The organism is Curtobacterium sp. 179-B 9B NHS (assembly GCF_045370965.1).
GTDB lineage: Bacteria > Actinomycetota > Actinomycetes > Actinomycetales > Microbacteriaceae > Curtobacterium.
In genome coordinates this window covers 1-48,744 of the sequence record NZ_JBIQDQ010000021.1, presented here as the reverse complement: position 1 = coordinate 48,744, position 48,744 = coordinate 1, and the positions used below count along the sequence as shown (strand labels likewise).

Genomic DNA, 48,744 nt, shown 5'->3' with positions numbered 1-48,744 from the left:
ACCCACCGCAGCAGGCGGCCGGTCAGGCCGCGGGGGTACGCGCCGGCCGTCTGCTCGGCCGCGGGGCGTCCGCCCACGGCGGGGCGGGCCTCCCGGCCGTCCGGCAGCAGCTCGCTGCCCACCGTCGGGTCCGCGACGAACCGACCCTCGGCGTCGTAGGCGTCCCGCGCCCGCCAGTAGCGCGCGATCACGGGCAGCTTCGACGCGATGTGCACGACGAGCGAACCGATGATCAGGTACGACATGGCGTAGTGGACCTGGCGGAACGGGAACGGCCACGGGTACCACTGGTACGTGTTCAGCAGGCCGGTGCCGACCTGCACGATCGACGCCGACACGAGCACCGCGATCGACAGCCGCTCGAGCAGGTGCAGGACCCCGCGCACCGGCGGGACCTGGGCCAGCGCGGGCATGACGACGTTCAGCTTGGCGAGCAGCAGCGGGATGATCGCGATGCCCGCGGTGATGTGCAGGCCCTGCGTGAACTGGTAGAGCTGCGTCGGCCGGGTCGGGAAGCGCATCCACGGCAGGGGGTCCTGCAGCAGGTGGCTGTAGACGCCGGTCCCGAAGCAGACGACGAACGCGATGCCGAGCAGGCGACCCCAGACGACGGCCGAGCGGGCGTTGCGGTTCGGGGACGCCATGGTCGCGCGTGCGTCCAGCAGGACCCGGCGCACGATCGGTAGCCTCGGGGAACCATGAGCAGACGACCGCGCGCCGCCTCCGTCCCGACGACCGCGGTCGTGTCGACCGTCCTGTCCGTCGTCGGCGTGCTGGCGCTGGCGGGTGTCATCGCCTTCGGCATCACGCATCTGGGGTTCCTCCGTGCCGGTCATCGTGCACCATTCGTTGCCTGGACGCTCATCGCTTGGGCGGTCTTCGCGGGAGCCGTGGTCGCCGTGCGGTTCGTGCCCCGCGAGTGGACGACCCGGATCGTCCTCGGTGGGGCGGTCGTGGTCGGCATCGCGGCGCTCGTCGGCCCGCCGAACACCAGTACCGACTCTGCCCGGTACGCCTGGGACGGCATCGTGCAACACGCCGGCATTTCACCGTACGCCCACACGCCGCAGTCGAACGCGCTGGCCGACCTGCGCCCGGACTGGCTGTTCCCGGACAAGATCGACGGCACCTGCAAGCCGCTCGAGCCGCGGATGCGCGGGCTCGGCGACGGAGCCGACGGGCACTGCGTCGCCATCAACCGGCCGGACGTGACCACGATCTACCCGCCGATGGCGCAGCTGTGGTTCGCCGGTGTGCGCGCCTTCGTGCCCGCGACCGCGCAGTACATGCCGTTCCAGGTCGCGGGACTCCTCGTCTCCCTCGGCGTCACGATCGGTCTGGTCGCGGTGCTCCGTCGCGTCGGCCGCCCGACCTGGTGGGCCGCGCTGTGGGCCTGGTCGCCGCTCGTCGCGTCCGAGGCGGTCACGAACTCGCACGTCGACGTCGTCGGTGCCGCCCTCGCCACGGCGGGCGTCGTGCTCGTCGCCTTCGGTCGGCCGATCTGGGGCGGGATCGCCCTCGGTGCGGCGACGGCCACCAAGCTCATCCCGGCGATCGTCTACCCGCCCCTGCTCGGCCGGTGGCGGTACTGGTGGGCGGTCCCCGTCGGCATCGCCACGTTCGCGCTGCTCTACGTGCCCTACGTGCTCACGACCGGCGTGAAGGTCCTCGGGTACCTGCCCGGCTACCTGTCCGAGGAGGGCTACGAGGACGGCTCCCGGTTCGCCCTGGTCTCGTCCGTGATCAAGGGCGATGCGGCGACGATCGTCGTCGGGCTCGTGGTGCTCCTGGCCGCCGTGGTGTCCTGGCGCCTCGCGGACCCCGCACGGCCGTGGTCCGCCGAGGTGTTCATGATCGGTGTGACCTTCCTCGCCGTGACCCCGCGGTACCCCTGGTACGCGCTGCTCCTCATCCCCTTCGTGGTCCTCTCGGGTCGGTGGGAGTGGATGGCCCTGAACCTCGCCATCGCCCTGCGCGGGGTCTGGCCCTCGGCGCCCGCGTTCCGGTGGTGGCTCCTCGCCGCGGTGCTCGTGATCGTGGTCGTCACGCTCGTCCGCACCCGGCGCGAGGACTGGGTGCGCTGGGGACGACGACTCGACCCCCGTGGGTGGCGGTCCGTGGACCCCCGCACCCGCGACCGCATCGACGCGGGGTAGCATCACGGGGATGACGGCGCGGATCCTGCCCTCGACCGGCCTGCTGCGCCGGGTGCGCAGCGAGTCGCCGGCCATCCCTCCTCGACCCGTCGACGACCCCGGGCTCGTCGACCGGTTCGCCCGGCGCGCCGTCGACCTGCGGGTCTCGCTCACCGAGCGCTGCAACCTCCGATGCACGTACTGCATGCCGGCGGAGGGGCTGCCCGTGATCCCGTCGGACGCACTCATGACGGCGGCGGAGATCGACCGTCTGGTCGGCCTCGCCGCCGGCACCCTCGGCGTGCGCAAGGTCCGCTTCACCGGTGGTGAGCCGCTCCTGCGCGCCGACCTCGTCGACATCGTCCGTCGGTGCTCGGTCCACGACGTCGAACTGTCGATCACCACGAACGCGATCGGCCTGGCGAACCGCGCGCAGGCCCTGGCGGACGCCGGACTGCGCCGCGTCAACGTCTCGCTCGACACCGTCGACCCGGACGTCTTCGCCGAGGTCACCCGGCGCCCGTTCCTCGACCGCGTGCTCGAGGGCATCGCCGCCGCGGCGGACGCAGGCCTCGGGGTCAAGGTCAACGCCGTGCTGCTCCGCGGGGTGAACGACCACCTCGCCGTCGACCTGCTCGCCTGGTGCCTCGAGCGCGGGCACGAGCTGCGCTTCATCGAGCAGATGCCGCTCGACCCCGGGCACGCCTGGGACGGCGCAACCATGGTCACGGCGGAGGAGACCCGCGCCCTGCTCGGCGAGCACTACCGCCTCGAGCCCGACGAGGCGCCGCGTGACGGCGCCCCCGCCGAGCGGTACCGCGTGTCGACGCTCGACGGCGAAGCGCTCGGCACCGTCGGTGTGATCGCGAGCATCACCGAGTCGTTCTGCGCCGACTGCACCCGCACGCGCCTGACCGCCGAGGGACACGTGCGCTCCTGCCTGTTCTCGGACGACGAGGTCGACTTGCTCGGCCCCCTGCGCGCCGGCGCCGACGACGACGTCCTGCTCGACACCTGGCGACGCGCGATGTGGGCGAAGCCGCGGGACCACGGCGACGACGCGGACGGGATCGTGCACCCGTCCCGCGGCATGAGTGCGATCGGAGGCTGACCGGTGACGACGATGCGGTTCTTCGCCGCGGCCCGCGCGGCCGTCGGCCAGGACGAGACCACGGTGGCCGCGACGACGCTCGATGCGGCACTGCGAGGTGTCACGGCGGCAGATCCGGACCGGTGGACGGCGTTGCAGGAGCGGTGCTCGTACCTCGTCGACGGGGTCACGACGCGCGACCGCTCGACGTCGCTCGACGGCGTCGCGAACGTCGACGTGATGCCCCCGTTCGCCGGCGGCTAGGCCACCGTCACGCGGGCGCGGCGACGCTGACCTCGTCCGGGTCGACGGCGACCCGCACGGCCACGCCCGGCTCCAGACCGAGGGCCGCTGCCGACGCGACGGTCACGTCGGCCACCAGGTCACCCGCGTGCACCCGCACCAGCCCGTCACGCGGTTCCACCGCGGTCACCGTCCGTGCCAGCCCCGGCCCGTCACGGCGCACGCGCGCCGCGGTCGGGTGCAGGGCCGCGACCGCGGGTCGGCCGGGAGGCACGGTGTGCGTCGCGGACGCCAGCTCACCGCCGCCGTCGAGCGCGATCCCGGTCGGTGTGGCCGTCCCGGGGACGAGCACCAGTCCGGAGAAGGACGCCGAGAACGGCGTGCGCGGTTGCCGGAGGACGGCCTCGGTGCGCCCCTCCTCGACGACGCGGCCGTCCTGCAGCACGACGACGCGGTCGGCGAGCGTGACGGCCTCGAGCGGGTCGTGCGTGACGAGGAGGGTCGGGCGGCCGCGCAGGGCGGCGCGCAGGGCCGCGCGGACCTCGGTGCGGGCGTCGACGTCGAGCGCCGTGGTCGGCTCGTCGAGCAGCAGCAGCGCGGGCTCCGTCGCGAGGGCACGGGCGACCGCGACACGCTGCGCCTGCCCGCCGGACAGCGTGGTCGGTGACCGGTCGGCGAGACCGGACGCACCGACGGCGGCGAGGGCCGTGGCGGCGCGGTGCTGTGCCTCCCGGCGGCCGGCCCCGGTGGCACGCGGACCGAAGGCGACGTTGCCGACGACCGTGCGGTGGGCGAAGAGGTCCGGGCGTTGTGCGACCAGGCCGACCCGGCGGCGGTGCGTCGGCACGGACGTCAGGTCGCGGCCCGCGAGCACGACACTGCCGTCGCGCGTGCGGAGGAGGCCGGCGAGGGCCTCGACGACGGTCGACTTGCCGGCGCCGTTCGGCCCGACCAGCGCGACGCACTCGTCGGGGCCGATCGTCAGGCGCACGTCGACGTCCCGCTCGGGCACGAGCACGTGCGCGACGAGCCCCGCTCCACCGCCCGTCACGTCGTCACCGGGCGGGTGCGCACCGTCGTCGTCCCGATCACGACGAGGGCGACCACGACGAGGACGAGCGCGAGCGCGACGGCGGTGTCCGGGTCGATCTCGCGCTGCAGGTAGACCTCGAGCGGGAGCGTCCGGGTGACCCCCTGCAGGCTGCCGGCGAAGGTGAGGGTGGCGCCGAACTCGCCGAGCGCCCGCGCCCCGCAGAGCACCAGGCCGGAGGTGATGCCCGGGAGCACGCGCGGCGTCGTGACGGTGAGGAACGTCCGGGTCGGTCCGGCGCCGAGCGTGGCGGCGACCCGTTCGGCGCGACCGCCGCCGGTGCGGAGCGAGCCCTCGATCGACGACACCAGGAACGGCATCGACACGAAGACCTGCGCCGTCACGACCGCCGTCGTGGTGAAGGCGATCCGGAGCCCGTGCTCGTCGAGGAACGCGCCGAGCACGCCGAGCCGCCCGAAGGCCGCGAGCAGGGCGAGACCGCCGACCACGGGCGGGAGCACGAGTGGCAGGAGGACGAGCGCACGGAGGACCCCGACCCAGCGGGAGGTCGAGCGGGCGAACAGCACCGCCAGCGGGTAGCCGAGGACGAACGCGACCCCGGTGGCGGCGGCCGCGGTGCCGAGGCTCAGCCCGAGCGCGGTGGTCGACGCGGGGGCGGTGACCAGGGCGACGAACGACGACCAGTCGACCCGACCGACCATCGCGGCCACGGGCACGACGACGAACAGGCCGCCGAGGACCGCGGGGACCGGGAGCCACCACGGCACGGGGGTCCGCTGGTGGCTCTGGGGCGTCCTGCTCGTCATCGTCCTGGTCGACCGGTGCATCGTGGTCGTCGTCAGGGTGCGCCGAAGCCGGCGTCCGTGAGCACCTTGCGGCCGGCGTCGGAGCGGACGAACGCGGCGAACGACGCGGCGGTCTCCGGGTTCGCGGACCCCTTGAGGACACCGATCGGGTACGTGTTCACGGCCTCCGACGACTCCGCGAACTTGACGCCCTCGACCTTCCCCCCGGAGCCCTCGACGTCGGTGACGTAGACGAGCCCGGCGTCGGCCTGCCCGGACTCGACCTTCCCGAGGACGTCGGTGACCGACTGCTCCTCGCTCACCGGTCGGAGCTCGATGCCCGCGGCCCGCTCGACCTCCGCCGTCGCCGCACCGCACGGCACGGGGGCGGCGCAGGTGACGACCTGCAGGTCGGACGCGGTGAGGTCGCGGAGGTCCGCGACGCGCTCGGGGTTGCCGGGTGCGACGGCGATCTCGAGGGTGTTCGTCGCGAAGTCGCGGGGCCACCCCGTCGCCAGGTCGGTCGTCGCGAGCTTCGCCATGGTCGCCTCGTCGGCGGAGGCGAACACGTCGGCGGGGGCGCCGTTGCGGATCTGCGAGACGAGGTCGCTCGAGCCGGCGAACGAGAACGTGACCGTGGTCCCCGGGTGCCGCTGCTCGTACTGCTCCCCGAGCTCCCTGAAGGTGCGCTGGAGCGAGGCGGCCGCGAAGACCGTGATCGACCCGGTCGGGCCCGTGCTGCCCGTGGCGGTGCCGCTCGCCGAGGTGCCCGTCGCGCTGCTCCCCGTCGCGCCGCCGGTGGCCGGCCGGGTCGTGCACGCGGCGAGGCTCGTCCCGACGACGACCACGAGCGCGATCGCGGCAGGGGTTCGCAGGAGCGTCTTCACGGGGCGATCCTAGCCGCACGTGCGGTCAGGAGGTGATCGGGTGGCCCTCCTGGCCCCACGCGGTGATCCCGCCGTCGAGGACCGTGACGGGCGACGCCCCCGCCGGACGGTCCGCGATGGCCTGCCGTGCCCAGGCGGTGGCGCGCTTCCCGGACGCGCACACGACGACCAGTTCGTCGACCGCCCCGGAGCCGCCGAGGTCGTCCGGGGTCCGCGAGCCCGGGATCACCCCGGTCGCGCGCTCCGCCTCGGTCCGGACGTCGACGAGGACGATCCGGTCGCCGGCGACGTCGGCCGCACCGTCGTCACCGAGTCGTCGTGCCAGCTCGGCGGGGGCGATCCGCGGCGGCTCCGCGACCGCCGACGCCGCGGGACGGACCGATCCCGGGCCGCGACGCAGGACGCTCTCGGTCCAGCGCCACCGACGGGCGTCCACCGTGAGCACCCGGCCGAGCAGCGGCTCGCCGAGCCCGGCGACCAGGGCGGTGACCTGCGCCGCCATCACCGCGCCTAACGCGCCGCACAGGGCGGGCAGCACGCCGTCCGCGGCGCAGGAGCCCTCGTCCGGCAGCGCCTCGGGGTGGAGGTCGTGGAAGTCGACCGGGTCGGCGGCGGCATCGTGGAAGACCGAGACCTGTCCGTCGTAGCCGAGCGCGGTGCCCCAGACGAAGGGCACGCCCGCCGCGGCGCACGCGTCGGAGACGGCACGGGTGACCTCGACGCTGTCCGCCGCGTCGACCACCACGTCGTGGTCGGCGACGTGCTCGGGGCGGAAGCGCTCGGTCAGGGCGACGACCTCGACGACGGCGTCGACGCCGCGCACCCGGTCGGCTGCGCACGCCGCCTTCGAGCGCCCCACGTCGGCGGCAGCGAACAGCGTCTGTCGCGCCAGGTTCGACGTGTCCACCGTGTCGTGGTCGACGATCGTGATCCGGCCGAGCCCGGAGCCAGCCAGGTACGTCAGGACGGGTGCGCCGAGCCCGCCCGCTCCGACGACGAGGACCCGGGCGCCGGCGAGCGCGTCGAGCGCCGCCTGCCCGGCACCGTCGAGCGCGGCCGTGCGCGAGGTGCTCCGCCGCCGGGCGGCGAGCGCTGCGGGGTCGGGCGTGGCTGGGTCGGACACGGCGGGGTCGGGCGTGGCGGGGTCGGGCGTGGTCACCGTGCGCGCTCCGGCTGCTCCGGCACCTCGACGGTGACCATCGTGGCCTTGACGGACGCGACCGCGACGGAACCGACCTCGAGCCCGAGGTCGCGGACGGCCTCGGCGGTCATCAGGGACACCACTCGGTTCGGGCCGGCCTGCAGCTCCACCTGGGCGACCACCCCCTCGACGACCAGGTCGGTGACGATGCCGACGAAGCGGTTCCGCGCCGAGCTGCGGACACCGGACGGGTCGTCGAGCCCGGCGTCACGACCGCGGACGTACGCGGCGAGGTCCCGCCCCTCGACCACCGTGCGGCCGGACGGGTCCTCGGAACGGGGCAGCGTGCCGGCGTCGACCAGGCGCCGGACGGTGTCGTCGCTGACGCCCAGGTACCGCGCGGCGTCTCGGATGCGGAGTGTCGTCATGGTGTCCGTGACCCTACGGCATGGCGAACTCTCACGGAGGGGACAGCGGTACGGGGCACGCGCCCAGCCGTGCGCGCTACCGTCGCGGGCGTGACTGCACCACAGACCGGCACCATCCACGTCCCCGCCTCCGCCGGGGTCGCGCCGGTCCGTACCCGCCTGCGGTCCGCGTCCACGGCCCTGCGTGTCGCAGCAGTCCGGACCCCCGAACTCACCGTGGGTGCGCTCGGCGTCGTCACGGGCGCGCTCTTCGCCTGGGTCCCCTCGCTCTGGTACGACGAGGCCGCGACGGTCACCAGCGCCACGCGCAGCTGGCCGCAGCTCTGGGCCGAACTCCACAACGTGGACGCCGTGCACGGCCTGTACTACGCACTCATCCACGCCTGGTTCTGGCTCGTGGGGTACACGCCGTTCACCCTCCGCTTCCCGAGCGCACTCGCCATCGGCGTCACCGCCGGGCTCGTCGTCGCACTCGGACGCCGCCTGGGTGGTCGTCGGCTCGGCATCGTCGCCGGTCTCGTGTTCCTCGCGATCCCCCGCGTGCAGTGGGCCGGGTCCGAGGGCCGCCCCTACGCGACCGTCACGACCCTGGCCGTCGCACTGACGCTCGTCGGCATCACGGCCGTCCGACGCACCCGGTCCGGGGCGACGCGGGCGTCGAGCATCCGCTGGTGGGTCGCCTACGGGCTGCTCGCGCTCCTGGCCGTCTGCTTCAACGTGTACCTCGCGCTCGCCGTGGTCGCACACGCGGCGGCCCTGGCCTGGACGTGGCTGGCCGAGCGCCGGTCGCGTACGTGGACCCGGCGGTCGGACGCCGGTGACCCGCTCGTGGGCCGTGTCGTCCTCGTCCGCTGGGTCGTCGCCGCCGCAGCTGCCGCGCTCCTCGCGTCGCCGCTCGTGCTCGAGGTCACGGAGCAGTCCAAGCAGGTCGCGTGGATCTCGGGCATCACGCAGCGCACCCCGCGCCAGGTGTTCGCCACCTCGTGGTTCGGCGGGATCGACTCGTACGCCGCGGTCGCGTGGACGCTCCTCGTCATCGGTGTCGTCGTGTCCCTGGTCGCCGCACACCGCCGCGTCCCCACCGTCCGCGCGCTCCTCCGGGCACAGGCGGTCCGGATCGCCCTGCCGCTGGCACTGCTGCCGACCGGGGCACTGCTCGCCGCGACGGCACTCGGCAAGCACCTCTACTCCCCCAAGTACGCATCGCTGAGCATGCCGTTCGTCGCGCTCCTCATCGCGCTCGCGATCACCGCCCTGCGGCGGAAGGCCCTGATCGCCGCGCTGCTCGCGGTCTTCCTCGTCATCAGCGTCCCGAGCGCGATCGACGTCAAGACGCCCCGGTCGAAGCAGGAGTCGACCTGGGCGAACGCCGCGTCGATCATCGCCGCCGAGCGTGGGGCGAACACCGGCGCCAACGAGGGCGTCGTCTTCGGCAGCGTCTACGGGCACCCGACGTCCACCGCGGAGATCATCCGCGTCTCCTACCCCTGGGCGTTCACCGGGATGACCGACCTGGGCATCCGGAAGAACGGCGCCGAGACGGGCGTGCTCTGGAACGAGAACGGCGACCTGGCGTCGACGATCCCGGCACGCCTCGGTGACATCGACACCGTGTGGTTCGTCGGCGGCACCCCGAAGGCCCGCAACATCCAGCCGGAGACGACCGAGGTGCTCGCCGAGCACGGCTTCCACGTCGAGCAGAAGTGGCGGACCGGTCGGGTCGTCATCACGGAGTTCGTCCGCGACTGAGCCCCGACGGCACCGTAGGTCCGGTGGTCAGTCGGCACCGCGGGTCCGGTGGTCAGTGCACGACGCGGGCACCGTGCACCGGGCCGGTCGCCCGGAGCGCGACGAGCCCGGAGGCGCTGAGCTCGACCTGCACCTCGAGCGCAGCATCGCGGTCGGCGACCAGGAACGCGACCGTCGGGCCGCTCCCCGAGACGATGCCCGCGAGCGCGCCGGCCTTCTCCCCCACCTCGATCGTCGCCGCGAGCCCCGGCTGCAGCCGCATCGCGGGTGCCTGCAGGTCGTTGTGCAGGCAGTCCGCGAGCAGGTCCGCGTCGCCGGCACGGAGCGCCTGGAGCACGTTCGCCTCGACGACGGGGGTCGTGGGAGCCGGGCGGATGTCGGCCCGGTAGCGCTCCCGGTGCTCGTCGAGCGCCCGGTAGACAGCAGGGGTGGAGAGACCGTCCTCGCTGAGCGCGAGGACCCAGTGGAACTCCCCCTTGGCGAGCGCCGGGCTCAGCTCGTCACCGCGACCCGTCCCCACGGCGGTGCCGCCGGCGAAGGCGAACGGGACGTCCGCGCCGAGTCGGGCCGCGAGCCGCAGCAGCTCGTCCCGCCCGAGGGCGGTGCCCCAGAGGGTGTCGCACGCGAGCAGGGTCGCCGCGGCGTCGGCCGATCCCCCGCCCATCCCGCCGGCGACGGGGACCTGCTTGTCGATGGTGAGCCGGACGCCGCCCCGGTGCCCGGCGGCCTCGGCCACGAGACGCGCGGCGCGGATCGCCAGGTTCGAGTCGTCGGTCGGGACCGCACTGGTGTCGATCGGTCCCGTGAAGCGCACGGAGAAGTCGTCGGCCGCTTCCGCGGTGACGTCCTCGTACAGCGACACCGCCTGGTACGCGGTCGCCACGTCGTGGTAGCCGTCGTCCTGCAGCGCGCCGACGGACAGGAACACGTTGATCTTGCCGGGAGCGCGCACCCGCACGCGGGTCGGTGCGGCCAGCGAGGTCATGCGTCCAACCTATCCTCCCCGCGCCGGGCCGCGGACTACGCCGAGGTCCCCGCCGCCGCGAACCCGCGAGCCAGGTCGGCCAGGATGTCGTCCACGTGCTCCAGACCGATCGACAGGCGGATCATGCCCTCCCCGACGCCGGCGGCCGCGCGTTGCTGCGGGGTCATCTGCACGTGGGTCGTCGACGCGGGGTGCACGACGAGCGACCGGACGTCGCCCAGGTTCGACACGTGGTCGAAGAGCTCGAGCGCGGCGACGAACCGGCGACCGGCAGCGACCCCACCGGCGAGGTCGAACGCCAGCACGGCCGACGGCCCCTTCGGCACGTAGCGCTGCTGCAGGTGGTGCCACGGCGACGAGGGCAGCCCGGCGTAGTGCACGTGCTCGACCTGCGCGTGTCCGTCCAACCACGAGGCGACCGCGGCCGCGTTCGCCACGTGCCGGTCCATGCGCAGCGACAGCGTCTGGATGCCCTGCAGGACGAGGAAGGCGTTGAACGGGGCGATCGCGGGGCCGAGGTCGGCGGACAGCTTCGACCGGGTGCGCTGGATGAACGCGCGGCGGCCGAACTTCTCGGCGAAGGCCGTCCCGGCGAACCCGGACTGCTCGACCGTCGTGAGCTGCGGGTACTTCTCCGCCTGCGCCGCCCAGTCGAAGTTCCCGCCGTCGACGATGATCCCGGCGACGGCGCTGCCGTGGCCGGCGAGGTACTTCGTCGCCGAGTGCACGACGATGTCCGCGCCGTGCTCGATCGGTCGCACGAGGTACGGCGTCGCGATGGTGTTGTCGACGATGAGCGGCACCCCGGCGTCGTGCGCGACACCGGCGACCCCCGCGAAGTCGAGCACGTCGCCACGCGGGTTCGGGATGCTCTCGCCGAAGAACGCCCGCGTCTCCGGACGGACCGCGGCGCGCCACTCGTCGAGGTCCGTCGGGTCCTGCACGAAGGTGAACGAGATGCCGAGGTCGCTCAGCGTCGAGTGGAAGAGCGTGTAGGTCGCACCGTAGAGCGACGCCGACGAGACGACGTGGGCGCCCGCCCGCGCGACGCCGAGCACCGCCAGCGAGGTCGCCGCCTGACCGGACGCCAGCGCCAGTGCTCCGACCCCGCCCTCGAGGTCCGCGACGCGTCGCTCCAGGGCCGCCGCAGACGGGTTGTTGACGCGTGTGTAGGTGTGTCCAGGTGCGTCGAGCATGAAGCGCGCCGCCGCGTCCTCGCCCGAGGGGTACACGAAGGCCGCGCTCTGCGCGATCGGGGGCACGTTCGCCCCGAAGCCGGGGTCGGCCGTGAAGCCGGCCCGGATCTGCCGCGTCTCGAACGCCCAGTCGTCCTCGGCCGCCATCAGGCGACCGGCTCGGCGGGGACGGCGGCGCGGACGAGCGGGATGACCTGCTCGCCGAAGCGCTCCATCTCCTCGGCCTGCGGCGAGAACTGCAGCAGGAGCGTGTCGACCCCGGCGTCCTCGAACTCGCGGATCCGGTCGGCGACCTGCTGCGGCGTACCGACGAACCCGGGGCGCAGACCGCGGTTCGACACCGAGTAGTCCTCGAGCGACGGCACGTGCTCGAGCTGCGACTTCGAGATGAAGTCCTGGTACGACTCGTACGCCTTCCCGTGGCGGACGTCGGTGATGCGGGCCAGCTCGGCCTGCGCCTCCTCCTCGGTCTCGCGGACGATCACGTACGCGGCCATGCCGAATGCCTCGAACGGCGCGGCGCCGGCGTCCTCGCGGCGACGCTTCATCTCGTCGATCTTCGTGCGGAGCTCGTCGACGGTGCCGCCGTGTGTCAGGTACGCGTCGGCGAAGCGGGTGATCGAGCTCTTGCCCGCCTCGCTCTCGCCGCCGGCGTAGATGCGCGGGGTGACCCGCGGCTTCGGCTCGAGGTGCGTGTTCTGCACGTCGTAGTACTCGCCCGTGAACGAGAACGGCGTCTCGGCCCAGAGGCCCTTGAGGATCGCGACGAACTCCTCGGTCCGCGCGTAGCGGTCGTCGTGCTCGGAGAAGATGCCGCCGTATTGACGGGCCTCCTCCGCCCACCACGCGCTCACGACGTTGAACGTGAAGCGACCACAGGAGATCTCGTCGATGGTCGCGGCCTGCTTCGCCGTCACCGCAGGCAGGTGGTAGCCCGGACGCATCGCGGCCATGATCTCGAGCCGCTCGGTCGTCGCGGCCAGCGCGGCCGCGAGCGCCCACGCCTCGAGGCTCGGCGCGGCCGTCCCCTTGATGTCGTTGAGGTTGAGCTCCGGCACGAGCGTCAGGTCGAAGCCGATCCGCTCGGCACGCTGCGCCAGCCGCTTCACGTAGTCGAAGGTGACGGGCATGTCCTCGTCCTCGACGTTGCGCAGCCAGCCGCCGAAGAGCGGGGTCCAGTATCCGAATCGCACGAGTGGTTCCTCAGGTGTGTCGTGACGGCCGGGAGGCGCGGGGCGGGCCCGCCACGAGCCTCCAGGCCGGTGGGTGGTGTCGTCTCAGGCCGTGGTCGCCGACGTGGCGTACGCCTGCTCGAGGAGCGCGCCGGTGAAGCGCGCGATCGCGCGCGGACCGGAGACCGGCGCGACCGCCTCGACGGCGGGGTTGTAGTTCGTGTTCGTGTTCACGTCGTAGACGACCGTGCGGCCGTCCGTGGTCTCCATGAACTCGACACCCGCGACCTGGATGCGCTGGTCGGCGAGGAACGTCCGGAGCTGCTGCACGAGCGGGTGGTGGGCCGTGACCTCGTCACGGATGCTGAAGGCGGCCGGTGCGCCCGGTGCCCCGGTGCCGGTCGTCTCGGCGCCGGGCACGTCGCAGACGGCGCCGGCGATGGCCTGGGGCACCTCGCACGCGTCGGCCGGGCAGAGCTCGAAGCTGCCGGCGCTCGTGTCGACACGGACCGCGTAGACGAACTCGCCGCCGACGAACTCGGCTCGGGTGATGAACGGCTCGCGGGCGGTCAGGAGCTCCTGGAGCAGCGTGATGCCGTCGACGGGGGCCTCGAACTCGGGGCTGTCGACGTACGCGTCGAACTCGGCGAGGGTGTCGAAACGGCGGACGCCGAGGCCCTTGCCGCCCTGGTTGTGCTTCGTGATGAACGGGACGTCCTGCCCGTCCGTGAAGGTCCGCGCGGCGTCCTGCAGGGCGGCCGACCCGAAGACCGCGGTCGTGCGGGGCACGTCGAAGCCGGCGTCCCGGAGGAGCCCGTGCTGGGCGACCTTCGACACCTCGAGCTCGAGCACGTGGCTGCCGTTCACGACCGTCGCACCGGAGCGCTCGAGCCAGCCGAGCAGCGCGCGGGCGTACTCCTTGCTGTGCTCGTTGCCGCGGGTGTGGCTCGACGCGGACATCCGCGACCAGTAGACGCCCGGAGCCGGCTCGGCGGTCAGGTCGATGCTGCCCAGGGCACCGCCGTCGGTGAGCAGGAGTTCCTCGACCGGCACCCCTTCTGCCGCGAAGGCAGCGGCGAACGGCGGGAACCACTCGGGGTTCTCGTGGATGACGTACACGCGCGGAGTTGTCACCGGGCCACCCTAGGCACGCTCCCCCTGGGGGTGCCAGGTGTGTGACGCGCCGTTGCGAACGCGGGACGAGCATGTGGAACATCAGTACGGTGCCCCGGTGCGACTCATCTTCATCGACGAATCCGCGAGGGACGACGCCTTCTACTTCTTCGGAGGTCTCGTCGCTGACGCCAGCGCCGTGCAGTCGATCGAGCAAGGGTTCGACGGGATCGGACGCCTGCTCGCTGCGAACGTGGCCGGCTTCGACGCGGCCACCGAGTTCCACGCGGTCGAGATGTTCCACGGTCGAGGGCGGTGGAAACGGGTACCCCTCGGGTGGAGGGTCAAGGCGTGCACACTCGCGGCCAAGGTCCTGTCTCGATCCACGGCATCCTTCGTCTTCCGGGGTGTCGACCTGTACGCTCACCGACGCCGGTACGGCTCGCGCGCGTTCCCCGCGCATCTCCTCACGCTCGCTCATCTACTCGAGTGTGTGCACGAACGGCTCGGATGGTTGGACCGGAACGATCAGCTCGGTCTCGTGCTGGCCGACGAACACCACTCTGCTGCAGGCGCGCGTCGGAGTCTCCGCAGCTTCAAGGTCGAGAGCGTTCCCGGGTACACGCGGAAACCGCTCACCCGGATAGCGGACACGATCTACTTCGGCCCCTCCCACGAGAGCAGGATGCTGCAGGCCGCTGATCTCGCCACCTTCTTCTTGAACCGGTCCCGCACGATCGAGGAGAAGGACCCACGCGCCGCCGATGCCGTTGCGAAGATCGTTGCTCTGGTGAAGGAGATCACCATCGTCGAGTACGTCTGGTCCCCCTGAGCGCGACGGCGCCGTCAGGGCGGGACAAGACACAACGCCCCGCGTCAGCGGGGCGTTGGCTGGGTGCGGGAGGCCGAAGCGTCCTGCCTGACCGAGGGTACCAGCGGCGAGTAGGGACCACAACGTTCCGGACCGCCGACGCGCCTGACGCCGGTGGAGGGAACCGACCGGAGGAGGATCGTCCCGTACGGCTGACACCGAGCAGTTCGAGCTCCTGCGCGGGGTCACCTCGTGCCGGAGCGCCGGGTGTGCGAGGGTGGAACGCATGTCCTACCCCGCGTACGAGGAGACCGTCCGTCCCGGCCGTGTGATGACCGTCGTGGGGTGGGCCGTGATCGCGACCGCCGTCGGGATCACGACGCTCGTGCTCGCGGTGCCGGCGGGGTGGCAGGACCAGCCGCCGTCGGCGTCGGACGTCGGCGTGCTGGTGGTCACCCTCGCCGTCACGGTCGCGCTCGGCATCGGGATGATGACCATGCGGATGACGGTGCGGGTCGACGAGGTGCTCGAGGTCCGTGTCCGCCCCTGGTGGTACCGGCGGCGCGTCGCCCCCGAGCAGATCACGTCGGCCGAGGTCGTGCACATGACGGGCGGCAACTCCGGCGGGCTCGGCATCCGGCTCGTCCCCGGCGGCACGGCGGTGCTGCTCGACGGCGGACCCGGCGTGCAGGTCGCGATCCGCGGGGCGCGGTCGCTGCGGTTCCGGTGCAACGACCCCGAAGCCGTCGTCGAGGCCCTGCGGGCACGGGGTGCGTCGGCGGACTGAGGATCAGCGCGCGACGCGGTCGGCGCCGAACTGCTGCGTGCCGACGACGCCGAGGAGCTCGAGCTTCTGCGCGTCCTCGCTCCCCGCGGGCGCGGTGAACAACAGGAGCGCCTGCGCCTGGTCGTCGGTGTGGAGCACCTGGCAGTCGACGGTGATCCGGCCGAGCTCGGGCTGCACGATGGTCTTGTCGTCCGACCAGCGGGTCGCGACCTCGTGGCGTTCCCAGAGCTCCCGGAACTGCGGGCTGCGGCGCTGCAGTTCGGCGACGAGCTCCGTCGCCCGACGGTCGCTCGGCCCCGCGAGCCCGACGGCCGCGCGGAGCGACGCGACCACCACCCGACCGAGTCGTTCGTGCTGTTCGGGCGCGTACTTCGCCTGCTCCGTCCCCGAGACGAACCAGCGCCACGCCTGGTAGCGCTCGTTGCCGGGCAGGTCGACGGATCCGCCGAGCAGTGCCCGAGCGAGCCGGTTCTCGACGAGCGTCTCACCGAGGTGGCTCACGACGATCGCCGGGGTGTCCTCGAGCCGGTCGAGCACACGCAGGATCGCGGGGTCCACGTGGTCCGCGCGGTGCATCCGGACCGGCGCCGTGTGCCCGGCGAGGTGGAACAGGTGGTCGCGTTCGTCGAGGCTGCACCGGAGGGCCCGGGCGATCGCCGCGACCATCTGCTCCGACGGCTGCGGGCCCCGCTGCTGCTCGAGCCGCGTGTAGTAGTCGACGCTCATCCCGGCGAGTGCGGCGACCTCCTCGCGACGGAGTCCGGGGGTCCGCCGACGGGGACCACTGCCGAGGCCGACGTCCTCGGGGCGCAGCAGCTCGCGGCGGCGGCGCAGGAAGTCGGCGAGCGCGGGGCGGTCCATGCCCCCATCGTGCCGTCTCGGCCGGAGCGGAGCCAGGGACCGCCGGTCCCCCGATGCCCGCGCCCTGGAGGAGCCCCGCGCGCAGGAGCATCGTGGTCGGCATGGACACCACGAACAGCACCGTCTTCATCTCCGGCGCGACCTCGGGCCTCGGGCTCGCCCTCGCGCAGCGCCTGCAGGCCGCCGGCAGCACCGTCGTCATCGGCGGCCGCCGCCAGGACCGCCTGGACGCCCTCGCCGCCGAGCACGGCTTCGGTACCGTCGCGATCGACGTCGCCGACGCGGACTCCATCGCGAGCGCGGCAGCGGACGTGACGGCCCGCTGGCCGGAGCTCGACACCGTCGTCACGATGTCGGGCATCATGCGCAACGAGGACCTGCGCGACCCCGGACACATCGACGACGCACTCGCGACCGTCCAGACCAACCTGGTCGGGACGATCCGGCTCATCGACGCCTTCCTGCCGCACCTGCTCTCCCGGCCGGCGGCGACGCTGATCACGGTGTCGTCCGGTCTGGCCTTCGTCCCGCTGACCGCGACCCCGACCTACAGCGCCACGAAGGCCGCGGTGCACTCGTACACGCAGGCGCTCCGGCAGCAGCTCGTCGGCAGCTCGGTGGCGGTGCTGGAGCTCGCCCCGCCGGCCGTGCAGACGGACCTGATGGGTGGCGCCGACTTCGGCGGGATGCCCCTCGACGTTTTCACGGACGAGGTGATGGGTCTGCTCGACTCCGGTGCCGCGCCGGAGATCCTCGTGCAGGACGTCCAGCCGCTGCGCTGGGCCGAGCGCGACGGGACGCACCAGCAGATCCTCGAGGCGATGGCCGGCCGCGGTCACTGAGCCACGCACCACGGGCGGATCAGCCCCGGGCGAGGAGACGTGTGCACGTCGACCGTCAGGCCGCGGTCGGGGTCGGGGCCGGTGCTGGTACCGGTGCCGGCGCCGGCGCCGACGCCGGCGGGAGCACGCTGCTCCGTCAGTCGACCTCGCCGGCGGCGCGCCGACGCCGGATCCGCGCGTCGAGACCCCGGTTCAACGCCCAGAGCCCCAGCACGATGGCGGTGACGAGGAGCGACTCGGCCAGCGTCCGGTCCAGCGGCCCACGGAGCACCCAGAAGGCACCCCCGGCCAGGACGGCGACCATCGCCAGGGTGCCGATGGAGCTCCTCGCAGCCCGCGGCTCGGCCCCGGTGGACGCCCCGTCCTCGTCCTCGTCCGCGAGCTGGTTGAACCAGAGTCCCCACGCCGCCAGGCCTGCTCCGAACAGGGCGGCTGCCCAGGCAGCATCGTCGCCGGCGTCACGGACGAGGGCGACGACGGCGACGACCACGACGAGTGCACCGCCCGCGAGGAAGAGGAGCGTGATCGCCAGGGCGAGGCGTGAGGTCCGAGCGTGCACGCGGTCAGCCCAGGGCTCCGTCGCCGACACGACGACCACCGGGCCGGAGCGGTGACACGACCGCCTGCCGTCAGGCGGCGGCGAGGACCGTCCGTCCGAGGCGCACGAAGTCGTCCGGCGACAGCGCCTCACCCCGAGCGGTCGGGTCGAGACCGGCCGCGGTCAGCAGCTCCGACGCACGGGCGCTGGAACCCAGGACCCCGGACAGGCTCTGCCGGAGCATCTTCCGGCGCTGCTGGAACGCCCCGTCGACGAGCTCGAAGACCTGCGCCCGCAGCGTCTCGTCCCCCGGGCGCTCACGACGGTCGAACCCGACGAGCACGCTGTCGACGTTCGGCACCGGCCAGAAGACCTGGCGGCTGATCTGCCCGGCGGTCGACCACGACCCGTACCAGGCGGCCTTGACGCTCGGCGCCCCGTAGACCTTGCTGCCCGGCCCGGCGGCGATGCGGTGGCCGACCTCGGCCTGCACCATGACGAGCACCCGCTCGATGGTCGGGAAGGTCGCGAGCAGGTGCAGCAGCACGGGGACGGAGACGTTGTACGGCAGGTTCGCCACGACGTGCGTCGGAGCCTCGGGCAGGTCGTCCGCAGTCACCGCGAGCGCGTCCTGGTGCACGACCCGCAGGCGCGCGTCCGGCTGCATCGCCGCGACGGTCGCGGGCAGCTGGGCTGCGAGCCGACCGTCGATCTCCACCGCCGTGACGGACGCGCCGGTCTCGGTCAGCCCGAGGGTCAGGGAGCCCAGCCCCGGTCCGATCTCGAGCACGCGGGAGTCCGGCGTGACCCGGCCGGCCGAGACGATGCGGCGCACGGTGTTGGCGTCGTGCACGAAGTTCTGGCCGAGCTTCTTCGTCGGGGTGACGTCGAGCTTGGCGGCGAGGTCCCGGATCTCCGCCGGGCCGAGCAGTGCGCCCACGACTACTGGTCCACCGTGACGGGCTCGGCGTCCCACGCACCGTAGACGAGCTCGGTCGTCGAGGCGATCTGCGCCGCGAGCATCGACGGGTCGGTACCGAGGGTCTCGGCCATCGACCGGAGCGTGAGCGGGATCAGGTACGGCGCGTTCGGCCGGCCGCGGTACGGCGTCGGCGTGAGGAACGGGGCGTCCGTCTCGATCATGACCAGGTGCCGCGGCGCGACCTGTAGGGCGTCTCGGAGCGACTGGGCGTTCTTGAACGTGACCGTGCCGGCGAAGGACATGTACCAGCCGCGCTCGGCGCAGAGCCGGGCGAGGTCGGGACCGCCGGAGAAGCAGTGGAAGACGGTCTTCTCGGGAGCGCCCACGCGGTCGAGCACCTCGACCACGGCCTCGTGCGCGTCACGGTCGTGGATCGTCAGCGCGAGGTCGTGCTCCTTCGCGATGCGGATGTGCTCCTCGAACGAGCGGACCTGTGCCGCGCGGCCGTCCTCGCCGGTGCGGAAGAAGTCGAGACCGGTCTCGCCGATCGCCCGGACGCGGGGCAGCGCCGCGAGCCGCTCGATGCCGGCGAGGTGCTCGTCGAGCAGCCCCTGCTCGTCGAGCACGGGCGCCTCGTTCGGGTGCAGCGCGACGGCGGCGAGCACGCGGGGCTCACGCGCGGCGATCTGCGCCGACCACTCCGACGTCGCCAGGTCGGTGCCGACCTGCACGACGCCGCGGACCCCGACGCTCGACGCACGGTCGAGGTGCTCGCGGTAGTCGAGCGGACCGTCGCCGCCCTCGCCGACGCCGTCGGCGATCTCCATGTGCGTGTGGTTGTCGTACACCGGCACCACGAGCGCCTGCGGCAGCGGTGGGTAGCTCAGGTCGCGCTTCGAGCCGCCGGACGCCCCCTCGCCACGCGCCCGGACGTGCGAGCCGTCCGCCGCGTCGGTCACGCTGCGCCCTGCTCGGGCTGCTGCTCGATGCGCGGGAACAGGCCGGACCCGAGCGGCACGACGGTTGCGGCGCCCTGCCACTCGTAGGCGCGGTCGACGCGCTGCTCGGTCACCGATCCGCCGGCACCGATCGACGCCCAGAGCTTCTCCGTCGCCTTCGGCATCACCGGGGACACGAGGACGTTCACGGTGCCGAGGCCGCGGAGGGCCGTCGCCAGGACGGTGCCGAGACGCTCGCGCGCCGACTCGTCCTTCGCCAGCGCCCAGGGCTCCTGCTCGGTGATGTACCCGTTCAGCGCGTTGACGAGCTCCCACACGGCGGCGATCGCCTCGTGCGGCGCGAAGCCCTCGACCGCGGCGTCCGCACGCTCGGTGACGGACACCGCGAGCGCGTCGATCGCCTCGTCCGACGGGGTCAGCTCGCCGCGCGAGGGCACGGCACCGTCGAAGTACTTCTGCAGCATCGCGACGAGACGCGAGGCGAGGTTGCCGAAGCCGTTGGCGAGGTCGGCCGAGTACCGGGCGGAGATGTCCTCCCAGCTGAAGTTGCCGTCCTGCCCGAAGGTGATGGCGCGGAGGAAGTAGTAGCGGAAGGCATCCGAGCCGAAGGTGTCGGTGATCTCCGACGGCGCGATGCCGGTGAGCTTCGACTTCGACATCTTCTCGCCGCCGACGAGCAGCCAGCCGTGACCGAACACGCGCTCCGGCACGGGAAGGCCCGCCGCCATGAGCATGGCGGGCCAGATCACCGCGTGGAAGCGGGCGATGTCCTTGCCCACGATGTGCACGCTCGGCCAGAGGCGCTGGAACGCCTCGTCGTCGTCCGACCCGTAGCCGAGGGCGGTGACGTAGTTGAGCAGGGCGTCGAACCACACGTAGAGCACGTGGTCGTGGTCCCAGGGGATCGTGATGCCCCAGTCGAAGCTCGAGCGCGAGATCGACAGGTCGCGCAGGCCCTGCTTCACGAAGGAGACGATCTCGTTGCGGACGCTCTCGGGCTGGATGAACTGTGGGTTCGACTCGTACAGGTCGAGCAGGCGCTGCTCGAAGTCGCTCATCCGGAAGAAGTAGTTGCGCTCGGCGAGGACCTCGACGGGGATCGAGTGGATCGCGCAGACCTGCTGGCCCTCGTACGGACCGGTGCCGGGCACGAGGTCGCTCGGCTGCTTGTACTCCTCGCACCCGACGCAGTAGAAGCCCTCGAACTCGCCGGCGTAGATGTAGCCGTCGTCGTACAGCTTCTGCAGGAACGCGGTCACGCCGCGCTCGTGCCGTTCGTCGGTCGTGCGGATGAAGTCGTCGTTCGCCACGTCGACCGTGTCGAGCAGCGGCTTCCACGCGTCGGTGACGAGCCGGTCGGCCCACTCCTTCGGGGACACGTCGTTCGCGCTGGCGGTCCGGAGGATCTTCTGGCCGTGCTCGTCGGTCCCCGTGAGCAGCCAGGCGTCGTCGCCCCGCTGCCGGTGCCACCGTGCCATGAAGTCCGCGGCGACCTCGGTGTAGGCGTGCCCGATGTGGGGCACGTCGTTCACGTAGAAGATCGGCGTGGTGATGCTGAACGAGGACCCGTCGGACATGCGGACCATCCTACGGGCGGGCCGGAGCCGCGTGACGCGCCCCGCGCGCCGCCTGTGGAGAACCGGACGGGAGGCGGGTGGCGGGCCCGCCCCGCGCCTCCAGACCGACGGTGGTCGGCCCTACCGCGCGGCGAGCGCGCCCTCGTACAGGTCGCGCTTCGACAGGCCGGTCGCGTCCGCGACCGCCGCGGCGGCCTCCTTCATGCGCGACCCGGCGGCGACCCGCTCGAGCACGAGCCGCACACCGTCCTCGATGCTCGTCACGTCGAGCGCGCCGGTCGAGCCCTCGACGACCACGCAGATCTCACCACGCACCCCGTCGGCTGCCCAGGCGGCGAGCGCGGCGAGCGAGTCGCGGCGGACCTCCTCGTGCAGCTTCGTGAGCTCGCGGCACACGACCGCGCGGCGGTCGTCCCCGAAGCCCGCGGCCATGTCGGCGAGCGTGTCGGGGAGCCGGTGCGGTGACTCGAAGAACACCATCGTCCGCTGCTCACCGGCCAGGGACGCGAAGAGACGACGGCGCTCCCCCGCCTTGCGGGTCGGGAAGCCCTCGAAGCTGAACCGGTCGGTCGGCAGGCCCGACACGGCGAGCGCCATGAGCACCGCGGACGGCCCGGGCAGGGCGGTGACGGTCACCCCGGCGGCCGCCGCGGCCTCCACGAGGGGGAAGCCCGGGTCGCTGATCGCGGGCATGCCCGCGTCGGTGAGGACCACCACGTCCTCGTCGCGGGCGAGCTCGACCACCTCGGCGGCCTTCGCGCGCTCGTTGTGCTCGTGGAGGGCGATCAGGCGCGGGCGGTTCTCGATGCCGAGCGCACGCATCAGGTGGATCGCGGTCCGGGTGTCCTCGGCGGCCACCACGCTCGCGTTCGAGAGGGTCTCGACGAGACGACGAGACGCGTCGCCGAGGTTGCCGATGGGCGTTGCTGCGAGGACGATCACCTCCCCATTCTGGTGCCAGGTCCGCCGTGGCGGCGATCCGTAGGATGCAGGCGATGACCAGCGAGCTGACCGACGACCGCACCGCCCTCGTCGACGGACCGGCCGGCTCCCGCCTCGACGACTGGTGGGGTCGGGTCCTCTCGACGTCGCGGCGGGTCGCCGTGTGGCGCTGGACGGGTCCGATCGCGGTGACGCTGCTGGCGGCCGTGCTCCGTCTGGTGGGACTCGGACACCCGCACTCGCTCGTGTTCGACGAGACGTACTACGTCAAGGACGGCTGGTCGATCGTGCACCTCGGCTACGAGGGCACCTGGCCGGCGAACTCCTCCGACGACGGCGCCCCGACGACCGACCAGCGCTTCGCGGACGGCGAGACCGACCTGTACTCGAGGGCGGCGGAGTTCATCGCGCACCCGCCGCTCGGGAAGTACCTGATCGGCCTCGGGATGCTGCTGTTCGGCGCCGACAGCTCGTTCGGGTGGCGGTTCACGGTCGCCGTGCTCGGCACCGCGACCGTGTCCCTGACCGCGGTCATCGCCCGCTCGCTGTTCCGCTCGACCGCGATCGGGACGCTCGCAGGCTTCCTGCTCGCGATCGACGGCCAGGCGATCGTGCTGTCGCGCGTGACGCTGCTCGACGGCATCCTGACCTTCTTCGTCGTGCTCGGCGCGGGTGCGCTGCTGCTCGACCGGCGGTGGACACAGCGGCGGCTCGACGACTGGGTCCGACGCCGGGCGGACGGCGGCGGTGACACGCTCTGGGGGCCGGTGCTGGTCTGGCGGCCATGGCTCGTCGCGATGGGCGTCGCCCTCGGTCTGGCGTCCGCGACGAAGTGGTCCGGCCTGTACTTCCTGGCGTTCTTCGCCCTGTACTCCGTGCTGAGCGACATGGTGATGCGCCGCCGGGCGGGCGTGACGTTCTGGTCCTCGAGCGCCTTCCTGCAGCAGGCGCCGGTGACGTTCCTGCTCACCGTGCCGGTCGCTGCCGTGACCTACCTGGCGTCCTGGACGGGGTGGTTCCGGACCTCCGGTGGGTGGGACCGGAACTGGATCGCCTCCGGCGGCGAGCGGTGGACGGGACTGCTCGCGTGGGTGCCGGACCCGTTCCAGAACTGGTGGCACTACCAGTCGGAGATCTACGGCTTCAACATCGGCCTGCACACCCCGCACTCGTACCAGGCGAACCCGCTGCTGTGGCTCGTCATGCAGCGCCCCACGTCGATGTACTACGTCGGGACGAACCACGGGCAGGACGGCTGCTGGGCGGACCGCTGCGGCGAGGCGATCACCGGCATCGCGAACCCGTTCGTCTGGTACGCCTCGGTGATCGCGGCGGTCGCGCTGCTCGTGCTCTTCGTGCTGCGGCGCCGGTGGGAGTACGGCTTCGTGCTCATCGGTGTCGCGGGCGGGTACCTGCCCTGGCTGCTGTACACCGACCGCACGGTGTTCCAGTTCTACACGGTGGCGTTCGAGCCGTTCCTCGTCATCGCCCTGGCTGCGGCGATCGGACTCGTCGCCGGCTCTCGGACCGACCCGCGGCCGCGGCGGACCCGGGCGTTGGTCTGGGTCGGCGTGTACCTCGGTGTCGTCGTGCTCGCGTCGGCCTACTGGTACCCGATGTGGACCGGCTTGCAGATGCCGTGGGACTTCGTCCGGTCGCACTACTGGTTGCCGAGCTGGCTGTAGCGGTGCTGCCGAGCTGGCTGTAGCGGTGCTGCCGAGCTGGCTGGAGCGGTGCTGCCGAGCTGGCTGGAGCGGTCCGGCCCTGGGGACGTGACCGCGCGGGACGCCGGTGACTGCCGACCCGCTGTCGGCACGGAGGCGCGGTGCCCGGCCGCCACGAGCCTCCCGCACGGCGCATACCGCGTCAGGCGACCGTCAGGGCTGGCCGTGCAGGGCGCGCTCGATGGCGGTGCGGTCGAGCGGGGCACCGACCATGGGGTCGGTGGTGCCGCCGGGCAGCACGCCCTCGAGCACGACCTCGGCGTAGCGGCGCCAGGCGTCGGGGTCGTGGGCGCGTGTGGCGTCCGCGACGGCGCCGACCATCGTCGTGAGCATCGGCAGGTCGGCGTAGCTGAACCCGGCCCGCACCACCCCGGACGCCGCCGCTCGCTCGATGATGGTCGCGACCTGGCGCTCGAGCCGGTCCCGCTCGTGCACGATCGACGGCCGCGCCTTCCCCGCGCGGACGATGGCGTCCGCCAGGGCACGGTCGCGCGCGCGGAACTCGAACACGCCCGTCAGGTAGACGCGGAGGGCCTCGCGCGGATCGGTCTCCTGCGCGGCTCGGGCGGCGGCGGCGTTCATCGCCTCGAACTTGGTGACGAGCAACGCCTCGATCAGGGCGTCCTTGTCGGCGAACCGGCGGTAGACGGTGCCGACGCCGACCCCGGCCTCGTGCGCGATGTCGTTCAACGTGACCGACAGGCCCCGCTCGGCGAAGCACCGGCGCGCGGTCTGCAGGATCAGCTCGCGGTTGCGCGCGGCGTCGGCGCGCAGGGGGCGCTCGAGGTCGTGCGCGGTGTCGGTGGTGCTCACGACGTTGACGGTAGTTGACGATTCTGGGAACAAACGGATGCGGTGGCTCCGTTTCGGTCTACACTCGACACAAACGGATGCACCACATCCGGTTCCACCTCCTCGCGAAGCGCTCGACGGCGCGTGCTCCGCCACCTCCACCCTTCTCCGAAGGAGGCTGCCGTGACGGCAGAACAGACCGTGCCGACCCCGACCGGGTCGGCACCGACGACGACCGGCCGTGCTGCCGGCACCACGACCGGCTCCGGCTCCGACAGGCCGAACCACCGCTGGATCGCGCTGGCGGTCATCGCCCTCGCCCAGCTCATGGTCGTGCTCGACGCGACCATCGTGAACATCGCCCTCCCCTCGGCGCAGGCCGACCTCGGCTTCGGCACCGACCAGCGGCAGTGGATCGTCACCGCGTACTCGCTCGCGTTCGGCTCCCTGCTCCTGCTCGGCGGTCGCCTCGGTGACCTGTTCGGCCGGAAGACCACCTTCATCGTCGGCCTGGTCGGGTTCGCCCTGGCCTCGGTGCTCGGCGGTCTCGCCGACTCGTTCGGCCTGCTCGTCGCCGCCCGCGCACTGCAGGGCGTCTTCGGTGCCCTGCTCGCCCCCTCGGCGCTCGGCATGCTCACCACGACCTTCCGCGATCCGAAGGAACGCGGCCGGGCGTTCGGCATCTTCGGGTCCATCGCCGGCTCGGGTGCGGCGATCGGCCTGCTGCTCGGCGGCGTGCTCACCGAGTACGCGTCCTGGCGCTGGTGCCTCTACGTGAACGTCGTGTTCGCGGTCCTCGGGGTCATCGGTGCGCTCGTGTTCATGGCGAAGCCGCCGAAGGTCGAGCGTCCCCGCATCGACGTGGCCGGTGTGCTGACGATCACCGCGGGTCTGGTCGGCATCGTCTACGGCTTCTCGAACGCCGAGTCGAACGGCTGGGACGCCCCGCTCACCATCGTCATGCTCGCCGCGGGCGTCCTGCTCGTCGCCGCGTTCGTGGTCATCGAGACCCGCGTCGCGCACCCGCTCCTGCCGCTGCGCGTCGTCCTCGACCGCGACCGCGGCGGTGCCTTCATCGCGATCGGCCTCGTGGCGATCGGCATGTTCGGCATCTTCCTGTTCCTGACGTACTACCTCGAGCAGACCCTCGGCTTCAGTTCGCTGCAGACCGGTCTGGCGTTCCTGCCGATGCCGCTGTCGATCATGGTGTCGGCGACGCAGATCGGCGGGCGGCTGCTCCCCCGCGTCGGCCCGAAGGTCCTGATCTTCGCGGGCGGACTCGTCGCGGCGACCGGGCTCCTGCTGCTGCTCCGCACCGACGTCGACAGCACCTACGCGGGCACCGTCCTGCCGGCGCTGATCGTCATCGGTCTCGGCATGGGCACGATCTTCTCGTCCGCAATGAACACCGCGACGACCGGTGTCGCACGGGCGGACGCCGGCGTGGCCTCGGCGACGGTCAACACGATGCAGCAGATCGGCGGCTCGATCGGCACTGCCCTGCTCTCGACGATCTTCGCCGACGTCGTGAAGGACAGCCTGTCGGGCCTCTCGGCAGCACCGACGAAGCTGCAGCAGGCCCAGGCGGTGATCGACGGGTACCACGTCGCCTTCGGCATCTCGGCCGGGGTGCTCGTGCTCGTCGCCCTCGCAGGCGGGCTGCTCATCAACCGGCAGTCGGTGCGACTCGCGAAGCTCGAGCGCGCGGCGTCCGCGACCACGGGCAGCATCCCGGCAGCGGCGCACTAGCCGCCCCGCTCCCCGAGCCGCTCCGCTCCGCGCCCGGTCCGCCCCCGGTCCGCCCTGCCCTGCTCTGCCCCCGCTCTGCGACATCCCACGCGTCGATCGACGCGTGGGATGTCGCGTCCCCGGGGCTTGCCGAAGGAACGACCGACCCCGGCCGTTCCGGTGCGCACGGATTCGGCACACCCCGTGGTCGGGACGGCGGCGTTGCGCACTGTGTCGGTCCTCCTGCGGCACATCAGTGGCCCCGGTTACCCTGAGCGCCATGGCCCCCGTCCTGACCTCGCCGCTCGTGTCGACGCAGTGGCTCGCCGACCACATCGGTGCCGACGATCTCGTCGTCCTCGATGCCTCGGTGCACACCACCGGGGTCGGCACGGCGATGCACTGGCAGGCCGCCCGCGACGCGTACGAGCAGCACGGGCACGTACCGGGCGCCCGGTACGCCGACCTGGTCGACGACTTCTCGACGCCCGACGCGGACGTGCCCTTCACCCGCCCGACGGCGGGGCGTTTCGAGTCCGCCGCGCGCGAGCTGGGCGTGACCAACGGCTCGACCGTGGTGGTCTACGACGACAGCGTCGGTGAGTGGGCGGCACGGCTCTGGTGGATCTTCCGCGCGTTCGGCTTCGACGACGTCGCGGTGCTCGACGGTGGGTTCACCAAGTGGCGGGACGAGGGACGGCCCGTCCGCGTCGGACCGCTCCGTGGCAGCACCCCGTCGCCGTCCGCCGAGCCGTTCCTGGCCGGCGAGGAACGCCCCGTGTGGGCCGACCACGACCGTGTCCTGCGCGCCGTCCGCGGCGAGGAGCCCGCGGCGGTCGTCCTGGCGGCTCCCCCGTCGGCGCTGGGATCCGACCACCCCGGCGTGGTCCCCGGCAGCACGGCGATCACCACGGACGACCTGGTCGACCCCGACACCAACACCCTCCGCCGCGGCCCGGCACTCGCCGAGGTGTTCGCGCCGGTGCTCGACGCCGACGAGATCGTGACGTACTGCGGCGTCGGCAGCGCGGCCTGCGTCGACGCGCTCGCCCTGACGGTGCTCGGGCACGACCAGGTGAGGGTCTACGACGGCTCGCTCGCCGAGTGGTGGCGCCTCGAGCCGGAGCTGCTCGCGTCCTGACGCCACAACGTCGGCCACGCCGACCGCGCTGGCCGGGCCGACCGGGCTGACCGGGCTGACCGGGCTGGCCGGGCTGGCCGGGCTGGCCGGGCGTCCGGGCCGTCCCCGCGGCACTAGCGTTGGCGCATGAGCACCAGACGCGCGGTCGTCCTCGGCGGTACCGGCGGGATCGGGTCGGCGGTGGTCCGAGACCTCCTCGACGTCTCCGGCCGCGGTGGCGACGACTGGCAGATCGACGTCGTGGCACGACACGGCGGTCCCGCAGCCGATGCGCTGACGGCGGCCGGCGCTTCCTTCGTGGCCGGTGACCGCCGCGACACGAGCGTGCTCCGCGAACTCCTGCGTCCCGGCGCCGACCTGCTCGTCGACACCGTGGGCGCGACCCGTGACGACGCCCTGCAGCTGCGACCGTTCCTCGACGACGTCGGCTCGACGGTGTTCGTGTCCTCGAAGGCGGTCTACGTCGACGACCGAGGGCGGCACGCGAACTCGGTCGGACGGCCGGTGTTCGGCGGCGCGGTCACGGAGCTCCAGCCGACCGTCGTCGCGGGCGACGGCGACCCGACCTCGCGCGAGGGCTACGGCGCCGCGAAGGTCGCCGCCGAACAGGTCCTGCTCGACCACGGCGCTCCCGTCACCGTGCTGCGCCCCTCGAAGGTGTACGGCGTCGGGATCGGCCGCCCCCGGGAGTGGTTCGTGGTGCGTCGCGCGCTCGACGGCCGGGAGCGGATCCTGCTCGCGGACCACGGACGGGGCGTCGACCACACGACGGCGGCGAGTGGGATCGCGTCACTCGTGCGCCTCGTCGCCGACGCTCCGGACCGCCGGATCCTCAACGTGGCCGACGAGACCGCGCCCGACGTGCTGGAGATCGTGCGGACCGTGGCCGGACTCGTCGACCACCGCTTCGACGAGGTCCTGCTCGACGAGGACGCCCCCGCCTTCGTCGGGACGACCCCGTGGAGCTCGCCGTCGCCGTTCGTCCTCGACACGACGGCGGCACGGGCGCTCGGCTGGCAGCCCCCGCGGTACGCCGACGCGGTGCGGCCCGAGGTCGACTGGCTGCTCGAGACCGCGCACGCCGTGCCGGCCGGCGGCGACGTCCCCTGGGCGGAGGACCCGTTCTGGGAGCGGATGTTCGACTACGGCCCGGAGGACGCCGCCCTCGTGCTGCTCTCGCTCGGCAGGGGCTGAGCCGGTGCCCCGCTCGGAGGTCCTGTTCGTCGGCGGGCGTTCGGGCGTCGGCAAGTCGACCGCGGCCGAGGCGCTCCACGACCTGCTGGTGGCTGCCGACGTCCCGCACGCGGTCATCGAGGGCGACCTCCTGGACCTCGCGCACCCGGCTCCGCACGTGGCGCACCCCGCCGTCCGGCTCGCCGAGCGGAACCTGCGCGCGATGTGGGCGGCGTACCGCGAGCTCGGGCACCACCGGCTCGTCTTCACGAACACCGTGTCCGTGCTCGAGCACGAGCGGCTCGCCGCCGCGATGGGCGACGACCCGCTCGTCACCGCGGTCCTGCTCCGCGCCTCCGACGCCACCACCGCCGCGCGTCTGGCCCGGCGGGCGGGCGGCACGGTCCCGCATGCGCAGCTCGCCCACAGCACGGCGACGGCCGGGAGACTCGACTCGGCCGTCGCGGACACGGTCGCCCGGGTGGACACCGACGGCAGGTCCCCGCTCGTGATCGCGCGACGGCTCGCGTCGCTCACGGGTTGGCTGCCCGGCTGACCGCCGGCCCGGGCACGGTGTCCCGGACTCCACGGCCTGCGCCTGTGGACGAGCGACCTGTCCACCGGCCACCGGATCGTCAGCACCGTCCAGCGCCCGCGGGGCAGGCTGGACGCATGAACGACAACCGGCTCGGAACGTCCGTCAGCCCGTACCTCCGTCTGCACGCCGACAACCCGGTGGACTGGCGGGAGTGGGGACCCGACGCGTTCGCCGAGGCACGGGAGCGCGACGTCCCGGTGCTCGTCTCGGTCGGGTACGCCACGTGCCACTGGTGTCACGTGATGGCGCGCGAGAGCTTCTCCGACCCCGAGATCGGCGAGCTGCTCCGTCGCGACTTCGTCGCCGTCAAGGTCGACCGAGAAGAGCGGCCCGACGTGGACGCCAGCCTCATGGCCTCCGCGAGCGCCTTCACGCAGCAGCTCGGGTGGCCGCTGACCGCGTTCGCGACGCCCGAGGGGCGGGTGTTCTTCGCGGGGACCTACTACCCGCCGACCCCGGTCGGCCAGGTCGGGTCGTTCCGCCAGGTCCTCACGGCGGTGCTCGATGCCTGGACCCAGCGGCGGCACGAGGTGGACGCGAACGCGAGCGCGATCGCCGCGGCGATCGCGCAGGGGGCGCAGGCCGACGCCACCGCCCAGGGTGGCGAGCGGTCCGACGCAGACACGCCGCGCCTCCCGTCCGTCGACGCGATCCGCTCCGTGACCGCGCAGCTCGTCTCGGCGGAGGACACCACGTACGGCGGCTTCGGCGGTGCGCCGAAGTTCCCGAGCGCGCCGCTCCTCGAGTTCCTCTCCGACGTCGCGGCCGACGGTGACGCCGCCGCACGCGGGTTGCTCGAGCGGAGCCTCCGGGCGATCCGGACGACCGAGCTGACGGACGCAGACGGCGGCGTGTTCCGGTACGCGACCAAGCGCGACTGGAGCGTGCCGCACTACGAACGGATGCTCTACGACAACGCGGGGCTGCTCGCGATCGCCGGGGCCGAGCAGGCACGGGGCATCGCCGACTTCCTGCGCGACACGCTGCGACGGCCCGACGGCGCGTTCGTCGCGGCGCAGGACAGCGAGTCCACCATCGACGGGCGACGCGTCGAGGGCGACTGGTACCGGCTGCCACTCGACGAGCGCGGGCGGTTCGACGCACCACCCCTCGACGACCAGGTGCTGACGGGGTGGAACGGCCTCGCGATCCGCGGGCTCGCGCGTGCTGCGGCCCGGAGCGGTGACGACGAGTGCACCGCCCTCGCGCAGGGTGCTGCCGACGCGGTCCTGGCCGCCCACGTGGGCGACGGGCACGTGGTGGTCCGGTCGAGCACCGCCCACGGCACGTCCGCGGCGCCTCCCACGATCGAGGACGTCGGACTGCTCGCCGAGGGGCTGCTCGAACTCGCGCTGCTCAGCGGCGAGCTCCGGTACGCCGAGACGGCACGCGCGCTCGTCGACGACGGCCTCGCCGGTCGCTTCGAGGCTGATCCGGTCCTGCGGGCAGCCGGAACGACGACGGGTGAGCAGCCGCAGACGGCACTGCGGTCCGGCACCGTCGCACTGGCTGCGACCGCGGCGACACTGGCCGCACTCACCGGTGACCGGGCACTCCGGGACGCCGCGACGCGGCTCGTTGCCGACCGTGCACGCACCGGTACCGAGCGGCCGCTCGGCCACGCCGACGCCCTCGGGGTCGCGCTCGCCCTGCAGCGTCCCTCGCGTGAGGTCGTCGTCGTGTCCGGGCACGACGACCCGATGCGGCGGACCGGCCTCGCCGCCCGCCGGCCGGGCACCGTGGTCGCGACCGTGACCCCGGACCAGGCACGGGCGTGGGCCGCCGCCGGGTTCTCGCTGTTCGCCGAGCGGGACAGCGCAGCACCAGCCGCCTACGTCTGCCACGACCACGTCTGTGCGTTGCCGGCCCGGAGCGACGCCGCGCTCGCCGAGCAGCTCCGCTGACGACAGCCGCCGCACGGACCGTTATCCTGGAATGCTCATGTCTGCCACGCCCGTCATCACGTACCCGCCCGAACTGCCGGTGTCGCAGCGGCGGGACGACATCGCCGCCGCGATCCGTGACCACCAGGTCGTCATCGTCGCCGGTGCCACGGGCTCGGGCAAGACGACGCAGCTGCCGAAGATCTGCCTGGAGCTCGGCCGCGAGTCGATCGGGCACACCCAGCCCCGCCGGATCGCCGCCCGCACCATCGCCGAGCGCGTGTCGGAGGAGCTCGGCAGCGAACTGGGCGACCTGGTCGGCTACCAGGTGCGGTTCACCGACAAGGTGAGCGGCAACACCCGGATCAAGCTCATGACCGACGGGATCCTCCTCAACGAGATCCACTTCGACCGTGACCTGGAGCGCTACGACACGATCATCATCGACGAGGCCCACGAGCGCTCGCTGACGATCGACTTCCTGCTCGGGTACCTGAAGCGGCTGCTCCCCCGGCGCCCCGACCTCAAGGTCATCATCACGAGTGCGACGATCGACCCGGAGTCGTTCTCGCAGCACTTCGGCGGCGCACCGATCATCGAGGTGTCCGGCCGGACGTACCCGGTCGAGATCCGCTACCGGCCGCTCGTCGCCGACGACGCGGCGGACGGTGACACCGGTGCGGACGAGGGCGACGACACCGACCCGCGGACCGACGACAGCGGTGGCCGCGGTGGGAGCGCGGACGACCGCGACGTGCTCCAGGGCATCACCGACGCGCTCGACGAACTCGCGCGCGAGGACCCGGGCGACGTCCTCGTGTTCCTGTCGGGCGAGAACGAGATCCGCGACGCGCAGGAGGCGATCGAGGGCAAGCGCTACCCGGGCACCGAGGTCCTGCCGCTCTACGGCCGACTCTCCGCCGCCGACCAGCACCGCGTGTTCGAGCGCCGAACCACCCCGGGTGTCCGTCGCCGCGTCGTCCTCGCCACGAACGTGGCGGAGACCTCCCTGACGGTGCCGGGCATCAAGTACGTGATCGACACCGGTACCGCCCGCATCTCCCGGTACTCCCCGCGGGCGAAGGTGCAGCGGCTGCCGATCGAGGCGATCAGCCAGGCGAGCGCGAACCAGCGCTCCGGACGCGCGGGTCGCACCAGCGCGGGCATCGCGGTCCGGCTCTACTCCGAGGACGACTTCACGCGCCGTCCGGAGTTCACCGACCCCGAGATCCTCCGCACGAACCTCGCGGCGGTCATCCTGCAGATGATCTCCCTCGGCTTCGGCGACATCGAACGCTTCCCGTTCCTGCAGCCGCCGGACTCCCGGGGCGTCAAGGACGGCCTCGACCTGCTGCGGGAGCTCCGCGCGGTCGACCGCGACGGCCGGATCACCAGGTCGGGCCGACAGCTCACCCGGTTGCCGATCGACCCGCGGCTCGGCCGGATGGTGCTCGAGGCCGGTCGCCAGGGCGTCGGGCGCGAGGTCATCGCGATCGTCAGCGCCCTGAGCATCCAGGACCCACGTGAACGACCGCTCGAGAAGCGTGCCCACGCCGACCAGCTGCACGCCCGGTTCGCCGACCCGACGAGCGACTTCCTCACCCTGCTCAACCTCTGGAACCACATCGAGGACAAGCAGGAGGAGCTGTCGTCGAGCGCGTTCCGCCGCCTGTGCAAGGCCGAGTTCCTCAACTACTTGCGGATCCGCGAGTGGCAGGACCTGTACCGGCAGCTGTCCCGCGCCGCGAAGCAGGTCGACGTGCGGGTGGGCCAGTCGCGCTCCGAGGACGGCGACGCGGTGCACCGTTCGCTGCTCGCCGGGCTCCTCAGCCAGATCGGGCTGCGGGACAAGGAGAAGCGCGACTACCTCGGCGCGCGCAACGTCCGGTTCGTGGTGTTCCCGGGCAGCGTCCTGGCGAAGAAGCAGCCCGACGCCGTGATGGCCGCCGAGCTCGTCGAGACGAGTCGGCTGTTCGCCCGGACCGTCGGCCGGATCGACCCCGCGTGGGTCGAGCCGCTCGCCGGTGACCTGCTCAAGCGCACCTACGGCGAGCCGCACTGGGAGAAGAAGCAGGGTGCGGTCGTCGCGTACGAGCGCGTGACGCTGTTCGGTGTCCCGATCGTGCAGCGTCGCCGCGTGCAGTACGGGCGCGTCGACCCCGAGCACTCGCGCGAGCTGTTCATCCGCCACGCCCTGGTCGAGGGCGAGTGGGACGCGCAGCAGGCCTTCGACCGCGCGAACCGGAAGCTCCGTCGCGAGCTCGAGCAGCTCGAGGAGCGCACCCGCCGTCGCGACATCCTGTTCGACGACGAGCGTGTGTACGAGTTCTACGACGCACGGATCCCTGCGGACGTCGCCACCACCCGCGACTTCGAGGGGTGGTGGCGGACGACCCGTCGCGAGCAGCCGGACCTGCTCACGATGCGGCGGCAGGACCTGCTCGACGAGGACGCCGCCGAGGCCGCCCAGGACGAGCAGGAGTACCCGACGCAGTGGCGTTCCGGTGACCAGCGCCTGGCGATCAAGTACCGCTTCGAGCCGGGCGCGCAGGACGACGGCGTCAGCGTGCAGGTGCCGCTCGCGCTGCTCCCCCGCATGCGCGAGGAGGGCTTCGACTGGCAGGTCCGTGGCCTGCGGAAGGAACTCGTCACCGCACTCATCAAGTCGCTGCCGAAGCAGATCCGGAAGAACGTCGTCCCCGCTGCCGACTGGGCCGAGAAGATCGTCGCCGAACTGCCCGACGACGCTCCGACCGAGCCGACGGAGTCCTTCCGCGCGACCCTCGCCGCGGCGATCCAACGGATGACGTACGTGCCGGTGACCGAGGCCGACTTCGACCTGTCCCGGGTGCCGGCGCACCTGCTGCCCACCTGGGCGGTCGTCGACGAGCGCGGCCGTCGGGTCGAGTCCGGCAAGGACCTCGCGGCCCTCCAGACGAAGCTGAAGGACCGGACGCAGCAGAGCGTCGCCTCCGCGACGGCGAGGGCAGCGGCCCGGCCGGGAGGCGCGGCGCGCGTCGCCGGGGCCTCCTCCGGCACGCAGGTGGAACGCTCCGGCCTCACCGCCTGGCCGTCCGACGACCTGCCGCAGGTCCTCGACACGAAGCAGGCCGGTGGCGTGATCCGTGCCTACCCGTCGCTGGTCGAGGAGGGCGACGGTCCGAAGGCGACGGTCGGTGTCCGCCTCCTGGCGACGCCCGGTGACCGCGCTGTGCGCATGCCCGCCGGCGTCCGTCGGCTCGTCATGCACGCCGTGCCCTCGCCGGTGTCGTACGTGCAGTCGCACCTCACGGCGCAGGAGAAGCTCGCGCTGGCCGCGAGCCCGTACGCGTCGACCGCGGCGCTGTTCGACGACGTGCTGGCCGCCGTCGTGGACGCGGGCATCCGACGCACCCACCCCGACGGCCTGGTCTTCACGAAGGCCGACTTCGAGGCGGTCCGCGATGCCGTGTCCGCCACCGTCGTCGACACGATGTTCACCGCCGTGTCCGAGGTCGCCGCCGTGCTCACCGCGCAGCGGGCGGCCGACAAGGCGATGAAGCAGGCGAACTCGATGGCGCTCCTGCCGGCGCTCACCGACATGCGCCAGCAGGTGGAGCGCCTGGTCTTCCCGGGCTTCGTCGCCGTCGCCGGGCTCGACCGGCTCCGGCGGATCCGGGTGTACCTGCGGGGTGTCGAGGCCCGCGTGCAGAAGCTCCTGCAGAACCCCGGACGTGACGCCACGTGGATGCGTGAGGTCACGGTCGCCACCGACCGCTACACCGACGCCGGTGGCGTGTTCCCGCCGTCGGTCGGTGCGCATCCCGAGCTCGTGCACGCACGGTGGATGCTCGAGGAGTTCCGCCTGAGCCTGTTCGCCCAGGAGCTCGGCACCGCCGAGACGGTCTCGCTGCAGCGGATCACGAAGACCCTGGCCGCCGCCCGCTGACGGGGCTCAGCCGAGGTCGGCGGCTCCGGTGGCCGGATCCTCGACGGAGGGCCCCTCGACGGCCAGCCCCTCGACCACGGTGACGTTCGGCAGCGCCGCCAGGGTCCGCCCGGGCAGGAACACCTTCGCCCCGCGGAGCCCGGCACCCACGACGACCTCCGGAGCACCGAGCACGCGGGCATCGACGTACACCGGCCAGTCCGCTGGCAACCCGATCGGGGTGATCCCGCCGTACTCCATGCCGGTCAGCTCGACCGCCTGGTCCATCGGCGCGAAGCTCGCCTTGCGGACGTCCAGCAGCTTCTTCACGACCCGGTTCACGTCGAGCTTCGTCGACGCGAGCACCACGCACGCCGCGTGGCGGACCTCGTCGCCGCGCTTCCCCACGACGACGATGCAGTTCGCGCCGCCCTCGAGCGGGTAGCCGTACGCCTCGGAGAAGGCTGCGGTGTCGGCAAGGGCCGGGTCGATCGGCGCCGCCTGGATCGTCGACAGCAGGTCGCTCGGCAGTGCGACGAGCGCCTGGGCGACGGGGATCGCGAGGAACCCGGTGGCGACGAGGGCAGGGGAACGGTCGAGCGTCGGCATGCCCCGAGCCTAGGGAGCAGCCGACGGACGGGCGATCAGGCGGTCAGGCGCGCTCGTCGATCGACCGGGCTCCCGGCACGGGCGGCGCCGGGTCGTCCGAAGCCTCCGGGTCGTCCGCCCGTGCCCACTTCACCGTCCACCGGACCAGCGGCTGCACGCGGTCCCACGCCGCGGTGATGTCGTCGAGGGAGCTCTCCAGCGGCAGGTGCACGAGCGCCGCGTAGTGCTGCATCCGGAGCAGGTCGATCCGCGGGTGGTCCACGTCGTACCCGCGCGGGGCGGTCTTCAGCGGCGGTCCGGCCAGCTCGTACCCGGCATCGGTCAGTTCGTCGAGCTCACGCTGCAGCGCGGCCGCGGCCTGCGGGTGCTCGTCGATGGTGGTGCGCGCTGCCCGCAGCTGTGCGCGGGACGGTTCGTAGAGTCCACCGCCGACCTGCAACCCGTCCGCTCCGGCACTGAGGTACGTGCCGCCCGCGGTGAGACCGGTGTCCTCGCGGTAGGGCCGCTCGTCCGGCGTGAAGCGCAGGTCGCGGTGCTGCCGGAGCACCCGTCCGGCACCGTAGCGGCGCTCGGCCTCGTGCAGGAGCGCCTCCATCGGCTCCTGCACGTGCCGTTCCCAGTCGTCGCGGTGCTCCTCGAACCACGACTTCTCGTTGTGCGCGGCGAGCCCGCGGAAGAACGTCGCGAGCGCTGGTGAGAACGGCGTCGAGGGCATGCACCACTGAACCGCCGTCCGGTGCACGCGCGTCGGGAGTCCGGGGGACGAGACTGGCCGGGTGGACCGACTCCGACCGATCGACCTCGACCAGTGGCCCCGCGCCGAGCACTTCGCGCACTACCGGCGGGAGCCCTGTGCGTGGGAGATGACCGTGGAGGTCGACGTCACCGCCTTCGTCGACGCCGCCCGGGCCGCCGGCGCGAAGACGTACCCGTCCCAGATCTGGGTGCTCGCGACGGTCGTGAACCGGCACGACGAGTTCCGGATGCAGCTCACCGAGGAGGGCCGGCCCGCGGTGTGGGACGTGGTGCACCCGACCTTCACCGTCTTCCACCGCGACACCGAGACCTTCTCGGTGCTCGTCACCGAGTACGACCCCGACGCACGGGCGTTCCACGACGCCGTGGTCGCCACGACCGAGCGGTACCGCGACGACCACCGCATGTTCCCGCAGGGCACCGGTCGCACCGACCTCTTCGACGTCTCGACGCTCCCCCGCACGTCGTTCACCGGCTTCGCGCTGCACCTGACGGGCGCCGAGGACCACCTGGCGCCCGTGATCACGCTCGGGCGCTACCGACAGGTGGACGGACGCACCCGCATGCCGATGGCGCTCCGGATCAACCACGCGGCGGTGGACGGCTTCCACGCCTCGCGCTTCGTCACCGAGGTCGAGGCGCTCTTCGCCGACCCGTCCTGGCTCGGCTGACCAGCACCGCGATCCGCTCGTCCCCGTCCCCCGGACGCACACCCGACGAGCACTGGCCGAGAGCACCGTGGCCGGCATGCACGACGACGAACTCACCGCCCTCGCGGTCTCTCGCGCCCTCGACAACGTCCACGACGGTGGCAAGCCCTTCGCCTGCCTGATCGTCCGCGACGGCGAGGTCGTGGTCGAAGCCGTCAACCACGTCGCCCAGACCGGCGACCCGACCGCGCACGCCGAGATCCGCGCGATCCGCGCCGCCGCCGAGCAGGGCATCACCGACCTCACCGGCCACGAGGTGTTCGTCACCGCGTACCCGTGCCCGATGTGCCTCGGCGCGCTGTACTACGCCCAGCCGGACCGCGTGGTCTTCGCCGCGACGCGGGAGCAGGAGGGCGAGCACTACGAGGACGGCAACCGCCTGATGACGCTCGCCACCTTCTACGACGAGTACGCGAAGCCCGTCACGGAGCGCGCCCTGCCGAGCGAGCAGGGCCGGGTCGACGACCCGACGGCCCCGTTCCGCGAGTGGACCGCCCGCCACCCGTCCTGACCGGACGCCCGCCCGCCCGCCACGGATGGGACCGTACGACGGGTTGTCACCACGCGACGCGCGTGACCCGGTGACGGACGGGAGGCCCGTGGCGACGCCGCCACGGGCCTTCCCTCCGTCACGGATCGCGACCCGGCTGCCGTGGCCGGGCCTTCAGGGAGCCGGCGTCAGCCGGTAGAGCACCTGCGGACGGCCTCGACGGCCGTACCGGTGCGCCAGGTCGATGGCGCCCGTCGCGACGAGGTGGTCGAGGTACCGGCGGGCGGTGGCCCGCGAGGTGCCCGTCGCTGCCGCGACCTCGTCGACCGAGCGGGCGACCACGGGGTCGAGCGCCGTCACGACCCGACCGAGCGTGGTGGCGCTGACGCCCTTCGGGAGGGCGTCCTCGGGCGCTCTCGTCGCCGTGCGGTCGGGTCCGACCACGCGCACCGATCCGGTGGCGAGCAGCCGGTCGACGTCGCCCTGCCCCATCGGGACGTCGCGCTGCGCGTCCTCGCGGGACCGACGTTCGGCCGCGTAGGCGCGGAGCCGGTCCTGCAGGGCCTCGCGGTCGAACGGCTTCAGCAGGTACCCGACCGGGTGCGCGGCGAGCGCCTGCCGGACGGTGACTTGGTCGCGGGACGAGCTGACGACCAGCACGTCGGTGTCGTCGACGCCGGCGACGTGCATGCGGTGCAGGACCTCGATGCCGCTGATGTCGGGCAGGCGCATGTCGAGCAGCACGAGGTCGACCCCGCGCTCCACGGATGCCAGCGCGGCGCCGCCGGACGCGACCGCCCCGACGACGGCGAACCCCTCGGTCGCGGCCACCCACCGGGTGTGGAGTGCGCGAGCGCCGGCGTCGTCGTCGACCACGAGCACGCGGAGCGCCGCCGTCACGATCCCGCCGCCATCTCGACGTCGAGCCGGGCACCGCCGAGCGCTGCCGACCGTCCGACGACCACGGATCCGCCGCGGTCGGTGGCGGTGCGTCGGACGAGTGCCAGGCCGATGCCGCGCCCGAGGCCGCTCTCGTCGGTCTTCGACGACCACCCGCGGGTCAGCACGCGGTGCGCGTCGGCCGGGTCGATGCCCGGTCCGTCGTCCTCGACCGTCACCGTCACACGCCCGTCATGCGAGCCGATGGTGCAGCTGACGGTGGCCGCCCCGGCCTCGGCGGCGTTCCGGCACAGGTTGGCGACGACCAGCAGCACCGCGTCGTCGAGCACGACGTCGTCGGCGATCCGGAGGTCGAGCGTGGTCCCGGCCACGGCGAGTTCCGAGCGCACCGCCGCGACCGACGCCGTCGCCACCGCACCGCGGCGCGGCGACCCGGCACCGCCGCCGCTGGTCAACCCGGGTGCCACGGCGTCGATGTAGGCCATCGCGTCCTCGTCGTCCCCCTGTTCGACCAGTCCGCGCACCACGTGCAGACGGGTGCCGAACTCGTGTGCCTGCTCGCGCAGCGCCTCGGTCGTCCACCGGACCTGCCGGCTCTCCGCGTCGACCGCGTCGGCTCGGCGGAGCCGTCGGGCGATCACGAGTGAGAGGAGCACGCTCGCGAGCGTCGCCGCGACGAGCGCGCCGGTGCTCCACGGCAGCAGGGTGCCGAGTGCCCGTTCCCGGTCGGCCGCGATCGTCGACTCGAGCACGCCGACCGCCACGACGCCGACGACCTCGCCGTCCGCGTCGACGACGGGCACCTTCGCACGCAGGGTCGTCCCGGACGGGCCGGTCTCGGTGCCGACGAACTCCGCACCGCGGAGCACGGGCGCGATCGTCGTCTCGACGGGCTCACCGCGTTCCGCCGGGTCCGGATGGGTGATCCGCACGCCGTCGTCGTCGGTGACCACGACGTACGAGACGCCGGCGGCACCCTCGACGAGCGTCGCGATCGGTTGCAGTGCCGCGGTGGCAGAGACGAGGTCGTCGGCGTCGGCGAGCGCGCCGGGTGTGCCCCGGTCGGCGACCGACGCCACCGCGTCCCGCACCTCGGGCAGGTCGGCCAGGCTCGACGCGACGCCGGACACCTGGTCGACCACGGACGTGCGGATGGCGCGCTCCTGCACCACGGCCGCGACCCCGGTCGTGACACCCGTCGCCGCGAGCACGATGACGCTCGGCAGCGCGAGCACCGCGGTCCGCCGCAACCGCCCGAGACGAGCCCTGGTCACCGTGGCGTCCCCCTTCGGCCGCGACGCCGTGAGCGTCAATGAGCACATCTCCGCCGCCGGGTGCTCGCCCGGTCGGCGGCTGCCATCGTACTTCTCGACCTGCGGCACGACGACGTGCGCAGGAGGGAGCCAGCAATGCCAGAGCAACCAGTGCAGCCGGAGCAACCCGTGCCCGCGGAGCAACCAGTGCCGGAGCAGCCGACGACGGGGACGCCGGGTCCGCCGCGTGCCCGTCGCCCCGTCGCACGCGTGGTCGGGACAGCCGTCGCCGCGGTGTCCATCGCGGTCGCGGCCTTCGGCTCGGTGACGTCGGCAGCGGCCGGAGGTGACCCGACCCGGTCGGTGACCCTCGTGGCGCCGGCGGCGGCCGGCGGCGGTTGGGACGGCGTCGCACGGTCCATGCAGCAGGCGCAGCGCGCGAACGGCATCGTCAACTCGGTCCAGGTGGTCAACATGCCGGGCGCCGGTGGCACCATCGCGCTCGGGAACGTCGCTCGGCTCGCCGGACAGACGGACACGCTGCTCGTCGGCGGGACGGGGCTCCTCGCGGCCGAGATCCAGTTCGGTTCCGCGGTCACCCACGACGACATCACGCCGCTCGCGGTCACCGTCGAGGAGTACGACGTCATCGTCGTCCCCGCCGACTCGCCGTACGAGACGCTCGACGACCTCGTCAGCGCCTGGCGCGAGCGCCCCGGCTCGGTGCCGTGGACGGGCGGCGGCTCGTTCGACCAGCTCGTCGTCACCGACCTCGCCGTCTCGGCCGGGATCGACCCGAAGGACACGAACTACATCCCGTCGGACGGCGGTGGCGAGGCCATCCAGGCGCTCCTCAACGGCACGGCGGCGGCGGCCTCGGGCGGGTACCCGGACAACATCGACCAGATCGAGTCCGGTCGTCTGCGCGCACTCGCGCTCGTCGCGGCGGAGCCGGTCGAGGGCATCGACATCCCCACCGCGGTCGAGCAGGGGCACGACGTCACGCTGACGAACTGGCGCGAGATCGCTGCACCGGGCGGACTCGACGACGAGCAGCGGGCGCAGCTGACCGACATCGTGCTGGACACGCTCGACACCCCCGAGTGGGCGGACGCCATGGAGCGGTACCACTGGACCGAGCGGATCATCACGGGTGACGAGCTCGACGCGTTCATCGACGAGGAGCGCGAGCGCATCACCGGGCTGTACGAGGAGCTGGGCCGATGACCCGTCCGAGCAACCCCACGTCGTCCTCCGCGGTCGTCGGACAGCGGCTCACGCTGCGGGCCGACCCCGGCCGCGTCGCCGCGGTGGCGAAGGAGCTGACCACCCCGGCGCTCTTCACCGCCTTCGCGGTCTACCTCGTCGTCGGCATCGTCACGATGGAGGTCCCCGACGGAACCGCGTTCCCCGGGCCCGCGGTGTTCCCCGGCATCGTCGCCGCCGCACTCCTGCTGCTGGCCGCCCTGCTGGTCGTCCGGTCCGTCCGGGCTGCGCGCGGCCGACGGGTCGGGTCCGACGGCACACCGTCGGAGGCCCGCACCGACACCGCCGTCCGCACCGACGCGCACACCGCCGCCGACACCGACACGACCGGCACCTCGGTCGAGCAGCGCTCGGTCCGCGTCGACTGGCGCTCCCTGGCCTGGGTGGTCCTGTCCTTCGCCGCCTTCGCCCTGCTGCTCGGCGTGCTCGGGTGGATCGTCGGTGCCGGACTGCTCTTCCTCGGTGTCGCGAAGGGGCTCGGCGCCCCGGGGTGGCTGCGTCCGCTCGTCGTCGGGCTGACGGTGAGCGCGATCAGCTACATCGCCTTCGACATGCTGCTCGACCTGTCGCTGCCCTCGGGCATCGTCGGATGGGAGTTCTGACGTGGACGTGCTCGGTCTCCTCGGTGACGGCTTCGCCGGCGCCCTGACCCCCGCCAACCTGCTCTGGGTCGTCGTCGGGTGCCTCCTCGGCACCGCGGTCGGCGTCCTCCCCGGCCTCGGCTCGTCGATGGCGGTGGCGCTGCTGCTGCCCGTGACGTTCTCGCTCGACCCGACCGCGGCGTTCATCATGTTCGCCGGCGTCTACTTCGGCGGGCTCTTCGGTGACTCCACCATGGGCATCCTGATGAACACGCCGGGCCAGGCCTCGGCCATCGCCTCGACGTTCGAGGGCCACAAGATGGCGCTGAACGGACGAGCGGCCCAGGCACTCGCGACGGCCGCGATCGGCGCGTTCGTCGGCGGCATGATCGCCTCGGTCCTGGTCGTGTTCCTCGCACCGGCACTCGCGTCGTTCTCGTCGAGCTTCGGACCGGCGGAGTTCTTCGCCCTCGCACTGTTCGCGTTCGTCACGACGTCGTCGGTCGTCACCGACGACGCGCTGAAGGGCCTCGGCTCGCTGTGCCTCGGTCTCGGCATCGCGGTGATCGGCGTCGACGGCATCTCGGGTGCACCGCGCTTCACGATGGGCGTGCCCGAGCTCTTCGACGGCATCTCGCTCGTCACGGTGACGGTCGCGGTCCTCGCGCTCGGCGAGGTCATCTACGTCGCGTGCCTGGCCCGACACCTGAAGGACGGCCGGATGGTGCAGGCGACCGGACGCCCGTGGCTCTCGAAGCGGGAACTGCGCGAGGCGGCCCCCGCCTGGCTGCGGGGCACCGCGATCGGGCTGCCCTTCGGCGTCGTGCCCGCCGGCGGGTCGGAGATCCCGACCTTCCTGGCGTTCGGGCTCGAGAAGCGTCTCGACGCCCGCCGGAAGGACCCGCAGTTCGGCACGGGTGCGATCCGCGGCCTGGCGGCACCCGAGGCAGCCGGCAACTCCACGACCGGCATGGCGATGGGTGCGCTGCTGTCCCTCGGTCTGCCGGTGTCGGCGACCGCCGCGATCATGCTCGCCGCGTTCCGCCAGTACGGCCTGCAGCCGGGTCCGCTGCTCTTCGACCGGTCCCCCGACCTGGTCTGGGCGCTGCTGGCGTCGTTCTTCATCGCGATGGTGGTGCTGCTCGTCATCAACCTCCCGTTCGCGATGCTGTGGGCGAAGCTGCTCCGGATCCCGCGGGCGTACCTCTACGCGGGCATCGCCGTCTTCTGCGGGCTCGGCATCTACGCGACGAGCGGTTCGGTCTTCGACCTGCTCATGCTGCTCGGCATCGGCCTCGTCGGGTTCCTCATGCGGGCCCTCGACATCCCGCTCGCACCGCTCATCATCGGGATGGTGCTCGGTCCGCTCGCCGAGACGAGCCTGCGGGACGCAGCGCTGAGCGCCGACGGGGACTTCTCGGTGCTGGTGGCCGGCCCCATCCCGATCGTGCTCTACGCGGTGCTGGCGGTCGTGGTCGCGGTCACGGTGACCGGCCGCGTCCGCGCCCGCCGAGCGGCACGGCGCGAGCTGGTCGACGCGTAGCCACGACCGAGCGTCGCCGGCCCGCGGCACGCGGTCCGGGTCGGACCCGCCCCGTGTCGGACGGGCGGCACGGGGCGGTCCTGCACCGCACCTCCCGTCCGACACCGCGACGGACGGGAGGCACGTGGCGGCACCGCACCGCGCCTCCCGTCCGCCGGGCGGCGCGCTACGCTCGTCCCGATGCGCGCGACCGTGCGGGACGTGGCGGCCCTCGCCGGGGTCTCCCCGAAGACCGTCTCCAACGTGGTGAACGGCGGCGTGCCCGTGCGGCCGGCGACACGGGAGCGGGTCGAGCGCGCGGTCGCCGAGCTCGGCTACGTGCCGAACCTGTCCGCGCGCGGCCTGCGCAACGGACGCTCCGGCGCGATCGCCCTGACGCTGCCCGAGCTCGGCAGCGCCTACTCGGCCGAGCTCGCCCAGTGGTTCGTCGAACTCGCCCGCGAGCGCGGCTGGACGGTGCAGCTCGACCAGACCGGACACGACCCGGGACGTGAGCGGGACCTCGTCTCCCGGGCCCGGGCCCACCTGGTGGACGGCCTCGTGCTCAACCCGGTGTCGCTCAGCGCGAGCGTCCTGGCCGAGACCGAGGGGCTCCCGCCGACCGTCGTCATCGGCGAGGTCGAACCGGAGCACGTCGACCAGGTGCACGTGGACAGCCGCCGTGCCGCACGCGAGGTCACGACCCACCTGCTCGACCGCGGGCACCGTCGGATCGCGGTCGTCGGAGCCGCCCGTCCGACGGACGCCACCGCCACGAGCGAGCTGCGCGACCAGGGTCACGCGGATGCGCTCGGCGCGGTCGGCCTCGAGGTCGACCCCGCCCTGCGCGTGCCGCTGCCGACGTGGTCGACGAGTGCGGCGGCGGCGGGGTTCGCGACCTGGCTGGACGCGCACCCGCTGCCGGACGCGGTGTTCGCGTACACGGACTCGATCGCCTTCGGCGTGCTGCACGTCCTGGCGGCACGGGGTGTCCACGTGCCGGAGCAGGTCAGCGTCGTGGGGTTCGACGACGTCGACGCCGCAGCCTTCGCGATCCCGGCGCTGACGACGGTGTCGTTCGACCGGCGGGCCTTCGCCACGGCGGCGCTCGACCTGCTCACCCGACGCATCGCCGACCCGACGGCCGCTCCGGAGACCGTCGTCGTGCCGCACCGGATCGTCGAGCGCGCGAGCGTCGCCGCCCGCTGACCAGCCGGCAGCCGTCGCGCGTCCGTCGCGCGGCCGTCGCGGTGCTGGACCGTCCTGTCGACAGGCCCGGGTACCGTGCGCCGCATGAGTGCCGACGACCCCGCGATGCCCGTGCTGACCGCGACCGTCCTGCAGTCCCCCGACCCGGTGCGCCTCGCGCGGTTCTGGGGTGCGCTGACCGGGTGGACCGTGCACGAGGACGGTCCGACCTGGCTGCGGGTGCGCCCGGCCGACGGCGGGGTCGGGCTCTCGGTGCAGTACGACGACGCCTACGAGGCACCGACCTGGCCCCCGGTCACGGGGACGCAGGGCATGCAGCTGCACCTCGACCTGCAGGTGGAGGACCTCCACGCCGCGACCGCCCGCGCGCTCGAGCTCGGTGCGACCGAGGCGGACTTCCAGCCCCAGGACGACGTGCGGGTGCTCCTCGACCCCGACGGGCACCCCTTCTGCCTGTTCCTGCCCGGCGCCTGACCGCGGCGGCGGCGGCGCGGCACGGCCCCGAGACTCGGCCAGGCGGACGAGACTCGCGGGCCCCGGGGAGGAACGTGTCCGTCAGCGCGAGTCTCGCGCACGGCCGCCGCAGGGCCGCGCTCGGCTCAGCCCGCTGTGCCCGGGCCCGCGGCCGCGTCGAGCACGACCTCGCGGGTCTGCTGCGCGCCGAGGATCCGGAAGTGCCCGCCGACGGGCACGCGCACGTTCGTGGCCCCGGCGAGCTCGCTGCCTCCCGGGATGAGCGTGTCGAAGACCCCGTAGACGGACGTGATCCGGGCGTTCACGGCGAGGTCGCGTCCGAGCGCTGCGAGCACCGGGTCCGCCGCACGGAAGGCCCGCAGGTGCGGCACGGGCGCCAGCCGGGCGTACACGGACCCGCCGAACGGCGTCGACACCGCCACCATCCGGTCGATGCGCTCCCCCTCGGGCAGGGTCATCGCGTACTTGCCGATCAGACCGCCCTTGCTGTGCGCGACGACCAGCACCCCACGGAGGTCGTGCTCGTCGAGGTACGCCAGGACCTCGCGCGCCGACTCCGGCACGGGACGCAGATTGTGCCGCAGGACGGGCAGCACGTGCACCGGGTGTCCGGCGTCGTGCAGGGCGTCCATCAGCGGGCGCATGAAGTGCCAGGTCTCGTAGACGCCGGGCACGACGACGACCGGCTGGCCGTCACCGGTCCGGTAGTCATCGGCGGTCGTCGGTCCGGTGCTCCGCAGCTGCCACCGCGCGGCGTACCACCAGTCGAGGGCGGCCCACCAGGCGCGACGCAGCAGCGGCACACGGCCGGGAGGCACGGCCGCCGTCCCCGACGCCGCTCCCGTCCCCGGGGTGGTCCGGTCCGTCACCGTGCCGGCCCCGTCGTGGTGTCACCGGTCGACGGGCCACCGGTTGCGAGGTCCTCGACGGTCTGCACCCGCCGGAACTCGTCGACCAGCCGCGCGAACGCGACGGGCTGCCGGTCCTGCACGTGGTGACCGCCGGGGAGCTCGACCAGGACACCCCGACGCGCTGCGACCGCGAGCGCAGCAGCCCAGTCCCGTCGCCCGATCGGGTCGCGGTCGCCGCGCACGACGAGCACCGGCTGCGGGAGCTCCGGGACGGTGTCCTCGAGCCGGTAACGGAGCATCGGTCGGAGCTGCCGGACGTACTGCCGCAGGCTCCGCAGGTAGTCGGTGAGCACGACGAGGTTCATCCGCGGGTCCTCGACGAGGCAGTCGCGTCCGAGGTCCGTCGCCTGCTGCAGCAGCGTCCGCCGCGCCGGGTCCACGACGGGCCCGACCAGGACGACCGCGGTCACCGTCTCGGCGTGCCGACGGGCTGCCTCGACGACGACCTGGGTGCCCATCGACTGGCCGACGAGCACGAGGTCCCCGACGCCCCGCGACCGGACGGCTTCGACCACCAGGTCGCCGAGCTCCTGCAGGTCGAGCGGGCGGCCTGCCGGGGGGAGCCCGCCGAAACCCGGCAGGTCGACCGCGATCGTGCGGTGGGTGCGGGCGAGGTGGCGCTGCGTCCGGTCGAAGGAGCGGTGCGACATGCCGATGCCGTGCACGAGGACGACCGTCGGCGCGAGCGTGTCGTGCAGCCGCCCGGCCGGCGCGAGGGTCCGGAGCCGCACGGACAGCCCACCGACCTCGAAGGACTCCACCCGTGCGCGCACGGTGCGAACCTACCCGGCGCTCCCCGGCGCGGGGTCAGCCTGATCGGCACGCACCTCTCGACGCGGGGTCGCCGCGGCCCTATGCTCCGCAGCATGCGCAAGGTGACCTCGGGGCTGTTCGCATCGGTCGACGGTGTGGTGCAGGACCCGTACGAGTTCCAGTACGACTCGTTCGACGCCGAGCTCGGGACCGCCATGACGGCGTGGATGGAGCGGACCGAGACGGTGTTGCTCGGCAAGCAGAGCTACCTGGAGTGGTCCGAGTGGTGGCCCCGGCACGAGGACGACCCGTTCGGCCGGTGGATCAACCCGATCGAGAAGCACGTCGCGTCGACCACCCTCGGTGACGACCTGACGTGGCAGAACGCGCACCGGATCCAGGGCGACGTCGACGACTTCGTCCGCGACCTCAAGGCCGGCGAGGGCGGCGACGTCGCGGTCACCGGCAGCGTCACGCTGGTGCGCCACCTGCTGTTCGCCGGACTCCTCGACGAGCTGCAGCTCATGGTGCACTCGGCGATCGCCGGAGCCGGGCGGCGGCTCTTCGAACCGACGGACCCGCCCACCCGCCTGCGCCTGGTGCAGAGCGTGGTGACCAGCAAGGGGAACGTGCTGAGCACCTACGCGCCGTTCGACGCCTGACGGCGGCGTGGCGTGCCTCCAGGCCGGACCGCGGGACCGCTCCATCGGCAGCCGGACGGGCAGGTGGACGGACGGGTGCCGAGACCGGCGTACCCTTCTGGGTGGCCGTCGACCGCACCACCCTGGAGAACACCATGTCCGAGGACACCCGCCCGCACGTCGTCATCGTCGGGGGTGGCTTCGCGGGGATCGCGGCCATGCGTGAACTCGCCGACGCGGACGTCCGGGTGACGCTCGTCGACCGCCACGTCTACAACATGTTCCAGCCGCTCATGTACCAGGTCGCCACCGGCGGCCTGAACGCGGGCGACGTGACGTACTTCCTGCGGAGCCTGCGGGCGAAGCAGTCGAACGCCGACTTCCGGCACGGGCTGCTCACCGGCATCGACACCGAGCACCGCATCGCGGAGATGTCGGACGGCGAGCACCTGCACTACGACTGGCTGATCCTGGCGAACGGCGTCAACACGAGCTACTTCGGCACCCCCGGTGCGTACGAGTACGCCTACTCGATGTACTCCCGCTCGCAGGCACTCCGCATCCGCGACGAGCTGTTCACCCGTCTCGAGCAGGCCGCGGCCCAGCAGGGTCCCGACGAGATCCGCGTGGTCATCGTCGGCGGCGGCGCGACCGGCGTCGAGATGGCCGGTGCCCTCGCCGAGCTCCGCGATCAGGCCCTCGTCGGTGCCTACCCGGAGATCGAGCGCGGCAACATCTCCATCACGCTGGTGCACCGCAGCGGTGAGCTGCTCAAGCCGTTCGCCCCGCGCCTCCGTCGGTACGCGGCCAAGGTCCTCCGGAAGCGAGGGGTCGTGCTCCGCCTGGACACGGGCGTCGCCGAGGTCAAGGAGGACGGGGTCGTCACCGCCTCGGGCGAGTTCATCCCCGCGTCGCAGGTCATCTGGGCCACCGGGGTCGCGGCGCACAAGGAGGTCTCCGGCTGGGGCCTGCCGCAGACCCACGGCGGTCGCATCCAGGTGAACGACGACCTGAGCGTCAAGGGCGTGGAGCGGATCTTCTCGGCCGGCGACATCGCGGCGCAGGACGACGCGCTCGCGCAGCTCGCCCAGCCCGCACTGCAGGGGGGCAAGCACGTCGCGCGCCAGGTGGTGCGGCTGCTCGACGGGAAGCCGACCGAGCACTTCAAGTACTTCGACAAGGGCACGATGGCGACCATCGGGACGAACGCCGCGGTGGCGCAGCTGCGCGGCGGCATCACGATGGTCGGCCCCGTGGCGTGGCTGGCGTGGGTCGCGGTGCACATCGCCTCGCTGCTCGGCAACGGCAACCGGCTGTCGACGCTCTCGCACTTCTTCGTCCGCTACCTGTGGTTCATGCGGAAGCGCTCGATCCCGATCGTCGGGGACGTCCGGCCGGTGCGCCCGAACGGCGACCGCGAGCCCGAGCCCTGGCAGATGCAGAAGGCCGAGTAGGCCGGCCGGGTCGGCCGCGGCCCGGCCCGGCCGGGCCGGCCGCCGGCCCGGCGCC

The 48,744-nt window shown here is 72.9% G+C and carries 45 protein-coding genes and 1 pseudogene; 23 read left to right on the top strand and 23 right to left on the bottom strand.

Annotated elements, in window-relative coordinates:
• Positions 1-677 (bottom strand): annotated as a pseudogene (locus ACH0A8_RS14700) (molybdopterin-binding protein); the annotation flags it as partial.
• A gap of 21 nt (positions 678-698) precedes the next feature.
• On the opposite strand from ACH0A8_RS14700, the gene ACH0A8_RS14695 reads away from it, so the two are divergent.
• The 3 genes from ACH0A8_RS14695 to ACH0A8_RS14685 are packed head-to-tail and all read left to right on the top strand — an operon-like array spanning position 699 to position 3,489.
• Complete coding sequence (locus tag ACH0A8_RS14695) at positions 699-2,156, top strand: glycosyltransferase family 87 protein (protein WP_271826677.1); 1,458 nt, start codon at positions 699-701, stop codon at positions 2,154-2,156.
• A gap of 10 nt (positions 2,157-2,166) precedes the next feature.
• The gene (moaA, locus tag ACH0A8_RS14690; RefSeq protein ID WP_406907446.1) at positions 2,167-3,246 is read left to right on the top strand and encodes a GTP 3',8-cyclase MoaA; all 1,080 of its coding nucleotides are present in this window, start codon (positions 2,167-2,169) and stop codon (positions 3,244-3,246) included.
• Positions 3,247-3,258: 12 nt separating this feature from the next.
• Positions 3,259-3,489: a MoaD/ThiS family protein gene (locus ACH0A8_RS14685; RefSeq protein WP_144411462.1), complete on the top strand. Its 231-nt coding sequence runs from the start codon at positions 3,259-3,261 to the stop codon at positions 3,487-3,489.
• A gap of 7 nt (positions 3,490-3,496) precedes the next feature.
• Here the strand turns inward: ACH0A8_RS14685 and ACH0A8_RS14680 are convergent, their stop codons facing one another.
• From ACH0A8_RS14680 to ACH0A8_RS14660, 5 genes are read right to left on the bottom strand one after another with little or no spacing between them, the layout of a single operon-like run.
• Entirely contained in the window at positions 3,497-4,519 is a 1,023-nt protein-coding gene (locus tag ACH0A8_RS14680; RefSeq protein ID WP_406907445.1) for an ABC transporter ATP-binding protein, read from the bottom strand.
• Entirely contained in the window at positions 4,516-5,346 is an 831-nt protein-coding gene (locus ACH0A8_RS14675; protein ID WP_406907444.1) for an ABC transporter permease, read from the bottom strand. The genes ACH0A8_RS14680 and ACH0A8_RS14675 overlap by 4 nt, the downstream gene beginning before the upstream one ends.
• A gap of 11 nt (positions 5,347-5,357) precedes the next feature.
• Positions 5,358-6,191 (bottom strand): molybdate ABC transporter substrate-binding protein, encoded by an 834-nt coding sequence (gene modA, locus ACH0A8_RS14670; protein WP_406907443.1) that lies wholly within the window; start codon positions 6,189-6,191, stop codon positions 5,358-5,360.
• A 25-nt stretch (positions 6,192-6,216) separates the two neighbouring features.
• On the bottom strand, positions 6,217-7,350 hold the full coding sequence (locus ACH0A8_RS14665; RefSeq protein ID WP_406907442.1) for a ThiF family adenylyltransferase: 1,134 nt from the start codon (positions 7,348-7,350) through the stop codon (positions 6,217-6,219).
• On the bottom strand, positions 7,347-7,760 hold the full coding sequence (locus ACH0A8_RS14660; protein WP_066655894.1) for a molybdopterin-binding protein: 414 nt from the start codon (positions 7,758-7,760) through the stop codon (positions 7,347-7,349). Before ACH0A8_RS14660 ends, ACH0A8_RS14665 begins: the two co-directional genes overlap by 4 nt.
• Before the next feature lie 90 nt (positions 7,761-7,850).
• Between ACH0A8_RS14660 and ACH0A8_RS14655 the strand changes: the two genes are divergently transcribed.
• Positions 7,851-9,509 (top strand): glycosyltransferase family 39 protein, encoded by a 1,659-nt coding sequence (locus ACH0A8_RS14655; RefSeq protein ID WP_066655896.1) that lies wholly within the window; start codon positions 7,851-7,853, stop codon positions 9,507-9,509.
• A gap of 52 nt (positions 9,510-9,561) precedes the next feature.
• On the opposite strand, the gene ACH0A8_RS14650 is transcribed toward ACH0A8_RS14655, so the two are convergent.
• The 4 genes from ACH0A8_RS14650 to ACH0A8_RS14635 form a co-directional block, all read right to left on the bottom strand.
• Positions 9,562-10,494 carry a 4-(cytidine 5'-diphospho)-2-C-methyl-D-erythritol kinase gene (locus ACH0A8_RS14650; protein WP_066655898.1) on the bottom strand — a complete coding sequence of 311 codons (933 nt, stop codon included), beginning with the start codon at positions 10,492-10,494 and terminating at the stop codon, positions 9,562-9,564.
• A gap of 35 nt (positions 10,495-10,529) precedes the next feature.
• The gene (locus ACH0A8_RS14645) at positions 10,530-11,837 is read right to left on the bottom strand and encodes an O-acetylhomoserine aminocarboxypropyltransferase/cysteine synthase family protein (protein ID WP_251154472.1); all 1,308 of its coding nucleotides are present in this window, start codon (positions 11,835-11,837) and stop codon (positions 10,530-10,532) included.
• Positions 11,837-12,883 carry an LLM class flavin-dependent oxidoreductase gene (locus ACH0A8_RS14640; protein WP_209685568.1) on the bottom strand — a complete coding sequence of 349 codons (1,047 nt, stop codon included), beginning with the start codon at positions 12,881-12,883 and terminating at the stop codon, positions 11,837-11,839. Before ACH0A8_RS14640 ends, ACH0A8_RS14645 begins: the two co-directional genes overlap by 1 nt.
• An 84-nt stretch (positions 12,884-12,967) precedes the next feature.
• The gene (locus ACH0A8_RS14635; protein WP_271826672.1) at positions 12,968-13,996 is read right to left on the bottom strand and encodes a RimK family alpha-L-glutamate ligase; all 1,029 of its coding nucleotides are present in this window, start codon (positions 13,994-13,996) and stop codon (positions 12,968-12,970) included.
• A gap of 97 nt (positions 13,997-14,093) precedes the next feature.
• Here ACH0A8_RS14635 and ACH0A8_RS14630 point away from each other — a divergent pair, with 97 nt between their 5' ends.
• Positions 14,094-14,807: a DUF3800 domain-containing protein gene (locus tag ACH0A8_RS14630; RefSeq protein WP_400429812.1), complete on the top strand. Its 714-nt coding sequence runs from the start codon at positions 14,094-14,096 to the stop codon at positions 14,805-14,807.
• Positions 14,808-15,072: 265 nt separating this feature from the next.
• Positions 15,073-15,573: a hypothetical protein gene (locus ACH0A8_RS14625; RefSeq protein ID WP_406907441.1), complete on the top strand. Its 501-nt coding sequence runs from the start codon at positions 15,073-15,075 to the stop codon at positions 15,571-15,573.
• Positions 15,574-15,576: 3 nt separating this feature from the next.
• Here the strand turns inward: ACH0A8_RS14625 and ACH0A8_RS14620 are convergent, their stop codons facing one another.
• Positions 15,577-16,434, bottom strand: coding sequence for a helix-turn-helix transcriptional regulator (locus ACH0A8_RS14620; protein WP_209685564.1), 858 nt, complete (start codon positions 16,432-16,434; stop codon positions 15,577-15,579).
• Between the two features lie 101 nt (positions 16,435-16,535).
• On the opposite strand from ACH0A8_RS14620, the gene ACH0A8_RS14615 reads away from it, so the two are divergent.
• Positions 16,536-17,276, top strand: coding sequence for an SDR family oxidoreductase (locus ACH0A8_RS14615; RefSeq protein ID WP_406907440.1), 741 nt, complete (start codon positions 16,536-16,538; stop codon positions 17,274-17,276).
• Between the two features lie 136 nt (positions 17,277-17,412).
• Here ACH0A8_RS14615 and ACH0A8_RS14610 read toward each other — a convergent pair whose 3' ends face one another.
• The 5 genes from ACH0A8_RS14610 to rsmI form a co-directional block, all read right to left on the bottom strand.
• A complete protein-coding gene (locus ACH0A8_RS14610; protein ID WP_406907439.1) occupies positions 17,413-17,835 on the bottom strand; it encodes a hypothetical protein in 423 nt (140 codons plus the stop codon).
• 70 nt (positions 17,836-17,905) lie between these two features.
• Complete coding sequence (gene rsmA / locus ACH0A8_RS14605) at positions 17,906-18,754, bottom strand: 16S rRNA (adenine(1518)-N(6)/adenine(1519)-N(6))-dimethyltransferase RsmA (protein WP_406907438.1); 849 nt, start codon at positions 18,752-18,754, stop codon at positions 17,906-17,908.
• A 2-nt stretch (positions 18,755-18,756) separates the two neighbouring features.
• Positions 18,757-19,695: a TatD family hydrolase gene (locus ACH0A8_RS14600; RefSeq protein ID WP_066655919.1), complete on the bottom strand. Its 939-nt coding sequence runs from the start codon at positions 19,693-19,695 to the stop codon at positions 18,757-18,759.
• Positions 19,692-21,272 carry a methionine--tRNA ligase gene (metG, locus tag ACH0A8_RS14595; RefSeq protein WP_406907437.1) on the bottom strand — a complete coding sequence of 527 codons (1,581 nt, stop codon included), beginning with the start codon at positions 21,270-21,272 and terminating at the stop codon, positions 19,692-19,694. Before metG ends, ACH0A8_RS14600 begins: the two co-directional genes overlap by 4 nt.
• Positions 21,273-21,392: 120 nt before the next feature.
• Entirely contained in the window at positions 21,393-22,214 is an 822-nt protein-coding gene (gene rsmI, locus ACH0A8_RS14590) for a 16S rRNA (cytidine(1402)-2'-O)-methyltransferase (RefSeq protein ID WP_066655921.1), read from the bottom strand.
• Between the two features lie 53 nt (positions 22,215-22,267).
• Here rsmI and ACH0A8_RS14585 point away from each other — a divergent pair, with 53 nt between their 5' ends.
• Positions 22,268-23,899: a dolichyl-phosphate-mannose--protein mannosyltransferase gene (locus ACH0A8_RS14585; RefSeq protein WP_406907436.1), complete on the top strand. Its 1,632-nt coding sequence runs from the start codon at positions 22,268-22,270 to the stop codon at positions 23,897-23,899.
• A gap of 192 nt (positions 23,900-24,091) precedes the next feature.
• On the opposite strand, the gene ACH0A8_RS14580 is transcribed toward ACH0A8_RS14585, so the two are convergent.
• Positions 24,092-24,751: a TetR/AcrR family transcriptional regulator gene (locus tag ACH0A8_RS14580; RefSeq protein WP_406907435.1), complete on the bottom strand. Its 660-nt coding sequence runs from the start codon at positions 24,749-24,751 to the stop codon at positions 24,092-24,094.
• Between the two features lie 162 nt (positions 24,752-24,913).
• Between ACH0A8_RS14580 and ACH0A8_RS14575 the strand changes: the two genes are divergently transcribed.
• The 6 genes from ACH0A8_RS14575 to hrpA all read left to right on the top strand — a co-directional run bounded on the left by ACH0A8_RS14575 (position 24,914) and on the right by hrpA (position 35,181).
• On the top strand, positions 24,914-26,479 hold the full coding sequence (locus tag ACH0A8_RS14575; RefSeq protein ID WP_251160401.1) for an MFS transporter: 1,566 nt from the start codon (positions 24,914-24,916) through the stop codon (positions 26,477-26,479).
• 259 nt (positions 26,480-26,738) lie between these two features.
• Positions 26,739-27,599, top strand: coding sequence for a sulfurtransferase (locus ACH0A8_RS14570; RefSeq protein WP_406907434.1), 861 nt, complete (start codon positions 26,739-26,741; stop codon positions 27,597-27,599).
• Between the two features lie 126 nt (positions 27,600-27,725).
• Positions 27,726-28,793 (top strand): NAD(P)-dependent oxidoreductase, encoded by a 1,068-nt coding sequence (locus ACH0A8_RS14565; RefSeq protein WP_251154464.1) that lies wholly within the window; start codon positions 27,726-27,728, stop codon positions 28,791-28,793.
• A 4-nt stretch (positions 28,794-28,797) separates the two neighbouring features.
• A complete protein-coding gene (locus ACH0A8_RS14560) occupies positions 28,798-29,328 on the top strand; it encodes an AAA family ATPase (protein ID WP_326496904.1) in 531 nt (176 codons plus the stop codon).
• A 116-nt stretch (positions 29,329-29,444) separates the two neighbouring features.
• On the top strand, positions 29,445-31,274 hold the full coding sequence (locus ACH0A8_RS14555) for a thioredoxin domain-containing protein (protein ID WP_406907433.1): 1,830 nt from the start codon (positions 29,445-29,447) through the stop codon (positions 31,272-31,274).
• Between the two features lie 37 nt (positions 31,275-31,311).
• Complete coding sequence (gene hrpA, locus ACH0A8_RS14550) at positions 31,312-35,181, top strand: ATP-dependent RNA helicase HrpA (protein WP_406907432.1); 3,870 nt, start codon at positions 31,312-31,314, stop codon at positions 35,179-35,181.
• A gap of 6 nt (positions 35,182-35,187) precedes the next feature.
• On the opposite strand, the gene ACH0A8_RS14545 is transcribed toward hrpA, so the two are convergent.
• Together ACH0A8_RS14545 and ACH0A8_RS14540 are read right to left on the bottom strand one after the other, a co-directional pair.
• On the bottom strand, positions 35,188-35,769 hold the full coding sequence (locus ACH0A8_RS14545) for a YbaK/EbsC family protein (RefSeq protein ID WP_066655935.1): 582 nt from the start codon (positions 35,767-35,769) through the stop codon (positions 35,188-35,190).
• A 43-nt stretch (positions 35,770-35,812) separates the two neighbouring features.
• Complete coding sequence (locus ACH0A8_RS14540) at positions 35,813-36,484, bottom strand: DUF2461 domain-containing protein (protein ID WP_066655937.1); 672 nt, start codon at positions 36,482-36,484, stop codon at positions 35,813-35,815.
• Positions 36,485-36,545: 61 nt separating this feature from the next.
• On the opposite strand from ACH0A8_RS14540, the gene ACH0A8_RS14535 reads away from it, so the two are divergent.
• On the top strand, positions 36,546-37,196 hold the full coding sequence (locus ACH0A8_RS14535) for a CatA-like O-acetyltransferase (protein ID WP_066655940.1): 651 nt from the start codon (positions 36,546-36,548) through the stop codon (positions 37,194-37,196).
• Positions 37,197-37,272: 76 nt separating this feature from the next.
• Positions 37,273-37,746 (top strand): nucleoside deaminase, encoded by a 474-nt coding sequence (locus ACH0A8_RS14530; RefSeq protein ID WP_066658599.1) that lies wholly within the window; start codon positions 37,273-37,275, stop codon positions 37,744-37,746.
• A 153-nt stretch (positions 37,747-37,899) separates the two neighbouring features.
• Here ACH0A8_RS14530 and ACH0A8_RS14525 read toward each other — a convergent pair whose 3' ends face one another.
• Positions 37,900-38,625 (bottom strand): response regulator, encoded by a 726-nt coding sequence (locus ACH0A8_RS14525; protein ID WP_235426364.1) that lies wholly within the window; start codon positions 38,623-38,625, stop codon positions 37,900-37,902.
• Entirely contained in the window at positions 38,622-39,899 is a 1,278-nt protein-coding gene (locus ACH0A8_RS14520; protein ID WP_406907431.1) for an ATP-binding protein, read from the bottom strand. Before ACH0A8_RS14520 ends, ACH0A8_RS14525 begins: the two co-directional genes overlap by 4 nt.
• A gap of 249 nt (positions 39,900-40,148) precedes the next feature.
• On the opposite strand from ACH0A8_RS14520, the gene ACH0A8_RS14515 reads away from it, so the two are divergent.
• The 5 genes from ACH0A8_RS14515 to ACH0A8_RS14495 all read left to right on the top strand — a co-directional run bounded on the left by ACH0A8_RS14515 (position 40,149) and on the right by ACH0A8_RS14495 (position 44,930).
• A complete protein-coding gene (locus tag ACH0A8_RS14515; RefSeq protein ID WP_066658604.1) occupies positions 40,149-41,105 on the top strand; it encodes a tripartite tricarboxylate transporter substrate binding protein in 957 nt (318 codons plus the stop codon).
• On the top strand, positions 41,102-41,746 hold the full coding sequence (locus ACH0A8_RS14510; protein ID WP_406907430.1) for a tripartite tricarboxylate transporter TctB family protein: 645 nt from the start codon (positions 41,102-41,104) through the stop codon (positions 41,744-41,746). The genes ACH0A8_RS14515 and ACH0A8_RS14510 overlap by 4 nt, the downstream gene beginning before the upstream one ends.
• Before the next feature lies 1 nt (position 41,747).
• Positions 41,748-43,268: a tripartite tricarboxylate transporter permease gene (locus tag ACH0A8_RS14505; RefSeq protein ID WP_209685533.1), complete on the top strand. Its 1,521-nt coding sequence runs from the start codon at positions 41,748-41,750 to the stop codon at positions 43,266-43,268.
• Between the two features lie 180 nt (positions 43,269-43,448).
• The gene (locus ACH0A8_RS14500) at positions 43,449-44,456 is read left to right on the top strand and encodes a LacI family DNA-binding transcriptional regulator (protein WP_066655952.1); all 1,008 of its coding nucleotides are present in this window, start codon (positions 43,449-43,451) and stop codon (positions 44,454-44,456) included.
• Positions 44,457-44,540: 84 nt separating this feature from the next.
• On the top strand, positions 44,541-44,930 hold the full coding sequence (locus tag ACH0A8_RS14495; protein WP_235426366.1) for a VOC family protein: 390 nt from the start codon (positions 44,541-44,543) through the stop codon (positions 44,928-44,930).
• A gap of 125 nt (positions 44,931-45,055) precedes the next feature.
• Here the strand turns inward: ACH0A8_RS14495 and ACH0A8_RS14490 are convergent, their stop codons facing one another.
• Entirely contained in the window at positions 45,056-45,799 is a 744-nt protein-coding gene (locus tag ACH0A8_RS14490) for an esterase/lipase family protein (RefSeq protein ID WP_406907429.1), read from the bottom strand.
• On the bottom strand, positions 45,796-46,614 hold the full coding sequence (locus ACH0A8_RS14485; RefSeq protein WP_406907428.1) for an alpha/beta fold hydrolase: 819 nt from the start codon (positions 46,612-46,614) through the stop codon (positions 45,796-45,798). Before ACH0A8_RS14485 ends, ACH0A8_RS14490 begins: the two co-directional genes overlap by 4 nt.
• 93 nt (positions 46,615-46,707) lie before the next feature.
• Here ACH0A8_RS14485 and ACH0A8_RS14480 point away from each other — a divergent pair, with 93 nt between their 5' ends.
• Both ACH0A8_RS14480 and ACH0A8_RS14475 read left to right on the top strand, forming a co-directional pair.
• On the top strand, positions 46,708-47,256 hold the full coding sequence (locus tag ACH0A8_RS14480) for a dihydrofolate reductase family protein (RefSeq protein WP_406907427.1): 549 nt from the start codon (positions 46,708-46,710) through the stop codon (positions 47,254-47,256).
• A 101-nt stretch (positions 47,257-47,357) separates the two neighbouring features.
• Positions 47,358-48,689: an NAD(P)/FAD-dependent oxidoreductase gene (locus ACH0A8_RS14475; protein WP_235426368.1), complete on the top strand. Its 1,332-nt coding sequence runs from the start codon at positions 47,358-47,360 to the stop codon at positions 48,687-48,689.
• The last annotated feature ends 55 nt before the right edge of the window (positions 48,690-48,744 follow it).

What these genes read in the sequence shown, in the direction of transcription:
- ACH0A8_RS14695 (WP_271826677.1), top strand. Translation starts at nt 699, where the DNA reads ATGAGCAGACGACCGCGCGCCGCCTCCGTCCCGACGACCGCGGTCGTG.
- moaA (WP_406907446.1), top strand. Translation starts at nt 2,167, where the DNA reads ATGACGGCGCGGATCCTGCCCTCGACCGGCCTGCTGCGCCGGGTGCGC.
- ACH0A8_RS14685 (WP_144411462.1), top strand. Translation starts at nt 3,259, where the DNA reads ATGCGGTTCTTCGCCGCGGCCCGCGCGGCCGTCGGCCAGGACGAGACC.
- ACH0A8_RS14675 (WP_406907444.1), bottom strand. Translation starts at nt 5,346, where the DNA reads ATGCACCGGTCGACCAGGACGATGACGAGCAGGACGCCCCAGAGCCAC.
- ACH0A8_RS14660 (WP_066655894.1), bottom strand. Translation starts at nt 7,760, where the DNA reads ATGACGACACTCCGCATCCGAGACGCCGCGCGGTACCTGGGCGTCAGC.
- ACH0A8_RS14650 (WP_066655898.1), bottom strand. Translation starts at nt 10,494, where the DNA reads ATGACCTCGCTGGCCGCACCGACCCGCGTGCGGGTGCGCGCTCCCGGC.
- ACH0A8_RS14645 (WP_251154472.1), bottom strand. Translation starts at nt 11,837, where the DNA reads ATGGCGGCCGAGGACGACTGGGCGTTCGAGACGCGGCAGATCCGGGCC.
- ACH0A8_RS14625 (WP_406907441.1), top strand. Translation starts at nt 15,073, where the DNA reads ATGTCCTACCCCGCGTACGAGGAGACCGTCCGTCCCGGCCGTGTGATG.
- ACH0A8_RS14620 (WP_209685564.1), bottom strand. Translation starts at nt 16,434, where the DNA reads ATGGACCGCCCCGCGCTCGCCGACTTCCTGCGCCGCCGCCGCGAGCTG.
- ACH0A8_RS14615 (WP_406907440.1), top strand. Translation starts at nt 16,536, where the DNA reads ATGGACACCACGAACAGCACCGTCTTCATCTCCGGCGCGACCTCGGGC.
- metG (WP_406907437.1), bottom strand. Translation starts at nt 21,272, where the DNA reads ATGTCCGACGGGTCCTCGTTCAGCATCACCACGCCGATCTTCTACGTG.
- ACH0A8_RS14585 (WP_406907436.1), top strand. Translation starts at nt 22,268, where the DNA reads ATGACCAGCGAGCTGACCGACGACCGCACCGCCCTCGTCGACGGACCG.
- ACH0A8_RS14570 (WP_406907434.1), top strand. Translation starts at nt 26,739, where the DNA reads ATGGCCCCCGTCCTGACCTCGCCGCTCGTGTCGACGCAGTGGCTCGCC.
- ACH0A8_RS14565 (WP_251154464.1), top strand. Translation starts at nt 27,726, where the DNA reads ATGAGCACCAGACGCGCGGTCGTCCTCGGCGGTACCGGCGGGATCGGG.
- ACH0A8_RS14555 (WP_406907433.1), top strand. Translation starts at nt 29,445, where the DNA reads ATGAACGACAACCGGCTCGGAACGTCCGTCAGCCCGTACCTCCGTCTG.
- hrpA (WP_406907432.1), top strand. Translation starts at nt 31,312, where the DNA reads ATGTCTGCCACGCCCGTCATCACGTACCCGCCCGAACTGCCGGTGTCG.
- ACH0A8_RS14545 (WP_066655935.1), bottom strand. Translation starts at nt 35,769, where the DNA reads ATGCCGACGCTCGACCGTTCCCCTGCCCTCGTCGCCACCGGGTTCCTC.
- ACH0A8_RS14540 (WP_066655937.1), bottom strand. Translation starts at nt 36,484, where the DNA reads ATGCCCTCGACGCCGTTCTCACCAGCGCTCGCGACGTTCTTCCGCGGG.
- ACH0A8_RS14530 (WP_066658599.1), top strand. Translation starts at nt 37,273, where the DNA reads ATGCACGACGACGAACTCACCGCCCTCGCGGTCTCTCGCGCCCTCGAC.
- ACH0A8_RS14510 (WP_406907430.1), top strand. Translation starts at nt 41,102, where the DNA reads ATGACCCGTCCGAGCAACCCCACGTCGTCCTCCGCGGTCGTCGGACAG.
- ACH0A8_RS14500 (WP_066655952.1), top strand. Translation starts at nt 43,449, where the DNA reads ATGCGCGCGACCGTGCGGGACGTGGCGGCCCTCGCCGGGGTCTCCCCG.
- ACH0A8_RS14495 (WP_235426366.1), top strand. Translation starts at nt 44,541, where the DNA reads ATGAGTGCCGACGACCCCGCGATGCCCGTGCTGACCGCGACCGTCCTG.
- ACH0A8_RS14480 (WP_406907427.1), top strand. Translation starts at nt 46,708, where the DNA reads ATGCGCAAGGTGACCTCGGGGCTGTTCGCATCGGTCGACGGTGTGGTG.